43 protein-coding genes are annotated in these 48,456 nt (G+C 72.1%); 28 read left to right on the plus strand and 15 right to left on the minus strand.

Annotated features, from left to right (window positions below; genetic code table 11):
- Nucleotides 1-438: 438 nt before the first annotated feature.
- From VGE38_RS00010 to VGE38_RS00020, 3 genes are read right to left on the minus strand one after another with little or no spacing between them, the layout of a single operon-like run.
- The gene (locus VGE38_RS00010) at nt 439-1,077 is read right to left on the minus strand and encodes an NAD(P)-dependent oxidoreductase (RefSeq protein WP_331140472.1); all 639 of its coding nucleotides are present in this window, start codon (nt 1,075-1,077) and stop codon (nt 439-441) included.
- A gap of 19 nt (nt 1,078-1,096) precedes the next feature.
- On the minus strand, nt 1,097-1,762 hold the full coding sequence (locus VGE38_RS00015; RefSeq protein WP_331140473.1) for a potassium channel family protein: 666 nt from the start codon (nt 1,760-1,762) through the stop codon (nt 1,097-1,099).
- A gap of 2 nt (nt 1,763-1,764) precedes the next feature.
- Nucleotides 1,765-2,427: a potassium channel family protein gene (locus tag VGE38_RS00020; RefSeq protein WP_331140474.1), complete on the minus strand. Its 663-nt coding sequence runs from the start codon at nt 2,425-2,427 to the stop codon at nt 1,765-1,767.
- Between the two features lie 59 nt (nt 2,428-2,486).
- On the opposite strand from VGE38_RS00020, the gene VGE38_RS00025 reads away from it, so the two are divergent.
- The 4 genes from VGE38_RS00025 (at nt 2,487) to VGE38_RS00040 (ending at nt 10,028) form a co-directional block, all read left to right on the plus strand.
- On the plus strand, nt 2,487-4,514 hold the full coding sequence (locus VGE38_RS00025; protein ID WP_331140475.1) for an APC family permease: 2,028 nt from the start codon (nt 2,487-2,489) through the stop codon (nt 4,512-4,514).
- Nucleotides 4,511-5,743, plus strand: a complete 1,233-nt coding sequence (locus VGE38_RS00030) for a class I SAM-dependent RNA methyltransferase (RefSeq protein ID WP_331140476.1) — start codon at nt 4,511-4,513, stop codon at nt 5,741-5,743. The genes VGE38_RS00025 and VGE38_RS00030 overlap by 4 nt, the downstream gene beginning before the upstream one ends.
- Before the next feature lie 244 nt (nt 5,744-5,987).
- Nucleotides 5,988-8,825 carry an aconitate hydratase AcnA gene (gene acnA / locus VGE38_RS00035; RefSeq protein WP_331140477.1) on the plus strand — a complete coding sequence of 946 codons (2,838 nt, stop codon included), beginning with the start codon at nt 5,988-5,990 and terminating at the stop codon, nt 8,823-8,825.
- Between the two features lie 219 nt (nt 8,826-9,044).
- The gene (locus VGE38_RS00040; protein ID WP_331140478.1) at nt 9,045-10,028 is read left to right on the plus strand and encodes a glycoside hydrolase family 6 protein; all 984 of its coding nucleotides are present in this window, start codon (nt 9,045-9,047) and stop codon (nt 10,026-10,028) included.
- A gap of 23 nt (nt 10,029-10,051) precedes the next feature.
- On the opposite strand, the gene VGE38_RS00045 is transcribed toward VGE38_RS00040, so the two are convergent.
- Together VGE38_RS00045 and VGE38_RS00050 are read right to left on the minus strand one after the other, a co-directional pair.
- Nucleotides 10,052-11,104 (minus strand): hypothetical protein, encoded by a 1,053-nt coding sequence (locus VGE38_RS00045; RefSeq protein WP_331140479.1) that lies wholly within the window; start codon nt 11,102-11,104, stop codon nt 10,052-10,054.
- Nucleotides 11,097-11,333: a hypothetical protein gene (locus VGE38_RS00050; RefSeq protein WP_331140480.1), complete on the minus strand. Its 237-nt coding sequence runs from the start codon at nt 11,331-11,333 to the stop codon at nt 11,097-11,099. The genes VGE38_RS00045 and VGE38_RS00050 overlap by 8 nt, the downstream gene beginning before the upstream one ends.
- Before the next feature lie 109 nt (nt 11,334-11,442).
- On the opposite strand from VGE38_RS00050, the gene VGE38_RS00055 reads away from it, so the two are divergent.
- The 3 genes from VGE38_RS00055 to VGE38_RS00065 all read left to right on the plus strand — a co-directional run bounded on the left by VGE38_RS00055 (nt 11,443) and on the right by VGE38_RS00065 (nt 12,928).
- Nucleotides 11,443-11,745 carry a thiamine-binding protein gene (locus VGE38_RS00055; RefSeq protein WP_331140481.1) on the plus strand — a complete coding sequence of 101 codons (303 nt, stop codon included), beginning with the start codon at nt 11,443-11,445 and terminating at the stop codon, nt 11,743-11,745.
- Nucleotides 11,742-12,413, plus strand: a complete 672-nt coding sequence (locus VGE38_RS00060; RefSeq protein WP_331140482.1) for a thioredoxin-like domain-containing protein — start codon at nt 11,742-11,744, stop codon at nt 12,411-12,413. Before VGE38_RS00055 ends, VGE38_RS00060 begins: the two co-directional genes overlap by 4 nt.
- 62 nt (nt 12,414-12,475) lie before the next feature.
- Entirely contained in the window at nt 12,476-12,928 is a 453-nt protein-coding gene (locus VGE38_RS00065) for a Calx-beta domain-containing protein (protein ID WP_331140483.1), read from the plus strand.
- A gap of 31 nt (nt 12,929-12,959) precedes the next feature.
- On the opposite strand, the gene VGE38_RS00070 is transcribed toward VGE38_RS00065, so the two are convergent.
- Nucleotides 12,960-13,751, minus strand: a complete 792-nt coding sequence (locus tag VGE38_RS00070) for a GNAT family N-acetyltransferase (RefSeq protein ID WP_331140484.1) — start codon at nt 13,749-13,751, stop codon at nt 12,960-12,962.
- Between the two features lie 24 nt (nt 13,752-13,775).
- On the opposite strand from VGE38_RS00070, the gene VGE38_RS00075 reads away from it, so the two are divergent.
- From VGE38_RS00075 to VGE38_RS00105, 7 genes are all read left to right on the plus strand, one after another.
- Complete coding sequence (locus tag VGE38_RS00075; protein WP_331140485.1) at nt 13,776-14,180, plus strand: YjbQ family protein; 405 nt, start codon at nt 13,776-13,778, stop codon at nt 14,178-14,180.
- Between the two features lie 45 nt (nt 14,181-14,225).
- On the plus strand, nt 14,226-15,155 hold the full coding sequence (locus tag VGE38_RS00080) for an SMP-30/gluconolactonase/LRE family protein (protein ID WP_331140486.1): 930 nt from the start codon (nt 14,226-14,228) through the stop codon (nt 15,153-15,155).
- A gap of 10 nt (nt 15,156-15,165) precedes the next feature.
- Nucleotides 15,166-17,064, plus strand: coding sequence for a 1-deoxy-D-xylulose-5-phosphate synthase (gene dxs / locus VGE38_RS00085; protein WP_331140487.1), 1,899 nt, complete (start codon nt 15,166-15,168; stop codon nt 17,062-17,064).
- A gap of 54 nt (nt 17,065-17,118) precedes the next feature.
- Nucleotides 17,119-18,612, plus strand: a complete 1,494-nt coding sequence (locus VGE38_RS00090; RefSeq protein ID WP_331140488.1) for an amino acid permease — start codon at nt 17,119-17,121, stop codon at nt 18,610-18,612.
- Between the two features lie 92 nt (nt 18,613-18,704).
- Entirely contained in the window at nt 18,705-19,487 is a 783-nt protein-coding gene (locus VGE38_RS00095; protein WP_331140489.1) for a hypothetical protein, read from the plus strand.
- 20 nt (nt 19,488-19,507) lie between these two features.
- Nucleotides 19,508-21,514, plus strand: a complete 2,007-nt coding sequence (locus VGE38_RS00100) for a sensor histidine kinase (RefSeq protein ID WP_331140490.1) — start codon at nt 19,508-19,510, stop codon at nt 21,512-21,514.
- Nucleotides 21,511-22,173: a response regulator gene (locus tag VGE38_RS00105; RefSeq protein WP_331140491.1), complete on the plus strand. Its 663-nt coding sequence runs from the start codon at nt 21,511-21,513 to the stop codon at nt 22,171-22,173. Before VGE38_RS00100 ends, VGE38_RS00105 begins: the two co-directional genes overlap by 4 nt.
- A gap of 66 nt (nt 22,174-22,239) precedes the next feature.
- Here the strand turns inward: VGE38_RS00105 and VGE38_RS00110 are convergent, their stop codons facing one another.
- Both VGE38_RS00110 and VGE38_RS00115 read right to left on the minus strand, forming a co-directional pair.
- On the minus strand, nt 22,240-24,339 hold the full coding sequence (locus VGE38_RS00110; RefSeq protein WP_331140492.1) for a 3-hydroxyacyl-CoA dehydrogenase NAD-binding domain-containing protein: 2,100 nt from the start codon (nt 24,337-24,339) through the stop codon (nt 22,240-22,242).
- The gene (locus VGE38_RS00115) at nt 24,339-25,538 is read right to left on the minus strand and encodes a thiolase family protein (protein WP_331140493.1); all 1,200 of its coding nucleotides are present in this window, start codon (nt 25,536-25,538) and stop codon (nt 24,339-24,341) included. Before VGE38_RS00115 ends, VGE38_RS00110 begins: the two co-directional genes overlap by 1 nt.
- A 219-nt stretch (nt 25,539-25,757) precedes the next feature.
- Between VGE38_RS00115 and VGE38_RS00120 the strand changes: the two genes are divergently transcribed.
- Together VGE38_RS00120 and VGE38_RS00125 are read left to right on the plus strand one after the other, a co-directional pair.
- Entirely contained in the window at nt 25,758-26,726 is a 969-nt protein-coding gene (locus VGE38_RS00120; protein ID WP_331140494.1) for a proteasome assembly chaperone family protein, read from the plus strand.
- The gene (locus VGE38_RS00125; protein WP_331140495.1) at nt 26,723-27,601 is read left to right on the plus strand and encodes an acyl-CoA thioesterase; all 879 of its coding nucleotides are present in this window, start codon (nt 26,723-26,725) and stop codon (nt 27,599-27,601) included. The genes VGE38_RS00120 and VGE38_RS00125 overlap by 4 nt, the downstream gene beginning before the upstream one ends.
- A gap of 34 nt (nt 27,602-27,635) precedes the next feature.
- Here the strand turns inward: VGE38_RS00125 and VGE38_RS00130 are convergent, their stop codons facing one another.
- Together VGE38_RS00130 and VGE38_RS00135 are read right to left on the minus strand one after the other, a co-directional pair.
- Nucleotides 27,636-28,526, minus strand: a complete 891-nt coding sequence (locus VGE38_RS00130; RefSeq protein WP_331140514.1) for a MaoC family dehydratase — start codon at nt 28,524-28,526, stop codon at nt 27,636-27,638.
- Nucleotides 28,526-29,869 (minus strand): 3-oxoacyl-ACP reductase, encoded by a 1,344-nt coding sequence (locus tag VGE38_RS00135; RefSeq protein WP_331140496.1) that lies wholly within the window; start codon nt 29,867-29,869, stop codon nt 28,526-28,528. Before VGE38_RS00135 ends, VGE38_RS00130 begins: the two co-directional genes overlap by 1 nt.
- 151 nt (nt 29,870-30,020) lie before the next feature.
- Here VGE38_RS00135 and VGE38_RS00140 point away from each other — a divergent pair, with 151 nt between their 5' ends.
- Both VGE38_RS00140 and VGE38_RS00145 read left to right on the plus strand, forming a co-directional pair.
- Nucleotides 30,021-31,328, plus strand: a complete 1,308-nt coding sequence (locus VGE38_RS00140) for an acetyl-CoA C-acetyltransferase (RefSeq protein ID WP_331140497.1) — start codon at nt 30,021-30,023, stop codon at nt 31,326-31,328.
- A gap of 107 nt (nt 31,329-31,435) precedes the next feature.
- Complete coding sequence (locus tag VGE38_RS00145) at nt 31,436-32,782, plus strand: serine/threonine-protein kinase (RefSeq protein ID WP_331140498.1); 1,347 nt, start codon at nt 31,436-31,438, stop codon at nt 32,780-32,782.
- Nucleotides 32,783-32,829: 47 nt separating this feature from the next.
- Here the strand turns inward: VGE38_RS00145 and VGE38_RS00150 are convergent, their stop codons facing one another.
- The 3 genes from VGE38_RS00150 to VGE38_RS00160 form a co-directional block, all read right to left on the minus strand.
- Nucleotides 32,830-33,513 carry a TetR/AcrR family transcriptional regulator gene (locus VGE38_RS00150; protein ID WP_331140499.1) on the minus strand — a complete coding sequence of 228 codons (684 nt, stop codon included), beginning with the start codon at nt 33,511-33,513 and terminating at the stop codon, nt 32,830-32,832.
- Nucleotides 33,514-33,575: 62 nt separating this feature from the next.
- The gene (locus VGE38_RS00155; protein ID WP_331140500.1) at nt 33,576-35,141 is read right to left on the minus strand and encodes a glycerophosphodiester phosphodiesterase; all 1,566 of its coding nucleotides are present in this window, start codon (nt 35,139-35,141) and stop codon (nt 33,576-33,578) included.
- A gap of 77 nt (nt 35,142-35,218) precedes the next feature.
- Nucleotides 35,219-36,709 carry an ATP-dependent DNA ligase gene (locus VGE38_RS00160; RefSeq protein ID WP_331140501.1) on the minus strand — a complete coding sequence of 497 codons (1,491 nt, stop codon included), beginning with the start codon at nt 36,707-36,709 and terminating at the stop codon, nt 35,219-35,221.
- Between the two features lie 27 nt (nt 36,710-36,736).
- Here VGE38_RS00160 and VGE38_RS00165 point away from each other — a divergent pair, with 27 nt between their 5' ends.
- From VGE38_RS00165 to VGE38_RS00205, 9 genes are all read left to right on the plus strand, one after another.
- A complete protein-coding gene (locus tag VGE38_RS00165; RefSeq protein WP_331140502.1) occupies nt 36,737-37,675 on the plus strand; it encodes a DNA-3-methyladenine glycosylase family protein in 939 nt (312 codons plus the stop codon).
- A 139-nt stretch (nt 37,676-37,814) separates the two neighbouring features.
- A complete protein-coding gene (locus tag VGE38_RS00170) occupies nt 37,815-38,606 on the plus strand; it encodes an MlaE family ABC transporter permease (protein WP_331140503.1) in 792 nt (263 codons plus the stop codon).
- Complete coding sequence (locus tag VGE38_RS00175) at nt 38,606-39,442, plus strand: MlaE family ABC transporter permease (RefSeq protein WP_331140504.1); 837 nt, start codon at nt 38,606-38,608, stop codon at nt 39,440-39,442. The genes VGE38_RS00170 and VGE38_RS00175 overlap by 1 nt, the downstream gene beginning before the upstream one ends.
- 13 nt (nt 39,443-39,455) lie before the next feature.
- Complete coding sequence (locus VGE38_RS00180; protein ID WP_331140505.1) at nt 39,456-40,520, plus strand: MCE family protein; 1,065 nt, start codon at nt 39,456-39,458, stop codon at nt 40,518-40,520.
- Nucleotides 40,517-41,530: an MCE family protein gene (locus tag VGE38_RS00185; RefSeq protein ID WP_331140506.1), complete on the plus strand. Its 1,014-nt coding sequence runs from the start codon at nt 40,517-40,519 to the stop codon at nt 41,528-41,530. The genes VGE38_RS00180 and VGE38_RS00185 overlap by 4 nt, the downstream gene beginning before the upstream one ends.
- Entirely contained in the window at nt 41,527-42,501 is a 975-nt protein-coding gene (locus VGE38_RS00190) for an MCE family protein (RefSeq protein ID WP_331140507.1), read from the plus strand. Before VGE38_RS00185 ends, VGE38_RS00190 begins: the two co-directional genes overlap by 4 nt.
- A complete protein-coding gene (locus VGE38_RS00195; RefSeq protein WP_331140508.1) occupies nt 42,498-43,598 on the plus strand; it encodes an MCE family protein in 1,101 nt (366 codons plus the stop codon). The genes VGE38_RS00190 and VGE38_RS00195 overlap by 4 nt, the downstream gene beginning before the upstream one ends.
- Nucleotides 43,595-44,737: an MCE family protein gene (locus VGE38_RS00200; protein WP_331140509.1), complete on the plus strand. Its 1,143-nt coding sequence runs from the start codon at nt 43,595-43,597 to the stop codon at nt 44,735-44,737. The genes VGE38_RS00195 and VGE38_RS00200 overlap by 4 nt, the downstream gene beginning before the upstream one ends.
- Complete coding sequence (locus VGE38_RS00205; protein WP_331140510.1) at nt 44,734-45,837, plus strand: MlaD family protein; 1,104 nt, start codon at nt 44,734-44,736, stop codon at nt 45,835-45,837. Before VGE38_RS00200 ends, VGE38_RS00205 begins: the two co-directional genes overlap by 4 nt.
- On the opposite strand, the gene VGE38_RS00210 is transcribed toward VGE38_RS00205, so the two are convergent.
- Nucleotides 45,838-47,100: a phospholipase D-like domain-containing protein gene (locus VGE38_RS00210; protein ID WP_331140511.1), complete on the minus strand. Its 1,263-nt coding sequence runs from the start codon at nt 47,098-47,100 to the stop codon at nt 45,838-45,840.
- A 36-nt stretch (nt 47,101-47,136) separates the two neighbouring features.
- Here VGE38_RS00210 and arr point away from each other — a divergent pair, with 36 nt between their 5' ends.
- The gene (gene arr / locus VGE38_RS00215; protein WP_331140512.1) at nt 47,137-47,571 is read left to right on the plus strand and encodes an NAD(+)--rifampin ADP-ribosyltransferase; all 435 of its coding nucleotides are present in this window, start codon (nt 47,137-47,139) and stop codon (nt 47,569-47,571) included.
- 29 nt (nt 47,572-47,600) lie between these two features.
- Here arr and VGE38_RS00220 read toward each other — a convergent pair.
- The coding region (locus VGE38_RS00220; RefSeq protein WP_331140513.1) for an HNH endonuclease signature motif containing protein at nt 47,601-48,456 on the minus strand (856 nt) is incomplete at its 5' end.

Below are 48,456 nucleotides of genomic sequence, written 5' to 3' on the forward strand. Positions count from 1 at the left end.
GGGCCACGACCACGCGATCGGCTCGCCGGGTGGCGCCGCCAAGACGGGCGTGGTCGACGGTGACACCGAGCTCGTCGCCGGTCACCCCATCCGAACGGCTCCTACGACGCCGCGCCCAGCACCGAGCTGACCAGGCGCATCGCAGGATCCGGTGTGCCTGGTGCGGCGCGGCGTTGCCTGCACTCGTCGGGCCGCCGCGGCTGTGCGGGGTCGACGTGTCGGACGGGGGCGTCGCACCAGGGGTTCGAGCAGAACTGTTGCTTGAGCAGGAGGAACTGCCTGAGCTTGCCCTGGAAGATGGGGGAGAGCCGGTGACAGTGCACCGGCTACCGCGGTTGCCGTGCCGGCGAACAGGAACGATTGCTGTTTCGGGCGGTGAATGACCGGTCTCGGGTCGACCTTCCTGTCCGTCGGCGCCCGGACGTGCCGAGCCGACGGTCAGTACGCGACGCCGATGTGCTCCCGGTGGTGGCGGGGCTCGTCGATCTCGTCGACGATCGCGAGGGCGAAGTCGGCGCCGGAGATGTTCGAGCCTCCCTCGGCGTCGAACAGGGCGATCTCGCCACCCACCCGGTACGTCCCGGTCCGCTCGCCCGGCGCGAACGAGCCGTAGCCACCCGCAGGACTCACGAAGACCCAGTCGAGCTCGTCCGGCGCACGCTCCGCGAGAAGCACCCGCGTTGCCTCGCCCTCCAGGGCCTCCGCACGGTACGGCTCAGGGATCTCACCCTCGACGACGCGTGGTTGGTCGGGCGCCGGCCGCAGCGAGCTGAAGCCGCCGACCTGCAGGTAACGCGCGCCTGCCTCCGCCGCCAGTCGCGCGAGCTCGGCATACGTCTCGACGAGCCGGCCGGCCATGTCGCCACGAGGGGAGAGCGTGGCCACCACGACGTCCGACCCCGGGACGACGCGCGCGGCGACGTCCTCGGCCGGGCCGACTTCGTAGCGCACGCCCGGGACGTGCTCCGTGGGCTCCGAACGGCTCACGGCGATGACCTGGTGACCCCGCGACGCGGCCTCACGAACGATGTTGCCGCCGGTGTATCCGGTCCCGCCGAACACGACGATGGTCGACATGGTGCTCCTCCGGTGTGACCTACGTGCCGCGTGGCGCGAGCAGCTGCTCGAGCTCGGCCTCGGTGTCGGACTGGCACACGAACAGGAGCTCGTCGCCGGCCTCGACGGGCTGATCCCGGTCGGGGGTGTAGACCTGCCCGTCGCGCAGGATCGTCACCAGGGCGACGTTCTCCGGGAACGGGATCAAGCCCGACGGCTTGCCGACGTACGGCGACCCGGCCGGCAACGTCATCTCGACGAGGTTGGCGTTGCCCTGCCGGAACGTGAACAGGCGGACCAGGTCGCCGACGGTGACCGCCTCCTCCACGAGGGCCGACATGATCCGTGGCGTCGAGACGTTGACGTCGACGCCCCAGGCCTCGGTGAACAGCCACTCGTTGTTGGGGTGGTTGACCCGGCCGACGGTGCGGGGCACGCCGAACTCCGTCTTCGCGAGGAGGCTGGTCACCAGGTTGACCTTGTCGTCGCCGGTCGCGGCGATGACGACGTCGCAGCGGTCCAGGCGCGCCTCCTCCAGGGAGGACAGCTCACAGGAGTCGGCCAGCAGCCACTCCGCGTCCGGCACCCGCTCGGGCTTGATGGAGTCGGGGTTCTTGTCGATCAGCAGGACCTCATGGCCGTTGCCGATCAGCTCACGGGCGATCGAGCGGCCGACCGCACCGGCTCCGGCGATGGCGACGCGCATCTCTAGTTGTCCTCCGGGCCGTCGGCGATGACTTGGTAGGCGTGCTGGGCGTTCTCCTCGCGCATCACGACATGGAGGAGGTCACCCTCCTGGATGACGCTCTCCCGCGTGGGGAGGACGCCCTCTCCGAGGCGGTCGATCCACGCGATCCGGCAGCGGGACTGCTGCTGGAAGTCGACGGTGCGCTGGCCGATCCAGACCTCCGGCACCGGGACCTGGTCGAGCCGGATGGTGCCCGAGGGGTCGCGGTAGTCCGGCTCGGCGCCGGCCGGCAGCAGCCGGCGCAGCACCTGGTCGGAGGTCCACTTCACCGTCGCCACCGTGGTGATGCCGAGCCGCTGGTAGACCTCGGCGCGGCCGGGGTCGTAGATGCGTGCCACGACCTGCCCGATCCCGAACGTCTCGCGGGCCACCCGGGCCGCGATGATGTTGGAGTTGTCACCGCTGGAGACGGCCGCGAACGCGTCGGCGCGCCGGATGCCGGCCTTCTCCAGGACCTCCTGGTCGAAGCCGACGCCGGTCACCTTGTCACCGTTGAAGCCGGGGCCCAGGCGCCGGAACGCGTCCGGGTCGCTGTCGATGACCGACACGGTGTGGTTGCGGTCCTCGAGGCTGCGGGCGAGCGTCGAGCCGACGCGGCCGCACCCCATGATCACGACGTGCACGGGACAGACGCTATCCCAGAGCACCCGCGTGGGTGCGCGGTGCCGTAGCCTTGCCGCTCGTGGGTGTCGGTGATGTGTCCAAGCGCATCCTGCTCGGACGCAAGCTGCGCAGCTCCCAGCTGGGGGAGACGCTGCTTCCGAAGCGGATCGCGTTGCCCGTGTTCGCGAGCGACGCGCTCTCGTCGGTGGCCTATGCGCCGGACGAGGTCTTCATCATGCTCGCGATCGCCGGCGCGTCGGCCTACACCTGGTCGTGGAAGATCGGCCTCGCCGTCGCGCTGGTGATGCTGACGGTCGTGGCGTCCTACCGCCAGACCGTGCACGCCTACCCCTCGGGAGGCGGCGACTACGAGGTGGCCACCGTCAACCTGGGGCGCAACGCCGGCGTCACCGTGGCGAGCGCCCTGCTCGTCGACTACGTGCTCACGGTCGCGGTCTCGATCTCGAACGCCGCGCAGTATGCCGCCAGCGCGGTGCCCGGCCTGATCGGTCACGAGGTGACCGTGGCCGTGACCGCCGTGATGCTGCTGGCGGCCATCAACCTGCGCGGCGTGCGCGAGTCCGGCACGTTCTTCGCGGTCCCGACCTACCTGTTCATGGTGGCGATCCTGGGCATGTGCGGCTACGGCCTGATCCGGCTCCTCGCCGGCGATCTGCCCGACGCCGAGAGTGCCCGCCTCGACATCGCGCCGCAGGAGGGTTGGGAGGGGCCGCTGACCCAGGTCGCGCTCGTCTTCCTGTTGGCGCGGGCGTTCTCGTCCGGGTGTGCGGCGCTCACCGGCGTGGAGGCGATCTCCAACGGCGTCCCGGCGTTCCGGCGTCCCAAGTCCCGCAACGCCGCCACGACGCTGTTGATGCTCGGGCTGATCGCGATCACGATGATGATGAGCGTCATCGTGCTCGCCAAGCAGATGAGCATCCGCTACGTCGATCCGCACCGGCTCGACCAGCTCCGCACCGCGGCCGGTCAGATGGTGCCGGACCACTACGAGCAGCATCCGGTGATCTCCCAGATCGCCGCCGGCGTCTTCGACCACTTCACGCCGGGGTTCTACTTCGTCGTCACGGTCACCGGGGTGATCCTGGTGCTCGCGGCCAACACCGCCTTCAACGGCTTCCCCGTGCTCGGCTCCATCCTCGCCCAGGACGGGTTCGCACCCCGCGCCCTCGGCTCGCGTGGTGACCGGCTCGCCTACAGCAACGGGATCGTGTTCCTCGCCGTCATGGCGATCGTGCTGATCGCGGCCTTCGACGCGCAGACCACCAAGCTGATCCAGCTCTACATCGTCGGCGTCTTCGTGTCGTTCAACGTCAGCCAGCTCGGCATGATCCGGCACTGGACCCGTCACCTGGCCAGCGAGCGGGACCCGGTCGAGCGACGCCGGATGCAGCGATCCCGCGCCATCAACACCTTCGGCCTGTGCCTGACCGCTGTCGTGCTGCTGGTCGTGCTCGTCACCAAGTTCCTCGCCGGTGCGTGGATCACGATCCTGGCGATGGTGTCCTTCTACCTGATCATGCAGGGCGTCCGACGGCACTACGACATGGTCGAGGCCGAGCTGGAGGCCGGCGACGAGGACAAGGTGATGCCGACCCGCGTCCACGCGGTCGTGCTGGTGTCCAAGCTGCACAAGCCGACGTTGCGCGCGCTGGCGTTCGCCCAGGCGACGCGCCCCAACACTCTGGAGGCGGTCACCGTCTCCACCGACGACAAGGCGACCGCCCGGCTGCTGGAGGAGTGGGACGAGCGCAACATCGACATCCCGCTGAAGGTCCTGCACTCGCCGTACCGCGAGCTGGTCCGTCCGGTCGTCGACTACGCCTCGGCGATCAAGAAGGCCAACCCGCGCGGCGTCGTCGCCGTCTACATCCCGGAGTACGTCGTCGGCCGCTGGTGGGAGCAGGCGCTGCACAACCAGACCGCTCTGCGGCTCAAGGGACGGCTGCTGTTCACCCCGGGCGTCATGGTCATCTCCGTGCCCTACCAGCTGCGCTCCTCCGAGCTCGCCCGCGAGCGGGAGCCCTGGGTGCGCCCGGGGCTGCGCGGCCCGGCGGACTCCCGCCGCGGCCGCCAGGTCGGGCGATGAGCCGGCCCAGTGCCCGGCCCAGTGCCCGGCCGGGTGGGCAGCCCGGTGGCCGGCGGACCCGGCAACGCCAGAGCCGCGGCAGGTCGCGGGTCGGGGAGCGCTTCGAGGTCGTCGTCGGTCCGGTCGCCCACGGCGGCCACTGCGTGGCACGGGTTCCCACCGGCGGCATCCACGAGCCGACGGGCGAGCCGGAGCTGCGCGTCGTCTTCGTGCGGCACGCGATCCCGGGGGAGCGGGTCGTGCTGGAGATCACCGAGGGCACCGACGGCGACCGCTTCTGGCGAGGCGACGCGGTCACGGTGCTGGAGCGGTCGGCCGACCGGGTCGAGGCGCCGTGCCCGTACGCCGGACCCGGCAAGTGCGGCGGCTGCGACTTCCAGCACGTGGCGGTCCCCGCTCAGCGGGAGCTGAAGGCCGCGGTGGTCCGCGAGCAGCTGGTCCGGGTGGGGCGGCTGGCCGCCGACCACCCGCTCGTGGCGGGGCTGGCCGTGGAGGCCGTCCCCGGCGACGAGGACGGACTGCGCTGGCGCACCCGGCAGTCCTTCGCCCGCACCGCGGAGGGTCAGCGGGCCATGCGGCTGCACCGCTCCCATGACGTGATCCCCGTCGACGACTGCCTGATCGCGCGCTCTGACGCCCGCGAGCCGGCTCCCGGCACGGTGACCGAGACCGTGACGGCCGCGGGGGAGGAGCGGGTGTTCGCCGTCGCCGCCGACGGCTTCTGGCAGGTCCATCCCGGCGCGCCGGCCACGCTGGTCGAGACCGTCCTGGAGCAGCTGGACCCGCGGCCGGGCGAGAGCGTGCTCGACCTGTACGCCGGCGTCGGGCTGTTCGCCGCCTTCCTCGCCGATCGTGTCGGACCGTCCGGGCGCGTCGTCGCGATCGAGGGCGATCCCCGGGCCTCGGCGTACTCCGCCGACAACGTGCCCTCGGCCGAGGTGGCCGCGGGCGACGTGGCCACGGTGCTCGCCGGCGGGTTCCCCGGGGCGTTCGACCTCGTCGTCCTCGACCCGCCCCGCGAGGGCGCCCGCCGCCCGGTCGTCGAACAGGTCGTCGCGCGCTCGCCGCGCGCGGTCTCGTACGTCGCCTGCGACCCCGCGGCGCTCGCCCGCGACGTCGCCATCTTCGCCGAGCACGGCTACCGGCTCGCCGCGCTGCGGGCGTTCGACCTCTTCCCGATGACGCATCACGTGGAGTGCGTCGCGCTGCTGGTCCGCGCGGGCACCTGACATCCGCGACGCGCTTTCGGCGTGTCGCGGTCGGAAGGGTCAGGTGCCTGCGCGTTGACGGGGGCCGACCCAGGTCAGGCGCGTCGGTTGCCGAAGTCGCCTCGACATCATGTATCTTGACATCAAGACAACAGCGTTCCGCGCGGCCTGGGAGCAAGGCGAGCCTTACTTTTCCGGCCGAACGGGCACGCGGCAGGATGGATGATGGCGTCTGCCTGACGACCTGCACGACCCGACAGAGGAGATGACGGCGTTGGCCAGCAAGGACAGCTTCGGTGCCAAGAGCACCCTGGACGTCGACGGGAAGTCGTACGAGATCTTCCGGCTCGACAAGGTGGTGGGCGAGGGGCTCGACGTAGCGAGCCTGCCGTTCAGCCTCAAGGTGCTCCTGGAGAACCTGCTCCGCACCGAGGACGGCGCCGACATCACCGCCGACGACATCAAGGCGCTGGCCGGCTGGGACGAGACCGCCGAGCCGGACAAGGAGATCCAGTTCACGCCGGCGCGCGTGATCATGCAGGACTTCACCGGCGTCCCGTGCGTGGTCGACCTCGCCACGATGCGCGAGGCCATGGCCGAGCTGGGTGGCGACCCGAGCAAGATCAACCCGCTCGCGCCCGCCGAGATGGTCATCGACCACTCCGTGATCGCCGACGTCTTCGGCACGCCGGAGGCATTCGAGCGCAACGTCGAGATCGAGTACGAGCGCAACCGTGAGCGCTACCAGTTCCTGCGCTGGGGCCAGACCGCGTTCTCCGACTTCAAGGTCGTCCCGCCGGGCACGGGCATCGTCCACCAGGTCAACATCGAGCACCTGGCGCGCACCGTCTTCACCCGTGAGGTCGACGGTGAGCTGCTGGCGTACCCCGACACCTGCGTCGGCACCGACTCCCACACCACCATGGTCAACGGCCTCGGCGTCGTCGGCTGGGGCGTGGGCGGCATCGAGGCCGAGGCCGCGATGCTCGGCCAGCCGGTCTCGATGCTCATCCCGCGCGTCGTCGGCTTCAAGCTGTACGGCGACCTCCCCGAGGGCTCGACCGCGACCGACCTGGTCCTCACGATCACCGAGATGCTGCGCAAGCACGGTGTCGTCGGCAAGTTCGTCGAGTTCTACGGCCAGGGCGTCTCCGCGCTGCCGCTGGCCAACCGCGCCACGATCGGCAACATGAGCCCGGAGTTCGGCTCGACCATCGCGGTCTTCCCGATCGACGCCGAGACGATCAGCTACCTCAAGCTGACCGGCCGCTCCGAGGAGCAGCTGGCGCTCGTCGAGGCCTACGCCAAGGAGCAGGGTCTCTGGCTCGACCCGAGCGCCGAGCCCCGCTACTCCGAGAAGCTCGAGCTCGACCTGTCCACCGTCGTCCCGTCGATCGCCGGCCCCAAGCGCCCGCAGGACCGCGTGCTGGTCTCCAGCGCCAAGGAGTCCTTCCGCGGCGCGCTGGTCGACTACGCCGGCGAGCACCAGGACACCCAGGGCTACGACGAGGCCGTGGAGGAGAGCTTCCCCGGCTCCGACTCGCCCTCGCACGACCCCTCGCAGTCCAACGGCGAGGCCGCCCCGCGCGACTACCTCTCGGCCGCCCCGGCCGACGGCGGCCGGGCGTCGAACCCGATCGAGGTCACCCTCGAGGACGGCACCCGGTTCGAGCTCGACCACGGCGCCGTGACGATCGCCTCGATCACGTCGTGCACCAACACCTCCAACCCGTCGGTCATGATCGGCGCCGCGCTGCTGGCGAAGAAGGCCGTCGAGAAGGGCCTGCAGCGCAAGCCGTGGGTCAAGTCGACGCTCGCGCCCGGCTCGAAGGTGGTCAGCGACTACTACGAGAAGGCCGGCCTGACGCCGTACCTCGACAAGCTCGGCTTCAACCTCGTCGGCTACGGCTGCGTCACCTGCATCGGCAACTCCGGCCCGCTCATCCCCGAGGTGTCGGCCGCGGTGCAGGAGAACGACCTCGCCGTCGTCTCGGTCCTCTCCGGCAACCGCAACTTCGAGGGCCGCATCAACCCGGACATCAAGATGAACTACCTGGCGTCTCCGCCGCTGGTCGTCGCCTACGCGCTGGCCGGCTCCATGGACGTCGACCTGTTCAACGACCCGCTGGGTCAGGACTCCGACGGCAACGACGTCTTCCTCAAGGACATCTGGCCCTCGCCGGCCGAGGTCGAGGCGACCATCGCCCAGGCGATCACCGCCGACATGTTCGCCGAGTCCTACCAGGACGTCTTCGCCGGCGACGAGCGGTGGCAGACGCTGCCCACGCCCGAGGGCGACACGTTCGCGTGGGACCCGGAGTCCACCTACGTCCGCAAGCCCCCGTACTTCGAGGGCATGCCGGAGACGCCGGCCCCGGTCACCGACATCGAGGGCGCCCGGGTGCTGCTCAAGCTCGGCGACTCGGTCACCACCGACCACATCAGCCCGGCGGGCAACATCAAGGCCGACTCGCCGGCGGGCAAGTACCTCGCCGAGCACGGGGTCGCGCAGCGCGACTTCAACTCCTACGGCTCGCGCCGCGGCAACCACGAGGTCATGATCCGCGGCACGTTCGCCAACATCCGGCTGCGCAATAAGATTGCGACGCCCGGCGCTGCGTTGCCAGAGGGTGGCTTCACGCGCGACTTCACCGCGGGCGGCGAGGTCACCAGCGTGTACGACGCGAGCGTGAACTACCAGGCCGCCGGCATCCCGCTGGTCGTCCTGGCCGGCAAGGAGTACGGCTCCGGCTCCTCGCGCGACTGGGCCGCGAAGGGCACCTCGCTGCTCGGCGTCAAGGCGGTCATCGCCGAGAGCTACGAGCGCATCCACCGCTCCAACCTCATCGGCATGGGCGTCATCCCGCTGCAGTTCCCGGCGGGCCAGAACGCCGAGTCGCTGGGCCTGACCGGCGAGGAGACGTTCAGCTTCTCCGGCATCGCCGAGCTCAACGAGGGCCGCACGCCCAAGACGGTGAAGGTCAGCACCGACACCGGCGTGGAGTTCGACGCGGTCGTCCGCATCGACACGCCGGGCGAGGCGAACTACTACCGCAACGGCGGCATCATGCAGTTCGTGCTGCGGAATCTGCGCAACGCCTGACCCGCACGTACGATGCCCCGCACCCGGTCCCGGGTGCGGGGCATCTGCGTCTCATGACCCGGGAGCGGGCCCTCATAATCTCTCGGAAGGATGGGGACAGGCCCGACCATGAGCCTTCGACGATCGACCAGAGCCCTTGCGGCAGCGCTCCTCTCCATCGGGCTGTCGGCCACGATGGTGCCCACCGCGCCGTCCGCTCACGCAGCCCCGGGGAACCCGTTGGGAGGCCCGTGGGGCCACTACACCGGGCCGATCGACCGCACCTGGCCGGCGTACGTCAACGCCACCGGGCGGCAGAAGCAGCTGTTCGCGAAGGTGGCGCTGCACCCGCGGGTGTCGTGGTTCACCGAGACCACGTCGGTGGACCGTCTCCCGGAGGCGCTGGGCGGCTACATCCACAACATGCAGAAGGGCAACCCGGACGCGCTGGTCCAGTTCGCGCTGTTCCGGCAGTGGCCGCGCGGCGAGCTGAACCGGCACATCCCACTGACGGCCGAGGAGCAGGCGGCCTACCGTCACTGGATCGACACCGCGGTGGCGACCATCGGCAACGCCCGTGCGCTCATCGTGCTCGAGCCCGACCTCGCGCTGGACGCTCCCGGTCGCCGCGGCCTGAAGACGGCCGACCCGGCCGTCCGCCTCAGCCTGGTGCGGTACGCCGCCCAGCGGCTCGCCCAGCTGCCGCGGGCCACCGTCTACCTCGAGGCCGGTGCCCCCGACTGGCTCAAGCCGTGGCGGGCGACGCGGCTGCTCATCGACGCGGGCATCGCCTACACCGAGGGGTTCGCGCTCGGCGGCACCCACCACACCAGCGTGGGCGCCGACGTCGACTACGCGTGGAAGATCCGCAACCAGCTGGCCGCTCGCGGCTACCCGAACAAGCGGGTCGTCCTCGACACCGCCGACAACGGCCGCCCGTTCACCTTCCAGCAGTACCGCCGCAAGTACCCCCGCGCTCCGTTCATCACCCCGGTGATGTGCAAGACCAAGCGCGAGAAGCGGTGCAACACCCTCGGCGTTCCGCCCACGACGCGCGTCACCGCCTACCGTCGCAAGCTGGGCACGAACGCGCGCCAGCAGGCCCGCCTCGGCGCGATCGTCGACGCGTTCGTGTGGATGGGTCGCCCGTGGCGCGGCAACAACGGCGCCCACTTCTCGCCGACGCGGCTGCTGAAGGCGGCGCGCACCACGCCCTTCCAGTGACGTCCTGACGTTCGTGGGCCGCCTCAGGCGGAGCGGAGCTGGAGGTTGTCCAGCACCGCCTCCACGAGGCGGCCCGCGACGCCGGCGTTGCGCAGCAGCCACGACTGGACCGCCGGGTCGCCGAGCTCCCGGGAGCCCTTGAGCACATCGAGGTGCTCGTCGTCGAGGGCGAGGACCATCTGTACCAGCACCGGCGCGACGTCGAGCTCTCGGGCGTGCTGGACGACGCGGTCGATCAGGGCGACGTCCATGGTCGGCGCGACGTTGACCAGCCCGCCCAGGGTCTGCTGCTCCACGGTGTGCAGCGCCGGAAGGATCGCCGGCCAGACGTCGTGCTCGGCCACGGCCGCGACGAGCGCGTCACGTGCCTGCGGCGCCACGGCGTGCACCTGGGCCACCAGCCGCGAGCAGCTCTCGGTCGAGAGCGCGAGCAGCAGCGTCACCGCGGCGTCGTACGCGTCGGCGTCGGCCGCGGCGCGGATGATGTCGGCGAGCGTCTCGTCGCTGAGCCGGGCCACGATGCTGTCCAGGGCGGCCGGCTCGTCGGTGAAGAGCGCGACCTGCAGCAGGGCGTCGGGCGTCGCCGAGGCGACCACGGCCAGCGCGACGTCGGTGTCGACCACGGAGACGAAGCGGCTCAGCACGAGGTACTCGCCCTTGGCGAGCAGGCGGCGGCCGACGTCGACGACGAGCTTGTCGTCGATGCCCCGGACGATCGCGGCGACCCGCTTGGGGTCCAGCGACACCGCGAGCGTGGTGAGGAACCCGGCGTCGAGGTGGCCGGCCAGCCGGGCCGCCTCGCGGGGGTCGAGCGCCGCGGCGACCCGGGCGCTCAGCATGGGGCCGAGCGCCAGCTCGGCGATCTTGGCCGTCATCGGCACGGGCAAGAGCCGGCTGAGCGAGGCGAGCCGGGTGACCCGGTCCTCGTGGCGGGCGAACAGCGCGTCGGACACCTGGGCCCGCAGCTGGCGGATCTCGGTCGGGTCGCTGGCGACCAGGAACTCCAGGTCGGCCTCGGGAACCTGGACCTCGCGGGCGAGCTTGACGATCTCGAGACGGCTGAGCAGGTCACCCACGGCGGCCTCCCGGGAAGAGCAGCTTCTGGGCCGTGCCGCGCAACAGTCGCGGCACGAAGCGCAGCGCCTCCTCGAGGGCGGCGTCGAACGCCTTGTCCTCGGCCTCCATGGCACGGCCGACGATCGTGTCGAGCTGCTGGAGCTGCGCGTCGTCGTACCTCTCGAACGGTGCCAGCCCGCGCGGCTGCACCCCCAGCCGGCGAGCCAGCCGGCTCACGTCCGCACCCATCGGTTCTCCCTCCCGTGGTCATGTGACCGGGTGCACATTACCCAGGGGTAGGAGGCGTGTCTGCCACCAACCCGGCAAAACCGTGGGCGGCGCTCGATAGCGTGGCCCCATGCTCGTCGCGTTCTCTGTCGCCCCCAGTGGAACCGGCCGTGAGGACGGATCCGTCACCGAGGCCGTCGCCGCGGCGGTGAAGGTCGTCCGCGAGTCCGGACTCCCGAACCGGACCGATGCGATGTTCACGACCATCGAAGGTGACTGGGACGCCTGCTTCGACGTCGTCAAGCGAGCGACCGAGGCGGTCGCGCCCTTCGGGTCGCGCGTCTCGCTGGTGCTCAAGGCCGACATCCGGCCCGGCCACACCGGCCAGCTCACCGCCAAGGTGGAGCGGGTGGAGCGAGCGCTCGAGGGATGAGCGAGCAGCCGCCGCCGTACGCCGGGCCGAGCCATCCTCCGCCCGGCCACGCCCCGCCCACTCCTGCCCCGCAGGTGGTCTCGCTCGGTCCGACACCTCGTTCGCCGCGGCGCCGGACCGGCCTGGTCGTCGGGCTCGCCGTGGCGCTGGCGGTCGCGCTGCTGACCGCCTCGGCGCTGCTGCCGCGCTGGCTCCAGGAGCCGCCGCCCGACCTCTCCGAGGTCGTGGCGTACGACGAGCTCGGCATGGGTCACACCCCGGGGGACGTGGACTACCCGCAGTCACCGCCGGTCGGCGGCGAGCATGCTCCGGCGTGGCTGGAGTGCGGGGTCTACGCCACGCCGGTGCTCGAGGAGCTCGCGGTGCACGACCTCGAGCACGGCACGGTCTGGATCGCCTACGACCCGGGCCTGGACGAGGACCAGGTCGAGCAGCTGGCCGAGCAGCTCCCGCGCAACGGCATCATGGCGCCGTACCCCGGCCTGGACGCGCCGGCCGTGGTCACGGTGTGGGGCCGCCAGCTCCGGCTCGCCGGCGCCGACGACGCGCGGCTGGAGCTGTTCGTCGCGCGGTTCGGCCACGGTGAGACGGCGCCCGAGCCGAACGCCTCCTGTGCCGGCGGCGTGGCCGGGGACGGTGCGGGCGACGAGCCGGGCACGTCCGCCTGAGCCATCGATCTTTGACCGATCGGTGCTTGGCCCTGGTCTAGACAGCGTTTAGGGTTCGGGTCATGTCGAAGCAGATCACTCGGGCTGCCGCCGTCGCCGCGATCACCGCGCTGGCCGCCGGCCTGACCACCGCCCCCGCCGTTGCCGCCCCCAAGAAGCCGAAGGTCTCCGTGGCCGACATCGTCGTCTCGGAGGGCGACGGCACCGCGACGCTCACGCTCACGGTGAACAAGAAGTCCAAGAAGAAGGTCAAGCTCAACTGGTCGACGCAGGCGCGTCCGAAGTCCGCCAAGGCCGGCGAGGACTTCACCGCGGTCAAGAAGGGCCGCGTCGTGCTGGCGCCGGGCGAGACGACCGCCACGCTCACCGTGCCGATCCTCGACGACACCGTCGCCGAGGGCGAGGAGTTCTTCTTCGTCAAGTTCAACGGCAAGGCCGTCAAGGTGAAGCGCCCGATGGTGAAGGTCACCATCGCCGACGACGACGCCACCCCCACGCCGCCGCCGGCGGCCTGACGCCTGCCTCAACCACCGGTCATCTGACCAGTCATCTGACCAGCGACACCTGCAGCTGCGACTCGGTCCGGCGGAAGCCGACCCGCTCGTAGAGGCGGTACGCGTGATAGCTCGGGTCGGCCACGATCACCAACGTGGCCGACCCGAGTGCGTCGTAGGCGTGCCGGCTCGCGGCGTGCACCAGCGCGGTCGCCAGCCCGCGGCGCCGGTGGGCCGGATGCGTCTCCACGTCCTGGAAGCGGGCCAGGCCGGGGCCGGCCCGGAAGATCCCGAGCCCGGCCACCATCAGGTCTCCGTCGAAGACGCCGAACCAGTCGCCCAGCCCGACGTCGGTCAGCCGGCGCTCCGCCACGGCCCGGCGGCGGGCGAAGTCGGCGTACGCCGAGTCGTCGGTTCCGCCCCCATGGCAGGCGAGGCTCAACGCGACGCGCTGCCCCCAGTCGCCGTCGGACACCAGCGCTCGCACCCTGACCTGGGGACCACCCGACGGTGCGGGGCCGAGGCGGTCGGCCGTCATCACCGCCGAGAGGTCGGTCTCGAAGCCGCGCGCCGCCCACACCGCCACATCGGCCTCGCTGCCCTGCGGCGCGTCGATCCCGATCGCCACGTGTCCACTGCCAGGGAACGCCGTGTCGAACGCCGCGAGCCAGCCGTCGACCTCTTCGGCCGCGGGTGGGCGGGGGAGCAGCAGGAAGTTGCCCCAGTGGTACGTCGGATTGTCGGCGGTCCGCACCACGCAGTGCGTCCCGTGGTCCTCGACGGTGCTGCCGGACGCCTCCAGCAGCGCCAGGTCGGTCTGCCAGGCGCTGGACACGATCCTCATGGAGCGACTCTCTAGCATCGGGGCATGCGTTCGGAGACTCGCTCGTTCCGCACCGGGGACACCGAGATCGTCCTCGACATCACCGCCGAGTGCGAGCGGTTTGTCGCCGGCGAGGCCGACGGTCTGCTGCAGCTCTTCGTCCCGCACGCGACGGCCGGGATCGCGGTGCTGGAGACCGGTGCCGGCAGCGACGACGACCTGCTCGCGGCCCTCCGCGACCTGCTGCCTGCCGACGACCGGTGGCGGCACCGCCACGGCAGTCCCGGTCACGGCCGCTCGCACGTGATGCCGGCCCTGGTGCCGCCGTACGCCACCGTCCCGGTGCTCGGCGGGCGGCTCGCGCTCGGGACGTGGCAGAGCGTCTGCCTGGTCGACCTCAACGTCGACAACGAGGCGCGCGAGGTGCGGTTCAGCTTCCTGTCCGGCTGAGCGGGTGCTCGCGGACCGGGTCCGCGACGCCCTAGGTTGACCCCCATGGTGAGCACGCTCGAGGTCGTCCCCCTGCCCGCGGACGGCGCGGAGGACGTGGTCGTCGGGACCCGGGGCCGTGACGAGGGCGCGGTCTTCACCGGGACCGAGGACGGCAGCATCTGGCGGATCTCGCCGGACCGGCGCGGCATCGCGCGGACCGCCCACACCGGCGGCCGGCCGCTCGGGCTGGAGCTCGACGCGGACGGCCGGCTGCTCGTGTGTGACGCCCGCCGCGGCGTGCTGCGGGTCGACACCGGCACGGGTGCGGTCGAGACCGTCACCGCGACGGCCGCGGGCCGGCCGCTGGTGTTCTGCAACAACGCCGCGATCGCCGCCGACGGGACCGTGTGGTTCTCCGACTCCTCGGCCCACCACGGGATCGACCGGTGGAAGGACGAGATGGTCCAGGTCACCCGGACAGGCCGCCTGGTCCGGCTCGACCCGGACGGCACCACGACCACCGTGGTCACCGGTCTGTCGTTCGCCAACGGCGTGGCGCTCAGCGCCGACGAACGGTTCGTCGCGGTCGCCGAGACGGCCGGTCGCTCCGTGGTGCGCCACTGGCTCGACGGCCGGCCCGACGACCACCTGGTCGCGGACCTCCCCGGCTACCCCGACAACATCGCGCGCGGCAGCGACGGGTTGATCTGGGTGACGATCGCGAGTCCGACCGACCCGGTCGTGGAGCGGATCCAGCGCGGCCCGGGATGGTTGCGGCGGTCGGTCACCAAGATCCCGGAGCCGCTGCAGCCCAAGCCGAGGCGGACCGTGCGGGTGCAGGCCTACGACGACGCCGGGAGGCTCGTGCACGACGTCGACATCGCGACCCCGGCGTACCACATGGTCACCGGGGTCCGGGAGCACGACGGCGCCGTGTGGCTCGGCTCTCTCCACGAGCCCGCCGTCGCGGTGTTCGACATCGCCGGCCTGTAACCTCGCGGCTATGGGTGTTCTCGACCAGGTGTCCTCGCCGCGGGACCTTGCGGCCCTCTCGGACGCGGACCTCACGGGGCTGGCCGCGGAGATCCGCGACCTGCTCATCCGCACCGTCGCGACCAACACCGGTCACCTGGGACCCAACCTCGGCGTCGTCGAGCTCACCCTCGCCATCCACCGGGTCTTCGAGTCCCCGCGCGACAAGATCGTCTTCGACACCGGCCACCAGGCCTACGTGCACAAGCTGGTCACCGGCCGGGCCGGTGACTTCGGCACGCTGCGCCGCGAGGGCGGGCTGTCGGGCTACCCCAGCCAGACCGAGTCCGAGCACGATGTCGTCGAGAACTCCCACGCCTCCACGGCCCTGTCCTACGCCGACGGGCTGGCGAAGGCCTACGCCATCCGCGGCGAGGACCGTCACGTCGTCGCCGTCATCGGCGACGGCGCCCTGACGGGCGGCATGGCCTGGGAGGCGCTGAACAACATCGCGATCCAGCACAGCTCCAAGCTCGTGATCGTCGTCAACGACAACGGCCGCTCCTACACGCCCACCATCGGCGGCCTCGCCAACGCGCTCACCTCGCTGCGCACCAACCCCCGCTACGAGCAGGTGCTCGAGCTGGTCAAGCGCCGGCTCAACGCCGTGCCGGGGATCGGCGGGGCCACCTACGACGTCCTGCACGCCATGAAGAAGGGGCTCAAGGACGCGCTCGCGCCGCAGGGTCTCTTCGAGGACCTCGGGCTGAAGTACGTCGGACCGGTCGACGGCCACGACCGCGCCGCGATGGAGCAGGCGCTCGCGCAGGCCAAGCGGTTCGGCGGGCCGGTCATCGTCCACGCGATCACGCGCAAGGGCTTCGGCTACGACCCCGCCGAGCGGCACGAGGCCGACCAGTTCCACGCGCCCGGCCCGTTCGACGTCCAGACGGGCGCGGAGAAGCCCAAGGGCCGGATCTGGACCGACGTGTTCGCCGACGAGATCGTCCACATCGGCCAGCGGCGCAAGGACGTCGTCGCCATCACCGCGGCGATGATGCACCCGGTCGGCCTCGACAAGTTCCAGGCCCGCTTCCCCGATCGCACCTTCGACGTCGGCATCGCCGAGCAGCACGCCGCCACGTCGGCGGCCGGCCTCGCGATGGGCGGACTGCACCCGGTGGTCGCGGTCTACGCCACCTTCCTCAACCGCGCCTTCGACCAGGTCCTCCTGGACTGCGCGCTGCACCGCTGCGGCGTGACGTTCGTGCTCGACCGCGCCGGCGTGACCGGCGACGACGGCGCCTCCCACAACGGGATGTGGGACCTGTCGATGCTGCAGGTCGTCCCGGGTCTGCGCATCGCGGCGCCCCGCGACCCCGCCCGGCTGCGCGAGCAGCTCAACGAGGCCGTGGAGGTGGCCGACGCCCCGACCGTCGTCCGGTTCCCGAAGGGCCCGCCGCCCGAGGAGATCCCGGCCGTCGACCGGGTCGGCGGCTCGGACGTGCTGCTGCGCAGTGGGCGGCGCGACGTGCTGGTCGTCGCGGTGGGCGCCATGGCCGGCATGGGCCTGGAGGTGGGGGAGCGGCTCGTCGCCCAGGGCATCGGAGCGACGGTCGTGGACCCCCGCTGGGTCAAGCCGGTCGACCCGGCCCTGGTCACGCTGGCGGAGGAGCACCTGCTCGTGGTCACCATCGAGGACAACGGCGTCATCGGCGGCGTCGGGGCGGTGCTGCTCCAGACGCTGGCGGCGGCCGGCGTGAGCACGCCGGTGCGGATCCACGGGATCCCGCAGGATTTCCTCGACCACGCCAAGCGCGACCGCATCCTGGAGCGGGTCGGGCTCTCGGCACAGTCGATCGCCCGCGGTGTCGTCGAGGAGCTCGCCGAGCCTCAGGACGAGCCGGCCGGCGCCGCGAGCGAGGTCTAGGCCCGCACCGGTCCGGGATGGTTGCTCCGCGGAGGTCCGGGGAACCGTCCGCACATGGACCTCGCTCGCACCAAGTCGATCGAGCAGTCGATCGCGGACACCGACGACCCCGACCACCGGCTCCGCAAGGACCTCGGGGCGCTGGACCTGATCGTCTTCGGCGTCGGCGTGATCGTCGGCGCCGGCATCTTCGTGCTCACCGGCACCGTCGCCGCGTCGAACTCCGGTCCGGCGCTCGCCCTGAGCTTCCTCATCGCCGCGGTCGCGTGCGGCCTCGCCGCGCTGTGCTACGCCGAGTTCGCCTCCACGGTCCCGGTCGCCGGATCGGCGTACACCTTCAGCTATGCCACGCTGGGTGAGCTGGTCGCGTGGATCATCGGCTGGGACCTCGTGCTGGAGTTCACGATCGGCTCAGCGGCGCTGTCCGTCAGCTTCTCCGGCTACCTCCAGGAACTGCTGGCCGGTACGCCGTTCGAGGTGCCGACGCAGCTGTCCTCGGCCGCCGACGGCTTCATCGACCTGCCCGCCGTGGTCATCGCGCTGCTCGTCATGGGGCTGCTCGTGCGCGGCACCAAGCTCTCCAGCCGGGTCAACCAGGTGGTGGTCGCGATCAAGCTGCTCGTCGTCGCCACCGTCATCGTGGTGGGTATCGCCTACGTCGTCCCCTCGAACTGGGTGCCGTTCATCCCGGAGTCCCAGCCGGTGCCCGAGGGCGAGGGTGGGTTCCGCGACCTGCCGCTCATCACCTCGCTGCTCGGCATCGAGCCGGCCGTCTTCGGCGTGGGCGGAGTGGTGGCCGGCGCGGCGATCGTCTTCTTCGCGTTCATCGGCTTCGACGTCGTGGCCACCACGGCCGAGGAGGCCCGCAACCCGCAGCGCGACGTGCCGATCGGCATCCTCGGCTCGCTGGTCGTCGTCACGCTGCTCTACGCCGCCGTCAGCCTGATCGTCACCGGCATCCAGAGCTACGACGAGATCGACCCCGACGACGCGGCACCCCTCGCGACCGCCTTCTCCGCCGCCGGCGTGGACTGGATGGGCGACCTGATCTCGGTCGGCGCCTGCATCGGCCTGGTCGTGGTCGCGATGATCCTCATGCTCGGCCAGAGCCGCGTCGCCTTCGCCATGGGGCGCGACGGACTGTTGCCGCGGTGGCTGGCCAGGGTGCACCCGACGTACCGCACGCCGTACCGGGTCACGCTGATCACCGGCGTCGTCGTCGCCACCATCGCGGGCTTCGTCGACCTCACCACGCTGGCGAACCTGGTCAACATCGGGACGCTGTTCGCCTTCGTCCTGGTGAGCATCGGCGTGGTCGTGCTGCGGCGCACCCGACCGGACCTGCCGCGGTCCTTCCGCACGCCCCTGGTCACGGTCGTGGCGACGCTGTCGGTCCTGATGTGCGTCTACCTGATGCTCAACCTGACCGGCGAGACGTGGGAGCGGTTCCTGATCTGGATGGCGATCGGCATCGTCGTCTACTTCTCCTACGGCCGGCGCCACAGCCGGCTGCGCGCGCAGGAGGAGGCCCGGCAGCCGGTCGACTGAGCACACCGGGACAGACTCGGGACATCGCGGCGATGTGACCGGGACGGTGGGCGCGGGAGCGTGAGCGGCACACCACCGCGAAAGGAACCCCGATGTCCACGATCCCCACGCTCCACTCCGCTGCCGCCGAGCCCGGCGCCGCACCGACCGCGACCGCTCGTCCCGGCTGGTGGCGTCGCGGCCTGCTCGTGGCGGTCGGCGGGTTCGCCTGCATCCTGCCGACCAGCTTCGCGATCAACATGGTCCGGTTCCTCGTGACCGACACCCACCACGGTCACGAGTTCCACCAGCTCACCGGACAGGGCCTGGTGCTGTGCGCGCTGTGGCTCGGCGCGCTCGTGCCGCTGCTCGCCGCCGGCTGGCGCGGTCGCCGGCCGTCGTCGGCGGCCGGTTGGCTCCACGTCCTGCTGATTGCGGTCGGGCTGGCGCTGGCCGTGCCGGCCCCCGGCGGCGGCGCCCCGGTGCTGATGGGCATCATCGCCGTCCAGGGCGCACTGGTCTGGCTCGTGCTGCCCCAGCGGCCCCGTCTGCGCCTGCCGGTGCAGGTCCACCCGCTCGCGGCGCCGGTCGCCCTGGCTGCGGCAGCCGCCCTGACGCCGTACGTCATCGGCCAGCTCGAGCTGCAGAACGCCGCCACCGGGCACCACGCCAGCAACCCGCACTACTGGGACCAGGCCTGGATCGTGACGACGCTCCTCCTCGGCGGTGTCCTCGGCGCCGTGCTGCCGGCCGTCCGCCGCCTCGTCGTGGTCGCCGCTGCCGGTCTGGCGTACGTCGGAGCCGCGGGCGTCGTCCTGGGCGAGGATCTGCCCTGGACCGTGGTGGCCCTGGGCTCGGGCGTGGTGCTGGCCGCCACCTCGGCCGTCCGCAGGTGAACCCGATTAGGATCCGCGCCATGTCGAGCACCGCAGCGCGCCCGGTGACCGCCGGGCGCGCTGCGGTGCCCGCCGCTCTCGCCCTGCTGTGCGCCCTCGCGGCGGCCGGCGCGCTCGTGCTGGTGGGAACGGCCGGGCTGTGGCAGGTCGCCGCGGCCCGCGAGCTGCCGGTCGACACCGCGATCGCCGTGTCGTACTCGGCGGCCGGCGTGCTGGTGCTCCTGGGCCGCGGCGGCCGGCGGATGGGCTGGCTGCTGCTGGCGGTCGGCGTCGCCGGCGCGGGTGCGGCGCTCGGTGCCGCGCTCGGCGTGGTGGCCCACGGGCCGGCCCCCTGGGCGACCGCGGCGGTGTTCGTGCAGAGCTGGGTGTGGGTTCCCGGGTTCCTGCCGCTGATGACCCTCGTGCCGCTGCTCTACCCCGACGGCCGGCTGCCCGGATGGCGCTGGTGGCCCGTGGCGGCCGCCGCGGTCGTGGGGATGGTGCTCCTGGCGGTGGGTGCCGCGACCTATCCCGAGACGTTCGAGGGTCGGGTGGCCCTCGCCAAGCCGTGGACCAGTCAGGCGCTGTCCGCTGCGGTCTTCCCGGTCGGAGGCCTGCTCTCGGCTGTGGCGTGCGCCGGTGCGCTGGCGGCCGTGGCGGTCCGCTGGCGGCGTGCCGACGCGCTGGGACGCCGCCAGATCACCGTCCTGCTCGTCGTCGCGGCGGTGCTCGTGGCCGACACGGTGCTGCAGTCGCGGCTGCCGTGGCCGGTCGGCTCGCTCTCCCAGGCGGTCGCGGTCGCGCTGGTCCCGCTCGCGATCGGCGTCGCGGTCACCCGCCACCGCCTCTACGACCTGGACCTCGCGGTGTGCCGTGCCATCGGAGGCGCGAGCCTCGCGGTGTCCCTGGCCGGCATCTACCTCTCGCTGTTCCTGGTCGCCGCCGCACTCCTGCCCGGCAGCCCGGCGGTCGGCGCCGCCGCCGCGGCCGCGGTCTGCGGTGTGCTGCTGCACCCGCTCGGGGTGCGTCTGAACCGGGGCGTGGACCGGATGTTCTACGGCGACCGCGCCGAGCCGGCACGCGTCCTCGAGGCGGTCGCCGTCACGCTGCGCGCCGGTGTCGACGGACTGCCGGAGCGGGTCTGCGACGTGGTCGTGGACTCCCTGCGGCTGGGCTCGGCCGCGCTCCTCCTCGGCGACGGCGAGGCCGCGCACGAGGTCGCCCGCCGTAGCGGCCCGGCCGGCGCCCGGGACACCGACGAGGTGTCCTTCCCGATGCACCATCGCGGCGAGCCGGTCGGCGCGCTGCGGGTCTGCCAGCGGCCCGGGGAGAGCCGGCTGTCGGAGCGTGACGCCGCGCTGCTCGCGCTCGTGTGCGACCAGGTAGCGCCGGCCGTCGCCGCGCTGCGGCTCGCGGACCGGCTGCAGCAGAGCCGGGCCGCGCTGGTCACCGCCCGTGAGGAGGAGCGGCGCCGACTGCGCCGGGACCTGCACGACGGCGTCGGAGCGGCGCTGGCCGGCGTACGGCTGCAGGTGGAGACGGCGCAGGACCTGACTCGCGACGACGTCGTCGAGAGGCTGCTGCGTACGGCGGCCAGCGGCGTCGCCACCGCCGTGGACGATCTGCGCACCATCACCGACGACCTGCGGCCGGCCGCGCTCGACGACCTGGGTCTCGCGGCGGCGGTGCGGGGCCTGGCCGAGCGTACGGCGGCCCCCGGTCTGACGGTGGCGACCGACGTCCACCTGGACGCATCGCTGCCCGCGGCGGTGGAGGTCGCGGGCTACCGCATCGTCGCCGAGGCGCTGGCCAACGCCGTCAGGCACTCCGGGGCACGGCAGGTGACGGTCCGCGTGGCCGGCACCGCCCGCGGCCTCGACCTCGAGGTCGCCGACGACGGTCACGGGATGCCGGCGCTGCGGCGTGCGGGAGCGCTCGGGCTGGACTCGATGCGCCAGCGGGCGGAGGAGATCGGCGGCACACTGACCATCACCAGCGGGCCGGGCGGCACCCGGGTCGCCGCGGCACTACCCACGGAGGCCCGATGAGCCAGGCCAGGATCCTCGTGGTCGACGACCACCCGCTCTTCCTCGACGGGGTGAAGGCGGCGCTGACCGGTGCCGCCGACCTGGTCGTCGTGGGGGAGGCGCACGACGCGGCCGACGCGGTGGTGCAAGCCGGCGAGCTGGCGCCGGACGTGGTCCTGATGGACCTCAACCTGCCCGACGCCTCCGGCGTCGAGGCGACCGCACGGATCGTCGCGGCGGCCCCGTCGACCCGGGTGCTGATGATGACGATGAGCACCGACGACGACGCCGTGGTGGCTGCGATGCGGGCCGGTGCCCGGGGATACGTCGTCAAGGGTGCCGGGCGCGACGACCTGCTCCACGCCATTCGCACGGTCGCCGCTGGGGGCGCCGTCTTCAGCCCCGCCGTCGCGGACCGCCTGGGCCGGTTCTTCACCGGGATGGCCGCCGGCGCCGGCCGGGAGGCGTTCCCCCAGCTGACCGAGCGTGAGCGCGAGGTGCTCGACCTGATGGCCCGCGGACTGGAGAACCGGCTCATCGCGCGCGAGCTGTTCCTCTCCGACAAGACCGTCCGCAACCACGTCTCGAACGTGCTCGGCAAGCTCGGCGTCGAGAGCCGCTCCGAGGCGATCGCCCGCGCCCGGGCCGCCGGACTCGGCGACGCACCGTCGACCGTGTGAGAGCACACCGGCCCGCCTGCCGGAGTGGCAGGCGGGCCGGTGCGCGTGATCGGCGGGAGCGCCGGATCAGTGGAACTTCGTGCCGGTGACCTTCTCGGAGATGCCCTCGCGGTCGAGGAGCTGGGTCAGGCCGCCGTTCCAGAACTGGAAGCCGGCACCGGTGATCATCGCCAGGTCGATGTCCTCGGGAGCCTGCGCGACGCCCTCGTCGAGCATCCGGCGCGCCTCGTCGGCGAGCGCCTCCAGCGTCTGCTGACGTACCTCCTCCGGCGACTTCTCGACGGAGCCGACCTGCAGCAGCGCCTCGACCTCGGGGTCGAGGGTGCGGCCGTCGGGGCCGTAGAACGAGCCCTTCTTGGCCTCCACGACGCGGCGCAGGTTCTCCGAGACGTAGAAGCGGTCGGGGAAGGCGCCGTACAGCGTCTCGTTGTTGTGGAGGGCGATCGCCGGGCCGACCAGCGCGAGCAGCTGGTACGGCGCCATGGGGACGAAGCCGGCGAAGGCGCTGTCGACGACCGGCACCGGGGTGCCCTCGTCCGCGATCCTCGCGACCTCGCCCATGAACCGGCCGAGCAGCCGGTTGACGATGAACGAGGGGCTGTCCTTGACCAGGATGGAGGTCTTGCCGAGCGCCCGCGAGGTCGCGAACGCGGTGGCCAGCGCGGCGTCGGAGGTGGTCTCGCCCTTGATGATCTCCAGCAGGGGCATGACCGCGACCGGGTTGAAGAAGTGGAAGCCCACGACCCGCTCGGGGTTCTTCAAGCCTGCGGCCATCTCGGTGATCGAGAGCGAGGAGGTGTTGGTCGCGAAGACCGCGGTCTGTGGCGCGACGGCCTCGGCGTTCGCGAAGACGGTCTTCTTGACGCCCATCTCCTCGAACACCGCCTCGATGATGAAGTCGGCGTCGGAGAACGCCTCGGCGTAGTCGACCGACGCGGTCACCAGCGCCTTGAGGCGGTTGGTCTTGTCCTGGTCCGAGCGGCCCTTCGCGAGCCGCTTGTCCAGTTCGGCGTGGACGTAGGCGACGCCCTTGTCCGCGCGCTCCTGGTCGAGGTCGACCATCACGACCGGCACCTTGAGCCGCTGCACGAACAGCAGCGCGAACTGCGAGGCCATCAGGCCCGCGCCGATGATCCCCACCTTGGTGACGGGCTGGGCCAGCGACTTGTCCGGGGCGCCGGCGGGACGCTTGGCCCGCTTCTGCACCAGGTCGAAGGAGTAGAGCGAGGCCAGCAGCTCCGGCGTGGTGGCGCAGAACTCCAGCGCGTCGTCCTCGGCGGCGAAGCCCTCGTCGCGCGACGCGGTCTTGGCGAGCGCGAGCAGCTCGACGGCCTTCTTCGCGGCCGGGGACTTGTCGCCGGTCTTGGCCCAGGCGAAGAAGCCGGCGTTCTTCACGGCCTCGTCCCAGCCTTCGCCGCGGTCGATCTCCGGGCGCGTCACCTCCACGGTGCCGTTGAGGACACCGTCGGCCCACAGCAGCGACTGCTCGAGGTAGTCGGCGCCGCTGAAGGACACGTCGGCGATGCCGAGCGCCACGACCTCGGCGCCGCTCTTGAGCACCTTGCCCTGGTTGAGCGGGTTCTCGATGAACACCTTGGCCGCGTTCGCCGGGCCGACGAGGTTCGGCAGCAGGTAGCCGCCGCCCCAGCCGGGGATCAGGCCGAGCATGACCTCGGGCAGGCCGACGGCGGGGACGCTGTCGATCACGGTGCGGTAGTCGGCGTGCAGCGCGACCTCGAGGCCGCCGCCCAGCGCGAGGCCGTTGATGAAGCCGAAGGACGGCTTCGCGGCGTGCGACTCATTGCCGTCGCGCAGCTTGCGGAAGACCGCGTGGCCGAGCTCCGCGATGGTGCGTACGCCGGCCACGCCGGCCGCCTGCAGCGAGGACAGGTCCGCGCCGGCCGCGAGGATGAACGGCTTGCCGGTCACCGCGATGGCGTCGATCGAGTCGTCGGCGAGCGCCGCGTCGTACGCCCGGTTGAGCTCGACGAGCGACTTGGGCCCGAACGTGTTCGGGCGGGTGTGGTCGTGGCCGTTGTCGAGGGTCACCAGGCCGAGCACCTTGCCCGAGGGCAGGGTGACCTTGCGCAGGTGGGCCGAGGTGACGACCTCGTCGTCGGAGAAGAGCTTCTCGACGTCGGCCAGCAGGTTCTCGATGGTGGACATCAGGCCTTCTCTCCGTTCCAGTGGGGGTTCTCCCAGATCACGGTGCCGCCCATGCCGAGGCCGATGCACATCGACGTGAGGCCGTAGCGGATTGACGGGTCCTCCTCGAACTGGCGCGCCAGCTGGATCATCAGGCGGACGCCCGAGGACGCCAGCGGGTGGCCGAACGCGATCGCGCCGCCGTAGGGGTTGACGCGCGGGTCGTCCTGGTCGATGCCGAAGTGGTCGAGGAAGGCGAGCACCTGGATCGCGAACGCCTCGTTGAGCTCGTAGGCGTCGATGTCGTCGATGGTGAGGCCCGCCTTGGCCAGCGCCTTCTCCGTCGACGGGATAGGACCGACGGCCATGACCTCCGGCGCGACGCCGGCGAAGGCGTAGCTGACCAGCCGCATCTTGACGGGGAGGCCGAGCTCGTTGGCGGTCTCCTCCGAGGCGAGCAGTGCGGCGGTCGCCCCGTCGTTGATGCCCGCGGCGTTGCCGGCGGTGACGCGGCCGTGGGGACGGAAGGGCGTCTTGAGGCCCGCCAGCGACTCCATGCTGGTGCCCGGGCGCATCGGCTCGTCGCTGGTCGCCAGGCCCCAGCCCTGCTCCGCGGAGCGGGTGGCGACGGGCGCCAGGTCGGGCTGGATCTTGCCGGCCTCGTAGGCCGCGGCCGCCTTGGCCTGGGAGGCGACGGCGTAGGCGTCGGCACGCTCCTTGGTGATGGCGGGGTAGCGGTCGTGGACGTTCTCGGCGGTGTTGCCCATGACGAGCGCGGAGGGGTCGACGAGCTTCTCCGAGACGATGCGCGGGTTCGGGTCGACGCCCTCACCCATCGGGTGGCGGCCCATGTGCTCGACACCGCCGGCGATGGCGACGTCGTAGGCGCCGAAGGAGATGCCGCCGGCGACGGTGGTCACCGCGGTCATCGCCCCGGCGCACATCCGGTCGATGGAGAAGCCGGGCACGCTCTGCGGCAGGCCCGCCAGCAGGCCCGCGGTGCGGCCGAGGGTCAGGCCCTGGTCGCCGATCTGGGTCGTCGCGGCGATGGCGACGTCGTCGATGCGCTCGGCGGGCAGGTTCGGGTTGCGGCGGACGAGCTCACGGATGAGCTTGACGACGAGGTCGTCCGCGCGGGTCTCGGCGTACTGGCCCTTGGCCTTGCCGAAGGGGGTGCGCACGCCGTCGACGAAGACGACTTCTCGCAGCTGTCGGGGCACGGGTGCTCCTGGTCTGGATCGGGGGGAGGGACGCGCGGTCGTGCGCGCCGGAGCCAACGTTACCCCTCGGTAACAACGGCGCGTCCGCCCGCGGCTGTGGCACTGCTCACGCGGGCCGGCGAGGCGGGCCCGCCGAGCCGTCCTCGCGTGCGGCCGGGGAATATCGTTGCCCCCGGGAGCGCTGGCCCAACGCCGGGTCCGAGGAAGGGAGCGAGCGCGATGGCGAAGTCCAAGCTGGTGCATATCGTCGACGAGGTGCCGGCGCTCGACGGCGCCGAGGACATCGAGGGTCCCCTCGTCCTGGTGGTGGTGCTCGACGGCTTCCTCGACGCCGGCAGCGCGGCGAACCGCGCCGCCCGCCATCTGGTCGAGGTGTCCACCGGCCCGGCGCCGGTGGTGGCGACCTTCGACGTCGACGCGTTCCACGACTACCGGGCGCGGCGGCCAGCGGTGACGTTCGCCCGCGACCACTACGAGGACTACGACGCCCCACGGCTGGTGGTCCGGATGCTGCGCGACGCCGGCGGGACGCCGTACCTGCTGCTGCACGGCCCCGAGCCCGACAACCGCTGGGAGGCGTTCGCCCGTGCCGTGCGCGCCGTCGTCGAGCGCTTCTCCGTTGACCTGGTCGTCAGCCTCGGCTCGGTGCCGATGGCGGTGCCGCACACCCGTCCGATGACGCTGACCCATCACGCGAACAACCCCGACCTGGTCACCGTCGAGAGCCCGTGGACCGGCGAGATCCGGGTGCCGTCGAGCGCGCAGGTGCTCGTCGAGCTGCGGCTCGGGGACTGGGGCCACGACGCGCGGGGGTTCGTCGCGCACATTCCGCACTACGTCGCGCAACTGGACTACCCCGCCGCGGCGGTCGCGCTGCTCGAGCAGCTCGAGCTCGCCGCCCGGCTGACCATCGACCTGACCCGGCTCCGTGAGGAGGCGGCGGAGCGGGACGGCGAGATCGCGCGCTACCTCGAGGAGAACGACGAGGTCGCCGACGTGGTGCGGGCGCTGGAGCGTCAGTACGACGCCTTCGCGCGGGCCGAGGAGAGCGGCTCCAACCTGCTCGCCACCGACCAGCCGCTGCCCACGGGCGAGGAGCTGGGCCGAGAGTTCGAGCGGTTCCTGGCCGGCCTCGAGGGTCCGGACGACGACGCGCCCGGAAGTTCACAAGGAGGATCCAAGGCGTGAGCAACGACACCACCGCGGCGATCGAGGCGCTGGTCGCGCTGCTCGACCTCGAGGTCGTCGACGACGACCTCTACCGCGGCCACTCGGTCGACAACGGCCGCGGTCGCTCGTTCGGCGGTCAGGTCGCCGCGCAGGCGCTGATGGCGGCGACGCGCTCGACGGAGGAGCCGTTCTTCGTGCACTCGCTGCACTCCTACTTCCTGCTGCCCGGCGACCCGACGATGCCGATCGTCTACGACGTGCAGCGGATCCGCGACGGCCGCTCGTTCCTCACCCGCCGGGTGTCGGCACGTCAGCACGGCCGGCCGATCTACTTCCTGACCGCCAACTTCCACAAGCCCGAGGACGGGTTCGAGCACCAGGACGCGATGCCGGAGGTGATCGCGCCGGAGCAGGGCATGGACATGATGGAGGTCTTCGCCAAGCGCGAGGACGCCGAGGGCCGCGCCTTCGCGAAGGAGTGGGCGGCGGTCGAGGTCCGCGCGGTCGGCAACTCGCTGCTCGGCCTGCCGAAGGACCCGGAGCGGCCCGCGAAGCAGCGGGTCTGGCTGCGGATCGCCGGGCGGCTGCCCGACGACGCCGCCATCCACCGGGGCGCCTTCACGTGGGCGAGCGACATCTCGCTGCTCGGTGCCTCGTTGGCCGCCCACACGCTCGAGCACGGCAAGGTGCAGATGGCCTCGCTGGACCACTCGATCTGGTTCCACCGGCCCTTCCGCGCCGACGAGTGGTGGCTCTACGACCAGATCTCGCCGTCGGCGCAGGGCGGCCGGGGCCTCTCGATCGGCCGGGTCTTCACGCAGGACGGCACCCTGGTCGCGACGGTGGCCCAGGAGGGCATCATCCGCCCGCCGCGTCCCTCGCTGGTCGAGTAGCCCGAGCGAGGAACGAGCGAGGGCGTATCGAGACCTAGAGCGTCGTCGCCCGGCCGACCAGGTGGACGGTGTCCGTGCCCTGCTTGGTCAGCGTGAAGGCGTACCCGTCGTCGAGCTCACGGGACCCGAAGGCCACGGTCGACGGAAGGAAGACGGGCTTGCGGAACGCCACGTCGACGCGTACGGCGGCCGGAAGCCGGTTCTCCAACGCGGCGACGCAGCGCGCGAGGGTCCACATGCCGTGCGCGATCTGCCGGTCGAAGCCGAGCGCCTTGGCCGTGAGCGGGTAGAGGTGGATCGGGTTGTAGTCGCCCGAGACGGCTGCGTAGGTGCGGCCCAGGTCGGCCGGCAGCCGCCACGCGGTGCCCCCGGGATCGACCTCGGGGAGCTGCAGGCCCCAGGGGGCGGAGTCGTCACCCTTGCCGCGGCGCAGGTAGGTCGAGGTCGACTCCCACACGAGCTCGGCGCCGGCATGGGCGGTGGTGACCAGCTCGAAGATCGTGCCCTTGGGATGCGGCGCGGCGGGGCCGACGGTGGTGGTGACGTCCAGGCTCTCGCCGACCGTGATGGCGCGGTGCCGGGTGATGGAGTTCTCCAGGTGCACGGTGCCGATGGCCGGCGCCGGGAAGGCCGGATCGGTGAGGATGGCCATGTGCAGCGGGAACGCCAGCATGTGCGGATAGGGCAGCGGCACCTCGTCCTTGACGGGGAAGCCGCACACCGTCGCGTAGGCGTCGGCGTGCGCGCGGTCGATGGCAACCGTCGGCCGGGTGACGGTGAGGCCACCGAACGGCGCGCCGCTCTTGCGCACGCCCGGCAGCCGCCCGACGAGCGGCAGCGACGGGAGCGCGGCGCGGGCCAGGAGTCCGATGCCCGCCTTGCCGCTCACGACGCGGGCGTCGCCGGTGTCGGTCCCGGGCGCCATCACGCCCCCAGCATCATCTGGCCGCAGACCCGCACCACGTTGCCGTTGACGGCCGTCGAGGCGGGGCTGGCGTACCACGCGATGGTCTCGGCGACGTCGACCGGCAGGCCGCCCTGGGCCATGGCGTTGAGCCGCTGCCCGACCTCGCGGGTGGCGAACGGGACGGCGGCCGTCATCTGCGTGATGATGAAGCCGGGCGCGACCGCATTGACCGTGATGCCGGCGGCGTCCTGGGCCAGCTCGCGGCTCAGCGCGTCGACCAGGCCGATCACGCCGGCCTTCGAGGCGGCGTAGCTGGTCTGGCCCACGTTGCCCGCGATGCCGGCGATCGACGCGACGCCGATGATGCGGCCGTTGGGGTTGACGACCTGCTGCGCGAGCAGCTCGGCGGTGATCAGCTCCGGCGCCTCGACGTTGATCGCCAGCACCTTGCCGAAGCGGTCCGGGGTCTGGTTGGCGAGCTTCTTGTCCAACGTGACGCCGGCGTTGTGCACGACGACGTCGACGCCGCCGTGCTTGTCCTTCAGGTGCTGGGCGATGCGCTGCGGGGCGTCGGGAGCGGTGATGTCGAGCGTCAGCCAGTCGCCGTCGAGCTCGGCCATCACCCGCTGCAGGTCGTCGGCGGCCTGGGGGACGTCGAGGCCGACGACGCTCGCGCCGTCACGGTGCAGGACCCGGGCGATCTCCTCGCCGATGCCACGGCTGGCGCCGGTGACGAAGGCGACCTTGCCCGCCAGCGGGGCCCTCCAGTCGGCCACGGCCGCGGCCTTCTGCTCCTGGTGGGCGCCGATGCGGACGACCTGCCCGGAGACGTACGCCGACTTCGGGCTGAGCAGGAAGCCGAGCGTCGAGAGCAGCGAGCCCTCGTACCCCTCGGCGACGTAGACCAGCTGCACGGTGCCGCCGTTGCCGATCTCCTTGCCGAGGCTGCGGGTGAAGCCCTCGAGCGCACGCTGCGCGACGCGCTCGCGACCCTGGACCAGCTCCGGCGGCGTGCCGACGACGACGACGCGCGGGCACCCGTCCAGGCTGCGCAGGACCGGGGTGAAGAACTCCTGCAGCTCGACGAGCTCGGCGACCGTGCTGAGGCCGGTGGCGTCGAAGACCAGGCCCTTGTAGCGCTGGCCGTCGACCTGGCCGGTCGCGGTGGTCACGTCGAGCTCGCCCAGGAGGCCGGGCAGCTCCTCGGCCAGGCGGCCGCGGCCGCCCACCAGCACGGTGCCGCGCACGAGCGGGTCGCCGGCGGCGTACCGCTCGAGCTTCGCAGGGCTGGGGAGGCCGAGGTTCTTGGCCAGCATCCTGCCGATCGAGGACTGCGTGAAGCTCTGGTACTTGTCGCTCATCGTGGTTCCTTCGTCGTCCGTCGGGCGCTGCGCGTCGATGGGAGGGGGTCGCCCAGGATGATGTAACTAGAGGTGTAACTCAGTGTCCACACTTCGTGGCCTGCCTCTCATACGCTTCTCTCACCGACCCTCGGAAGCAAGGATGGACGTCATGACTGAGCTGAACCAGGGCACCACCCGTCGCGTCGCGATCCTCGGCGGCAACCGGATCCCGTTCGCCCGCTCCAACACCGCCTACTCCCACGCCTCGAACCAGGACATGCTGACCGCTGCCCTGGACGGGCTGGTCGAGCGCTTCGGCCTCGAGGGCCAGCAGGTCGGCGAGGTCGTCGCCGGTGCCGTGCTCAAGCACAGCCGCGACTTCAACCTCGCCCGTGAGTCGGTGCTCGGCTCCAAGCTGTCGCCCTCGACGCCCGCGACCGACATCCAGCAGGCCTGCGGCACCGGCCTCCAGGCGGCGATCTACGTCGCGAACAAGATCGCCCTGGCGAGGATCGACTCCGGGATCGCCGGCGGCTCCGACACCACCTCCGACGCCCCCATCGCGGTCGGCGAGGGGCTGCGCAAGGCGCTGCTCGAGGCCAACCGTGCCAAGGACCTCAAGGGCCGGCTCAAGGCGCTCGCCGCGATCCGCCCGAGCGACCTGGTCCCCAACATCCCGCAGAACGGCGAGCCGCGCACCGGCCTGTCGATGGGTGAGCACCAGGCGCTGACCGCACTGGAGTGGCAGATCACCCGCGAGGAGCAGGACGAGCTCGCGGCCCGGTCGCACCAGAACCTCGCCCGCGCCTACGACGAGGGCTTCCTCGACGACCAGATCACGCCGTTCCGCGGCCTGGAGCGCGACAACAACCTCCGCCCGGAGTCGTCGGTGGAGAAGCTCGCCAAGCTCAAGCCCGTCTTCGGCAAGGGCGAGGCGGCCACGATGACGGCCGGCAACTCGACGCCGCTGACCGACGGCGCCTCGGTGGTGCTGCTCGGCTCGGAGGAGTGGGCGGCGGAGCGGGGCCTGAAGGTGCTCGCGTACTTCGCCGACTACGAGACCGCGGCGGTCGACTACGTCCACGGGGGCGAGGGGCTGCTGATGGCGCCGGCGTACGCCGTGCCGCGGATGCTCGCGCGCAACGGCCTGACGCTGCAGGACTTCGACTTCTACGAGATCCACGAGGCCTTCGCCTCCCAGGTGCTCTCGACGCTCAAGGCGTGGGAGGACCCGATCTTCTGCAAGGAGCGGCTGGGCCTGGACGCCCCGCTCGGGTCGATCGACCGCGCCAAGCTCAACGTCAACGGCTCCTCGCTCGCCGCCGGACACCCGTTCGCCGCCACCGGCGGTCGCATCGTCAACGTGCTGGCCAAGCTGCTCGACCAGAAGGCCGAGTCGACCGGCACGGGCGGGCGCGGCCTGATCTCGGTGTGCGCCGCGGGCGGCCAGGGCGTCACGGCGATCGTCGAGCGCTGAGCGCGGCGTCCCGCGCCTGACCGGGCCTGACCGGGGCCGCTGATTCAGCGGCCCCGGTCAGGGGTACCTGAGGCCGTGTGGTGGACCTCGTGGGGACAGTCGGTGCCGTGATCGCGGATCGGTACGTCCTCGGCGAGCAGCTCGGGTCGGGCGGGACCGGCACCGTCCACCGTGCCCACGACCTCGTGCTGGAGCGCGACGTCGCGATCAAGCGGCTGCGACCCGGCACCGACGAGAGCGCCCGCGCCCGGCTGCGCGCCGAGGCCCGGCTGTGCGGCTCGGTGTCGCACCCCGGCATCGCCCAGGTCTACGACTACGGCGAGGAGTCGGGCGTCGACGGGGAGGTGACGCCGTACCTCGTCATGGAGCTCGTCGAGGGGGTGCCGCTGCGTCAGGTGCTGCGCAGCTCCGGACCGCTGCCGCCCGAGCGCACCATGGCGATCGTCGCGCAGCTCGCCGACGCCCTCGCCGTGGCGCACGCCGCCGGCATCGTGCACCGCGACGTCAAGCCGGGGAACATCCTGCTGCGTCCCGACGGCGCCGCGGTGCTGGTCGACTTCGGGATCGCCCGCAGCCACGACCTCGAGCCGCTCACGCTGACCGGGACGATCATCGGGACGGTCGACTACATCAGCCCCGAGCAGGCAGCGGGGGAGGGCGCCACCGCCCGCTCGGACCTCTACTCGCTCGGCATGGTCGCCTACGAATGCCTCACGGGCGAGCGTCCGCTGCGCCGAGAGACGCAGGTCGGCACGCTGCTCGCGCACCTCAACGAGGACGCCCCTCCGCTGCCGGACACGGTCCCGGCGCCGGTGCGCTCGCTGGTGCAGGCCCTGGTCAGCCGTGATCCCGCCGCCCGTCCGGCCGACGCCGCCACCACCGCCGCGCTCGCTCGTGCGGTCGCCGGTGAGCCGGTCACCGTGACGCTGCCCGCCGCGACCGGGTCCGCGGTGTCGCGTCGGAGTCGCGCGTGGGCCGCGCTCGCGGTCGCCGCGGCGGTCATCGTGGCGCTGGGCGTGCTCCTGGGCCGCGGTGACCAGGTGCCCCGGGCCGCGGTCGGTGCCGAGGCGACGCCCTCGCTGGCCGTCCCGGTGACGGCGACGGTGCGGTCGGCGGCACTGGTCGGCCGGCCGTACGGCGAGGTCGCTCGTGAGCTGGACGCCGCCGGGCTGGTGGTGCGGCCGATGGTGGCCGACGGCGAGGGCCACGACAGCTGGCTGGTGACCAGGGTGGCGCCCCAGGGGACGGTGCCCCTCGGCTCGACGATCCAGCTGTGGGTCGAGCCCGCCCCGGTGCCGCTCGCCCCTACGGCCGAGCAGACCACGAAGGCGTCCGATGGGACGGCGGACCAGCCCGCTCGGACCACGAGGAAGACCGACGACAGGTCCGCGAGCAAGTCGGACGGCAAGGGCGGCGGCAAGGCCAAGGGCAAGAGCAAGGGCGCCCGGAAGTAGGGACCGGAACTCAGGACCGGGAGTAGCGCCCGAGACCGGCGGCCGGGTCAGCCGGCCGCGAGGGCGAGGGCGGCGGTGACGAGGTAGTCGCGCACCTGGTCCGGCGAGACCTGGCCGACCGTCGGGACGCCCGGGGCCGACTCGGTCACGAGGATGCCCACCCGCGCCAGCTGAAGTGCACCGAGACCGCTGGCGTAGAGCGTGTTGGCGAGCAGCTCTGGGTCCTCGACGCGGAACTCGCCGGCCTCGTTGCCGTCGCGCAGGATGCCGGTGAGGATCGTGAGGCAGCCGGTCATGCCCCGACCGAGGCGCAGCAGCGCGCTCTCCGAGATCTCGTCGAGCAGCTCGGGACCGCTGCGCCGCATCAGCGCCTGGGCGCAGTCGGAGAAGGCGGGGTGCGCGACGCCGTACTCCACGAAGGCACTGACCGTCGCCGCCAGCCGGTCCCTCGCGCTCCCGCCGCGCCCGTCGGCCTGCCGCAGGGCGTCACGCAGCTCGTCGAGGTAGCCGACGAGGGTGAGCGCGAAGAGCTCCTCCTTGCCGGTGAAGTGCCGGTAGACGATCGCCCGGTTGATCCCGACAGCCCGCGCGACGTCCTCGATCTGCGCGTCACGCACCCCCCGCTCGTCGAAGAGCCGGCGGGTGGCGGCGATGATCTCCGCCTCGCGGGCGCGTCGCCGCGCGGCCGCCGCCGAGCGGCGGCCGTCAGTCTCCGGGGCGCGCGTGGTCATGGTCCGATCGTACGGCGTGTGCCACCCGCAGTTGCGCTCGACGGGCTGGGTGGGACCCGGCCTCAGCTGTGGCAGGCCCGGGTCCGGAGCAGCACCTCGCAGGCGAGCGGCACGTCGTCGGTGGTGACGATGTCGGTGCCGAGGCCCGCCACGCGGGCGATGTCGCCGACGCTGTTGACCGTCCACGCGGCGGCCAGGACGGCCTCCCCGACGACGTCCACCGCGTCAGGCGTCCTCGGGCCCCACAGGCTCTCCTTGATGTGGATCTGGTTGGTCCAGGAGACCGTCCGCAGGTCCAGACCGGCGCGCTCCATGACGACAGCCACCTCGACGCCGTCGGGCCGCGCGTCGGCCAGCGCCTCGGTGGGCGCGGTGCCGCGCATGTCGTTGAGGTACCGCGCGGCGCCCTCGTCGAACGTCATGACGATGGCCTTGTCGTCCCGGTCGTCGTCCGAGACCCACTCCGGGTAACGCGCCTGCACCCGGTCGTAGAACTCCAGCAAGCGGCTCTGGTCGGCCTTGTCCGCGTTCGCACCCGAGAGCTCCTTGACCTCCAGGATGAGGCGGCCGGCGTAGCCCGAGACGCGGACCAGGTCCAGCGCCTCCTCCATGGTCGGGATCCGGCAGGGGTCGGTGGGGAGCGAGGCGATCGTGCAGGCGAACCGCGGGTGCTTCCAGGACCCGGCGTCGAGCGTCTTCACCTCGTCGATAGTGAACGTGTTGACGCCGTCGTTCTCGCGCCCTGGGAACTTCGTCTCGACGTCGGTGGTCTCCTTGAAGCTCCCGTTGTGCAGCAGGATCCAGGTTCCGTCGAGCGGCCCCTCGGGGCCATCAGGGTCCTTGGTCTTGCGGAAGTCCAGCTCGATGAAGTCGGCCTTCTGGTCGATCGCCTCCTGGATCGCCGGCAGGGTGTTCTCCGGGTGCGTCGCCGACGCGCCGCGGTGGGCGGCCACCAGGACCGTCGCGGCGCCCAGCGCCGCCGTGCGGGCGGTGCCGGTCACCATCGGCGCGGCGCCGCGGGCAGCGGCGGTGACCGCCCGGAAGCCCAGCCAGGCGCGGGTGGGGGAGACGTAGGAGAAGCGCGCCTGGCCGTTGCCGTCCTGGACACCCGTGGCGACCCGGCTCCAGGTGCCGGCGACGAGCGCCTGCAGCTCGACGGGACGCCCCGGCCGGGCGGGGCTGAACCGGGCGGTGACGGTGACCGGCGTACCGGCCCTGACCGTCGGCGGAACGCCGACGACACCGGACTGCGCCTGTCGGATGAGGGTCACGGCCCGGGTCGTCCGCTGCTTCCACGTGCGGCCCCTCTTGAACCGCGGCGCCACGACCCGCCACCGCGCCGTGGTCGTGGGCTGACGCACGCTGAACCGGTAGCGGCCGAGCTTGCCGGTGCCCCGGGTCTGGACGGTGCGCCACGCACCCCGGTGGAGACGCTGCAACCGGATCTTCCGCGGCGTGCTGCGGCCCAGCGAGCCGCTCAGCGTGAAGACCTCGTTGAGGATCGGCCGCGTCACGCTCGGCTTGGGCGCGGGAACGAACACGACAGCGTTGGCCGGGGCCACCCACACCAGGCCGGAGAGCAGTCCGACGCAGAGGGCGAGCCCGAGAGGCAGGATCCGGCGAGGCATGTCCAGCACCCTAGGCGGACCCTCGGAAGGTAAAGAAAACCTCGCGTGGCCGGCGTGTCCCCACCGCCGCTGCGGCGTCAGCTCCCGAGCATGGCCCGCAACGTCGCGATCGTGTCGGCCTCGTCGGGGCTCTTGTCGTCGCGGTAGCGCACGACCCGGGCGAACCGGAGCGCGACGCCGCCGGGGTACCGCGTCGAGCGCTGCACGCCGTCGAAGGCGATCTCGACCACCTGCTCGGGCCGGACGGTGACGACCCAGCCATCGCTCGGGCCGATGGCCAGCTTCGTGAACCGCTCGGTCTGCCAGCGCAGCATCTCGTCGGTCATCCCCTTGAAGGTCTTGCCGACCATCACGAGGTCGCCGGTCTCGGGGTCCCGCGCGCCGAGGTGGATGTTGGACAGCCAGCCGCGCCGCCGGCCGGAGCCGTGCTCGACGGCGAGCACCACCAGGTCGAGGGTGTGGACCGGCTTCACCTTGACCCACCCCGCGCCGCGTCGACCGGCCTCCCAGGGTGAGCCGAGACTCTTGACCACGACGCCCTCGTGTCCGGCCCGGATCGCCTGCGCCGCGAACTCCTCGGCCGCCTCGGCGTCGTCCGTGACCAGCCGCCCGACCCGGTGCTCGGGCGGGACCAGCGCGTCGAGCACCGCGAGCCGCTCCGCCAGCGGTTCGTCGATCAGGTCGCGGCCGTCGACGTGGAGCACGTCGAAGAAGTACGGCGAGAGCGCCGACTCCTTCGAGGCCGAGTCCTGGAACATCCGCGGCCTCCCGTCGTCACCCACCCACAGCGCCTCCCCGTCCAGCACGACCCGCGACACCGGCAGCGACCGCGCCACGGCCACCACCTGCGGCAGCCGCGCCGTCAGGTCGTCGAGGGTCCGCGACGCCACCACGACGTGGTCGCCGTCCCGGTGCACCTGGATCCGGATCCCGTCGAGCTTGGTGTCCACCGCGACCCGAGCGGCGGCCTTGGCCACCGCCTCGGTGACGGTCGACGCCGACGAGGCCAGCATCGGCAGCACCGGACGGCCGACCTCCAGGCCGACCTCACCCAGCGCGTCCGCCCCGGCGAACGCCCGGCCGGCGACCGCGACCGTCGAGCCGGCCAGCATGGCGGCCCGGCGTACGGCGGCCAGCGGCACCCCGGCCGCGACGGCGAGCGCCTCCTGCACCAGTGAGTCCAGTGCGCCCTGCCGCACCTCGCCGGTGACCAGGCCGCGCAGCCATGCCTGCTCGGTGGCCGTGGCCCGGCCGAAGAGGTCGACGACGGCGGCCGCCCGCGCGCCGGCCGAGCCGGGCCCCGACAGGGCCGCGATCCGGTCGAAGGCGGCGTGCACGTCGGCCACGGACAGGGTCGGGGCGTCCGCGGGCGGCGGCAAGGTCGCCAGCGAGCGCCAACCGAGGCCGGTGCGGCGCTGCAGCAGCGAACCGCCGAGGTAGGCGGTGACCACCTCGAGCTCCTCGGGGGCGGCCTGCGCGAGCCGCTCGGCGAGGGCCGCGACCTTCGCCTTCCGCGAGCGGGTGGCCGCGACCGCGGCCGAGGTGGCGACGACGTCGGCGAGGTGCATGTCCCCAGCATCACGTACCGTCGCAACGTGCCCGAGCCATCCCTCACGCAGACCTGGCGGTTCGGCCGCCCGGTCTCGCTGGGCAGGATGCTCCTCGGCCGCCGACGTGGACCCGGCGACCCGACGTACCGCCTCGAAGGGGCGGCGCACTGGCGCGGGATCCGCACCCCCGACGGACCCGCGACCCTGGCGCTGCGCGGCCCGGGCGGCCCCGGTGACCTTGGCGACCCTGGTGGCACCGTGCATGGCGAGGCGTGGGGCCCGGGTGCCCGTTGGGCGCTGGCGTCGGTGCCCGGCCTGCTGGGGGAGGACGACGACCCCGCCGCCTTCACCACCGACCACCCCGTGCTCACCGCGGCCCTGCGCAGGGTCGGCGAGGTGCGGATCGGCCGCAGCGGCCTGGTCATGGAGTCCCTCGTGCCCGCGGTCATCGAGCAGAAGGTCACCGGACAGGAGGCGTTCGCGGGCTTCCGCCGACTGGTCCGGCGCTTCGGAGAGCGCGCCCCCGGTCCCCACCCCGACCTCTGGGTCCAGCCGGACGCCGCGACGATCCGGGCCGTGCCCAGCTGGGAGTGGCTGCAGCTCCACGTCGACCCGGCCCGCTCCCGCGCGCTCGTCACCGCCGCGCGCGTGGCCGACAGCCTGGAGCGGACCGTCGGCCTGCCCGGCGACGAGGTCGAGCGTCGGCTCACCTCGCTGCCCGGCATCGGGGTGTGGACGGCGGCCGAGGTCCGCCAGCGGGCGCACGGCGACCCCGACGCGGTCAGCTTCGGCGACTACCATGTCGCGAAGGAGATCGGCTGGGCCGTCGAGCGTCGCGACTGGGACGACGCCCGGCTCGCGGAGTTCCTCGAGCCGTTCCGGCCGCATCGCGGCAGGGTCGCCACCCTGCTCCTGCTCGCCGGTCCGCGTCGGCCGCGCCGCGGGCCACGGATGGCACCGCGCACCCACCTTCCCGCGCGCTGACCTGCCCCGGTACCCCGTTCCGGGCGTAACCCCACGCTGTGAGCGCCGTTACAGGTGTGTCGGTGGAGACGCCCGGGGAAGAGGGAGCTGTCGTGCGCATCAAGGTGGTCGTTCGCACCCGGGTCACCGGGGCGGCCCAGTGACGTTGGTCGACCGGGCGCGGGCCGGCATCGTCACCAGCGGGCAGCTCGTCGTGCTCGGGACCGAGGCGTCGTACGCCGCGGTCACCGACATCGCCCGGCGCCGCTTCAGCTGGACGGAGTTCCTGCTGCAGGCGTGGTTCATGACGAAGGTGTCGCTGCTTCCCACGATCCTGGTGGCCATCCCGTTCGGCGTCATCACCTCGGTCCAGATCGGGGCGGTCGCCTCGCAGATCGGCGCGAACTCCTTCAGCGGCGCCGTCAACGGCATCGGCGTGCTGCGCCAGGGCGCGCCGCTGGTGACGTCCCTGATGATCGCGGGGGCGGTCGGCTCGGCGATCTGCTCCGACCTCGGCGCCCGGCAGGTGCGCGAGGAGATCGACGCCCTCAAGGTCATGGGCATCTCGCCGGTGCAGCGGCTGGTCGCGCCGCGAGTGGTGGCCGCCCTCGTGGTCGCCGTGCTGCTCACCGTCATCGTGGCGATGACCGCGATGGTCACCGCGTTCGTGATGAACGTCGGCAGCGGCAGCATCTCCGCCGGCACCTACATCGACTCGTTCGTCAGCTTCAGCCAGCCGATGGACCTGGTCCTCGCCGAGCTCAAGGCCCTGATCTTCGGCTTCATCGCCACGATCGTCGCGGCCCACAAGGGGCTCAGCGCGAGCGGCGGCCCCAAGGGCGTCGCCGACGCGGTCAACCAGGCGGTCGTGCTGAGCGTCATCCTGCTCGCCGTCGTCAACGTGGCGATCACCCAGGCGTACTCCATGCTCGTCCCGGCGGGGGCGGCCTGATGGCCCGCACCTGGCTCGTCGCCGGCGCCGCCGACGGCGTCGTCGACGCCTTCGCCACGCTCGGCGACTTCGCGTCCTTCGCGGCCCGGACGCTGCGCAGCGTCCCCTCGACCCTCCGGCTCTACCCCGCGGAGACGCTGCGCCAGCTCAAGGACATCGCGTGGGGCAGCGGTGCGCTGCTGGTGGGCGGCGGCACGGTCGGCGTCATGGTGCTGCTCTCGATCGCGGCCGGCACCTCCCTCGGCATCGAGGGGTTCAACGGCCTCGAGCTGGTCGGCCTGGCGCCGCTCACGGGCTTCATCTCCGCCAGCGCCAACACCCGCGAGCTCGCTCCTCTGATCGCGGCGCTCGCCCTCGCCGCGCAGGTCGGCTGCCGGTTCACCGCACAGCTCGGCTCGATGAAGATCCACGAGGAGGTCGACGCGCTCGAGGTGATGGCCGTGAGCCCGATGCGCTACCTGGTGGCCACCCGCGTCGTCGCCTGCATGGTGGCGATCCTGCCGCTCTACCTGATCGGGCTGATCGGCTCCTACGTCGCCTCGCAGTGGTCGGTGGTCTACCTGTTCGGCCAGTCGCCGGGGCAGTACGACCACTACTTCTCGACGTTCGTGCAGGGCCGCGACGTCTGGTACTCCGTCATCAAGATCCTGGTCTTCGCCCTCGTCATCACCCTCATCCACTGCTGGTACGGCCTGCGGGCCGGCGGTGGTCCGCAGGCGGTCGGCGAGGCGACCGGGGCGTCGATCCGCGCCAGCATCGTGGTCGTCATCTCGCTCAACATGCTGATGACGCTGGTGTTCTGGGGCGGCGACCCGGGCTTCCGGATCTCCGGGTAGGGGAGGAGCGCCGATGCTGATGCCCGTCAAGCGGCCCCGCGGCCCGGTGCGCAGGGACCCCACCCGCCACCAGTACGCCGCCCGCGGACTCGCCGTCGTGGCCTCGATGCTGCTCGTGCTGGCCGTCGTCCAGCTGCGCTCCAGCGGCGCCTGGGGCGGACCGCCGCAGGTGAGCGCCGAGCTCCGCAACGCCGGTGGCTCGCTCGCCAAGGGCTCCGACGTCAAGGCCCACGGCGTCATCGTCGGCCGCGTCGCGACGATCGGACGGGGTTCCGACGGCGGCGTACGCGTCGAGATGACCATGGACGAGGACCGGCTCGGTGAGGTGCCCGCCGACGTCGTCGCCAGGATCCTGCCGGCGACGGTCTTCGGCACCTCGTACGTCGACCTGCGGCCGCAGTCGACGCCGGCCGGCACGGCGAGCGTGACCGCGTTGCGTCCCGGCGCTGTGGTGCCGGCCGACAGCGCGCAGCAGACCCTCGAGCTGCAGCAGGCCCTCGACGACATCGACCGGCTCGTCAAGGCTCTGGGCCCGGCCGAGCTGGCGACCACGATCGGGGCCGCGTCGGTCGCGCTGCAGGGCCGGGGCGAGCAGCTGGGCGCCATGGCGGAGCGGCTCGACGGCTACCTCGCCAGGTTCACCCCCGAGCTAGCCACCGTGCGGGCCGACCTGGCGAAGCTCGCCGACGTCCTCGAGGTGGTCGACGAGATCGCGCCCGAGCTGCTGGACGCCACCGACGCCGGTCTCGTCGCACTCGACACCCTGGTCCGCCAGCGCGACGACCTCGAGGCGATGCTCGTCAACGCCACGAGCCTGGCCAAGGCGGGCAACGCGTTCCTGGCCCAGAACACCGAGCAGCTGACGCGCTTCATCCAGAACGGCTACCGCCTCATCGACGCCGTGCACGACAACCGCGCCTCCGGCATCACCGCGGCGATCCGCGCCAACCAACGCATCGCCGGCATCGTCGACCAGGCGGTCGACCAGGGCTATCTCAAGGTCGACAGCACGCTGCGGCTGACCGCGCCCGGCTACTACGGCGCCGGCGATCGCCCCCGCCACGGAGGTGCGCAGTGACCGGCATCCGCGTCGTCGCCCTCAAGTTCGCCGCCTTCGCCCTCGCCGCGGTCCTGCTGCTGGTGCTGCTGGTCAACACCATGACCAACGGGGTCGCCGGCGACACCACGACCTACCTGGCCCGTTTCACCGACGTCAGCGGGCTGCGGGTCGGCGACGACGTCAAGGTCGCCGGCGTGCGGGTGGGGCGGGTCGACGGCATCGCGGTCCGCGGCGACGGCGCCGAGGTGGCGCTCGAGCTCGACGCTGACCAGCCCCTGCTGGACAACACCCGTCTCGTCATGCGCTACCAGAACCTCGTGGGCCAGCGGTACCTCGCGATGGTGCAGCCCGAGGAGCGGGGCGGACGGCTCGAGGCAGGGGCCACCATCCCGGCCGAGCGCACCGACCCCGGCTTCGACCTGACCACGCTGCTCAACGGCTTCCGCCCGCTCTTCGAGGTGCTGCAGCCCGCCGACGTCAACCAGCTCGCGACGTCGATGGTCAAGGTGCTACAGGGCGAGGGCGGCACCGTGGAGCAGCTGCTGACGCAGACGACCTCGCTGACCCGCTTCGTGGCCGAGCGCGACGAGGTCATCGGGCAGGTGCTCACCAACCTCACGCCGGTGCTGCAGAACCTAGCCGGTCAGGGCGAGGAGCTGAGTGCCACCGTGGTCGAGCTGCGGCGGCTCATGCAGGGCCTGGCCGCCGATCGGGAGTCGATCGGCGCCTCCGTCGACGGCGTCAGCAAGCTCATCGGCTCCACCTCGCAGCTGTTGCGGGAGAGCCGGCAGCCGCTGGTCGGCTCCGTTCGGCAGCTGCGCACCGTGGCACGGATGCTCGACGCGACCCGGGCGAAGATCGTCGCCGCCCTGGACGCCTACCGGGTCGCGTTCGGCGGACTGGGTCGCGCGACGTCGTACGAGAACGCCGTCAACGTCTACCTGTGCACGCTCAAGGTCGCTCTCGGCAGCGGTGACGGCCTCAACCCCGCGGGCCCCGACCCCCGGCGCTCGGAGGTGTGTCGATGAAGCCGCTCGCGGAGCGCGACCCGTTCAGGATCGGGCTGGTGGCGCTGGTGGTCGTCGGGCTGCTCGGCGCGCTGGTCGTGGGGTTGTCCCGGGCCTCGTTCGGGACCCGCAGCTACACCGCCGTGCTCGAGCACACCGCGGGTCTGAGGGCGGGGGAGTCGGTCGAGGTCCACGGCGTCATCGTCGGCAAGGTGCGCGAGGTGCGTCTCGTCGACCGGTTGGTCGAGGTGACGTTCACCGTCGACCGTGGCCTCGAGCTCGGCGCCCTGTCGTCGGCCTCGGTCAAGGTCGCCACCCTGCTCGGCACCCACTACCTCGACGTCGACCCGGCGGGCGGTTGCTGCCTGGCCGGACCCATCCCGTTGGAGCGGACCACGGTGCCCTACAACCTCCAGGACGTGCTCGACGAGGGCGCCGGCAAGCTGCAGGAGCTCGACCCGGTGGTGCTGGCCCGGGCGCTCTCGGCGATGGCCGACACGCTCGGCACCTCCGCCGAGGAGATCGGGCCGGCGCTGCAGGGCGTCGCCGCCCTGTCCGAGGTGGTCACCCGCCGGGGCGCGCAGGTCAGCGCCCTGCTGGCCGCGGCGCGCAGCGTCAGTGACCAGCTCTCCGCGAGCAGCCCCGACCTGGTCGAGCTGATGCAGCAGTCGAACCTCGTCATCACCGAGCTGACCAGCCGCCGGGAGGCGATTCACACGCTGCTGGTGGAGACCACGGCCCTGTCCGAGGCACTCAGCGCCGTCGTCGACCAGACCAAGAACGATCTCAAGCCCGCGCTGACGCACCTCAACCGCGTGATCGCCACGCTCAACGACCAGGACGAGAAGCTCACCCGCACGCTCGACGCGATGGCGCCCTCGGTGCGTTACGTCGCCAACGCGCTCGGCAACGGCCCGTGGCTCAGCCTCCACCTGCCGGCGCCGGCCCTCCCGGCCGACGACAGCCGCTGCGGACTGGGGGACTGCCGATGAGGTCCCTGCTGACGCGGAAGCCGCCCCGGGCGGGGATCGCCGGGCTCGTCGCTGCGCTCGTGATCGCCGGCGCGGCTGCCGTGGGACTGCCCGGCGGGTCGGAACCGATGACGGTGACGGCGTACTTCCCGGACTCGGCCGGCCTGTTCGAGGGCAACGACGTCGGCATCCTCGGCGTCACCGTCGGAACGGTGACCGACATCGAGCCCGACGGCGGTCGGGTCAAGGTGACCCTGGAGGTCGAGCCCGGTCATGACGTGCCCGCCGACGCCGGCGCGGCGGTCGTCGCGCGGTCGGTCGCGACCGACCGGTACGTCGAGCTCACGCCGGTGTACTCCGAGGGACCGCGGATGAGCGACGGCGCCACCATCCCGGTCGAGCGGACCCGCACCCCGGTGGAGTTCGACGAGGTGCTCGAGACGCTCAACGAGTTCGCCACAGGCATCGCCGGGAGCGAGGAGTCCGCCCAGGCGGTGCGCCGCATCGTCGACTCGGGAGCGGCCGCGCTGGCCGGTCAGGGGCAGCAGCTGCACACCACGATCGACGCCCTGGGCAGCGCCGCCGACACCGTCGCCGGCCAGAAGGACGACATCGTGGGCACGCTGACCTCGCTGAACACCCTCGTCGGGCAGGTCAACGCCAACGAGACCACCGTGCGCACCTTCGTGCGGCAGGTCGCCGAGGCGAGCTCGCTCCTCGCGAGTCAGCGCCAGGAGTTCCGCGGCGCGCTGCGCTCCCTCGACCGGGCGGTCACGACGGTCGCCGACTTCTCGGCCAAGAACCGTGCCGACATCGTCAGCACCCTGGACCAGTCCTCGGCGCTGATGAAGACCCTCACCGACAAGCAGGCCGAGCTCGCCGAGCTGCTCGAGGTGATGCCGGTGGTGATGGAGAACCTGCAGCGGGCCGAGACCGGCGGCGCGCTGCCCGCCCGCGTCGACCCGCTCGTGCTGGCCCCTCTCGGCAACGAGCTGGCCCGGCTCTGCGAGCAGCTGCCCCTCAACCTGTGCGAGGTGCTCGACGGCACCAACGCGCTGTCGGACCTGGGTGAGCTGCTGGGGCTCTCGAACGCTCTCGGACGGGAGGCACCGCGATGATCCGCACGATCCTGCGGCGATGCGCGCGCGGCATCGCGGCCGCAGCGACCGCCCTCGCCCTGGCTGGTACGTCGGCCTGCTCGACCACCCTGCGCGACGTGCCGCTTCCCGGCAGCGGTGTCTCGGGGGACACCATCGAGGTCACCATGGAGTTCGCCGAGGCGCTCAACCTCGCCGAGGGCGCTCCGGTGAAGATCAACGGCGTGAACGCCGGCAAGGTCAAGGACGTCACCGCCCGGGACTTCCGCGCCCGGGCCCGCGTCGTGCTGCACAGCGACGCCGCGCTGCGGCGGGGCGCCACCGCCCGACTGCGCTACACGACGCCGCTGGGGGAGCTCTTCGTCGACGTCACCAACCCTGCGGAGGGCGCCGCGGTCCGCAACGGGGAGATGCTCACCCTCGCCGAGACGAGCACGGCCCCGACGGTCGAGGACGCCTTGGCGCAGGCCTCGCTGCTCATCAACGGCGGTGGGCTCGCGCAGCTGCAGACGGTGACCGAGGAGCTCAACGCCGCCCTCGGTGGGCGTGAGGGGTTGTTCAAGGAGCTGCTGCAGGACACGACGACGTTCCTCGAGCAGGCCAACGCCACGACCGCCGACATCGACCGTGCGCTCGACGCGCTGAGCTCGACGTCGCAGACGCTCGCGGCGCGCAAGGAGACCATCGACCGAGCGCTGCGGCAGATCCGGCCCGCCGCGCAGGTGCTGCGCGAGGAGACGCCGAACTTCACCGCGCTGCTCGCCGAGCTGCGCCGGTTCGCCGACCAGGCCAACACGACGGTCGGTGCCACGCGCGACGATCTGCTGCTCACCATCCGGGAGGTGGAGCCGGTGCTCGCCGAGCTCGCCGCCAACGAGGGCGGCTGGGAGGGCTCCCTGGACCAGCTCGCGCGGCTCGCCGAGCAGATCCAGCACGCCGTGCCCGGTGACTACCTCAACGTCCACCTCGACCTGCACGTCTCGGCGGCGGACCTGCTCGGCGCGGTCTCCGGCCCCGGCTCCAGCTCCGGTTCCGGCTCCGGCACGGGCTCCGATGGTGGCTCCGATAGTGGCACCGGCTCGGGTGGCCTCCTCGGGGGCGGCCTGCTTCCCGGCCTGCTGCGCACGCCCACCACCGACGCCGGGGAGGCGACCCGATGAACCTTCTTCGCGCCCTGCTGGCCAACCGGCTCTACCTCAGTGCGATCGGCGTCGGCCTGGTCTTCGTCGTCGCCGTCGCGTACCTGTTCGCCGCCGTGCTGGACCAGCCGCTGACGGCCCGGCCAGACCGGGTGACCGTCGAGCTGGCCGGCACCGGGGGACTCTACGAGGGCTCCTCGGCGACGTACCGCGGCGTCAAGGTCGGCAAGGTGACCGACATCGAGCTGACGCCGAGCGGCGTCGAGGCGACGGTCGCGCTCACCAGCGGCGTCCCCATCCCGGCCTCGGCGTTGGCGAAGGTCCGCAGCCTCTCACCGGTCGGGGAGCAGTACCTCGACCTGCAGCCGCAGGACGAGAGCGGGCCCTATCTCCACGACGGCAGCCGCATCAGGGCCGCCTCGACCGACCTTCCCAAGAGCCTCGGCTCCACGGTTGTGGCGGTCAACGACGTGCTGCGCCAGATCGACGACGCCAAGCTGCGCACCGTGCTCTCGGAGCTGGCTACCGGCCTTGACGGCAGCGGTGAGGAGATCGGGCAGATCGTCGACCAGGGAGAGCAGATCCTGCAGGCGCTGGACCAGGCCTGGCCGGAGACCAGGAGCCTGATCCGCGGCTCCGGGACCACCTTGGACATCCCGACGTCCCAGGCCGGCGACCTGCGCGAGCTGGCGACGTCGGCCAACGAGTTCGCGCAGTTTCTCGAGGAGTACGACCCCGAGCTCAGCCAGCAGCTGAGGAGCTCGCCGGCGCAGCTGAGGGAGATGAAGGCCCTGGTCGACGACTGGGCGACCGTGCTGCCGCGGTTCTTCCCGACCTTCACGCGGTTCGCGCGGATCATCACCACCCACGACCCGCAGTTCCGCTCGGTCCTCCGCAACTACGCGCCCGGGATCGACACCCTGGGCAAGCTGCTCAGCGGCGGCAGCCTCAGGCTGCAGCTGATCGCGGACAAGGACGCGCGCTGCCGTTACGGAACGACGGCTCAGGACCCGCGCTCCACCCAGCGTCGGGAGCTGCAGGGCGGTGGCCGGTGCGCCGCCGGGTTCGAGCGGCTGCAGCGGGGCGCGGCCCACGCGCCGGGGCCGGTGCCGGCGCCGTAGTCAGAGGAACGGGCGCAGCGGGGTCAGCACGAACTCGGTGAACTTCCGGTGGAGGTCGCGCGCCTCCCACTCGCTGCTGGTCAGCTCCAGGGCGTTGGACTCGTCGAGCTCGAAGATCTCCTCGAGCACCGTCGCGAAGGCCTCGTCGATCACCTCGACGTTGATCTCGAAGTTCCCGGTCAGGCTCATCCGGTCGATGTTCGCGGTGCCGACGGTGGTCCAGGCGCCGTCGATGGTGGCGGTCTTGGCGTGCACCATCGCGTCGCGGAAGCGGAAGATCCGGACGCCGGCCTCGAGCAGCTGGGAGTAGTAGCCGCGGGAGATCCAGTCGGCGACGATGTGGTTGGACTTCAGCGGCACCAGGATGCGTACGTCGACGCCGCGGTGGGCGGCGTCCCGCAGCGCGTCGACGAGATCCTGGTCGGGCAGGAAGTAGGCGTGGGTCAGCCAGACGTTCTTCGAGGCGCGGTTGATGGCCTCCAGGTACATCGCCCGGATGGGGAACATCAACAGCCGCGGGACGTTGCGGTGGAACCGGATCTGCGGCTCCCAGGTCGTGGACATCTCCAGCAGCAGCGGCCGCAGGCTCGGGCTGAAGAAGCGACGGCGGTGCAGGTTCCAGAAGTCGGCGAAGGCGCGCTTGAGGTCCCACACGCCCGGTCCGGTGATGCGCACGTGCGTGTCGCGCCATTCGGTGGCGTAGGCGGTGCCGATGTTGTAGCCGCCGACGAACCCGGCGTCCTCGTCGACGACGAGGATCTTGCGGTGGTTGCGGCCGTAGCGGCGCAGGTCGAAGAACCGCCAGCCGGCGCCGTACACGGGGTAGCGCAGCACCCTGACCTGCGGTGGGAAACGCTTGAACCTCGGGGAGACGACCAGGTTGGCGAACGCGTCGTAGATGACGTAGACGTCGACGCCGCGGTCCGCTGCGGCGATGAGCGCCCGCTTGAACCGCTCGCCGATGGCATCGCCCTTCCAGATGTAGGTCTCGAAGAGGATCTGTCGCTGCGCGCCCTCGATCGCGGCCAGCATGTCGTCGTACAGGTCGGCACCGAAGGTGTACGTCGTGATGGTGCCGTCGCCGACCGGTGTGCTCTTGGGCGGCAGGGTCGGGAAGGGCTTGGACCGGCGGCCGCGGCTGCGGTAGGCGTCCACGATGCTCATCACGACGGCCAGCGCCGCCGGCACGCCGAAGACCACCAGCAGGGTCCGGCGCACGAACAGAGCCAGGTGATCGACCGAGAGCAGGGATCGTCGGCGCACGGGGTCAATGTAGTGGGCGCTCGTTAGGGTCGGCCCATGAGTGCACCCAGGCAGCCCGTGCCGTTCGAGGTCTACGCCGAGGGTGTCTACCTGCATGGCACGAAGGCCGACCTCGTCGCCGGCGACCTGCTCGTGGCGGGCCGGGAGTCGAACTACGAGGCCGGCCGGCTGATGAACTACGTCTACTTCACCGAGACGCTCGATGCCGCCGTCTGGGGCGCCGAGTTCGCACTCGGCGACGGCCCCGGCCGGATCTACCTGGTCGAGCCGACGGGGGAGTTCGAGGACGACCCGAACGTCACCGACAAGAAGCTGCCGGGCAACCCGACCCGGTCCTTCCGCAGCCGCCACCCGCTGCGGGTCGTCGGCGAGGTGACGGACTGGGTCGGGCACTCGCCCGAGCAGCTGCAGGCGATGCGCGAGGGGCTCGCGGCGCTGCGGGCGCGCGGCGAAGCGGTCATCTACGACTGATCGGGGCGCGAACGCCGGGCGGGGTCGGTTCAGCCCGTGTCGTGGAGGTCGGGCGAGACGTCGCGGGTGGTGTGGCGGTCTGTGAGGAACTGGTGGCCGTGGGGGCTGGTCCAGAGGTGTTCGGCTGGGCCGAGTCTGGTGTAGGTCCAGGTGGTGTGGGTCTTGGTGCGGTGGTGGCGTCGGCACAGGGGTGCGAGGTTGTCGCTGGCGGTGGCGCCGCCGGTGGCGTGGGGGTGGATGTGGTCGAGGTCGAGGTTGTCGGCGGGGCGGTCGCAGTGGGGGAAGGCGCAGGTGCGGTGCAGGGCCACGGTCTGCTCGCGCAGGGTGGTCGAGGGCTGGTAGCCGGTGCTGGTCACCAGTGCGAGCAGGTCGATGACCGGTTTGACGGTGATCTCGGCGTCGGGGGTGGCGCACCATTGCTGGACCTGTTCGACGGTGACCGGGCCCAGCGGCCGGCCGGTGGGGGTGGCCAGGGTGGCGATGCCGTCGCCGCAGCCGTGCAGGGCGGTGTCGGTGAGGCTGACGTGCAGCACCACCTGCCGGCGCCGTCCGCTGCTGGTCGCGCGAGGCTGGTCGGGCTGGTCGGGCTGGTGGGGTAGTTCGCCGCGGGCCAGCAGGCCCAGGGCCTTGGCGCGGCGGATGTCGAGGGGGTCGGTGTCGCCCGCGGTGGCCAGGCTGGCGGCGATCTGGGCCAGGATCGTGTTGAGCTCGAGGGCGTCGGCGGCGTCGACGACCGCGTCGAGGCGGCCGGTGGCCAGAATGCCGTCGGGGACGTGGTTGAGGGTGACGCGGGCGTGGCGGGTCTCGAGGTCCTCCAGCGCGCGTTGGGCGGCGGTCTCGGGGTCGAACCGGACGATCGCGTCGGCCACCAGCCGGTCCAGGGTG

The sequence above is a fragment of the Nocardioides sp. genome (assembly GCF_036405735.1).
Classification (GTDB): Bacteria; Actinomycetota; Actinomycetes; order Propionibacteriales; family Nocardioidaceae; genus Nocardioides.

Excerpts from the sequence above, each read along its gene's own strand:
- VGE38_RS00200 (WP_331140509.1), top strand. The coding sequence starts at position 43,595 with ATGATCCGCACGATCCTGCGGCGATGCGCGCGCGGCATCGCGGCCGCA.
- VGE38_RS00050 (WP_331140480.1), bottom strand. The coding sequence starts at position 11,333 with ATGGGTGCGGACGTGAGCCGGCTGGCTCGCCGGCTGGGGGTGCAGCCG.
- VGE38_RS00055 (WP_331140481.1), top strand. The coding sequence starts at position 11,443 with ATGCTCGTCGCGTTCTCTGTCGCCCCCAGTGGAACCGGCCGTGAGGAC.
- VGE38_RS00080 (WP_331140486.1), top strand. The coding sequence starts at position 14,226 with ATGGTGAGCACGCTCGAGGTCGTCCCCCTGCCCGCGGACGGCGCGGAG.
- acnA (WP_331140477.1), top strand. The coding sequence starts at position 5,988 with ATGACGGCGTTGGCCAGCAAGGACAGCTTCGGTGCCAAGAGCACCCTG.
- VGE38_RS00095 (WP_331140489.1), top strand. The coding sequence starts at position 18,705 with ATGTCCACGATCCCCACGCTCCACTCCGCTGCCGCCGAGCCCGGCGCC.
- VGE38_RS00110 (WP_331140492.1), bottom strand. The coding sequence starts at position 24,339 with ATGTCCACCATCGAGAACCTGCTGGCCGACGTCGAGAAGCTCTTCTCC.
- VGE38_RS00135 (WP_331140496.1), bottom strand. The coding sequence starts at position 29,869 with ATGAGCGACAAGTACCAGAGCTTCACGCAGTCCTCGATCGGCAGGATG.
- VGE38_RS00010 (WP_331140472.1), bottom strand. The coding sequence starts at position 1,077 with ATGTCGACCATCGTCGTGTTCGGCGGGACCGGATACACCGGCGGCAAC.
- VGE38_RS00120 (WP_331140494.1), top strand. The coding sequence starts at position 25,758 with ATGGCGAAGTCCAAGCTGGTGCATATCGTCGACGAGGTGCCGGCGCTC.
- VGE38_RS00030 (WP_331140476.1), top strand. The coding sequence starts at position 4,511 with ATGAGCCGGCCCAGTGCCCGGCCCAGTGCCCGGCCGGGTGGGCAGCCC.
- VGE38_RS00130 (WP_331140514.1), bottom strand. The coding sequence starts at position 28,526 with ATGGCGCCCGGGACCGACACCGGCGACGCCCGCGTCGTGAGCGGCAAG.
- VGE38_RS00090 (WP_331140488.1), top strand. The coding sequence starts at position 17,119 with ATGGACCTCGCTCGCACCAAGTCGATCGAGCAGTCGATCGCGGACACC.
- VGE38_RS00180 (WP_331140505.1), top strand. The coding sequence starts at position 39,456 with ATGCTGATGCCCGTCAAGCGGCCCCGCGGCCCGGTGCGCAGGGACCCC.
- VGE38_RS00160 (WP_331140501.1), bottom strand. The coding sequence starts at position 36,709 with ATGCACCTCGCCGACGTCGTCGCCACCTCGGCCGCGGTCGCGGCCACC.
- VGE38_RS00150 (WP_331140499.1), bottom strand. The coding sequence starts at position 33,513 with ATGACCACGCGCGCCCCGGAGACTGACGGCCGCCGCTCGGCGGCGGCC.
- VGE38_RS00205 (WP_331140510.1), top strand. The coding sequence starts at position 44,734 with ATGAACCTTCTTCGCGCCCTGCTGGCCAACCGGCTCTACCTCAGTGCG.
- VGE38_RS00075 (WP_331140485.1), top strand. The coding sequence starts at position 13,776 with ATGCGTTCGGAGACTCGCTCGTTCCGCACCGGGGACACCGAGATCGTC.
- VGE38_RS00190 (WP_331140507.1), top strand. The coding sequence starts at position 41,527 with ATGAAGCCGCTCGCGGAGCGCGACCCGTTCAGGATCGGGCTGGTGGCG.
- VGE38_RS00100 (WP_331140490.1), top strand. The coding sequence starts at position 19,508 with ATGTCGAGCACCGCAGCGCGCCCGGTGACCGCCGGGCGCGCTGCGGTG.
- VGE38_RS00060 (WP_331140482.1), top strand. The coding sequence starts at position 11,742 with ATGAGCGAGCAGCCGCCGCCGTACGCCGGGCCGAGCCATCCTCCGCCC.
- VGE38_RS00155 (WP_331140500.1), bottom strand. The coding sequence starts at position 35,141 with ATGCCTCGCCGGATCCTGCCTCTCGGGCTCGCCCTCTGCGTCGGACTG.
- arr (WP_331140512.1), top strand. The coding sequence starts at position 47,137 with ATGAGTGCACCCAGGCAGCCCGTGCCGTTCGAGGTCTACGCCGAGGGT.
- VGE38_RS00195 (WP_331140508.1), top strand. The coding sequence starts at position 42,498 with ATGAGGTCCCTGCTGACGCGGAAGCCGCCCCGGGCGGGGATCGCCGGG.
- VGE38_RS00175 (WP_331140504.1), top strand. The coding sequence starts at position 38,606 with ATGGCCCGCACCTGGCTCGTCGCCGGCGCCGCCGACGGCGTCGTCGAC.
- VGE38_RS00070 (WP_331140484.1), bottom strand. The coding sequence starts at position 13,751 with ATGAGGATCGTGTCCAGCGCCTGGCAGACCGACCTGGCGCTGCTGGAG.
- VGE38_RS00015 (WP_331140473.1), bottom strand. The coding sequence starts at position 1,762 with ATGCGCGTCGCCATCGCCGGAGCCGGTGCGGTCGGCCGCTCGATCGCC.
- dxs (WP_331140487.1), top strand. The coding sequence starts at position 15,166 with ATGGGTGTTCTCGACCAGGTGTCCTCGCCGCGGGACCTTGCGGCCCTC.
- VGE38_RS00105 (WP_331140491.1), top strand. The coding sequence starts at position 21,511 with ATGAGCCAGGCCAGGATCCTCGTGGTCGACGACCACCCGCTCTTCCTC.
- VGE38_RS00065 (WP_331140483.1), top strand. The coding sequence starts at position 12,476 with ATGTCGAAGCAGATCACTCGGGCTGCCGCCGTCGCCGCGATCACCGCG.
- VGE38_RS00140 (WP_331140497.1), top strand. The coding sequence starts at position 30,021 with ATGACTGAGCTGAACCAGGGCACCACCCGTCGCGTCGCGATCCTCGGC.